We start from the raw sequence: 57,671 nt of genomic DNA, 5'->3' as shown, positions 1-57,671 counted from the left end.
CCATTTTGTTTTATTTTTCGATGCATAATTTCCTCTTGCTTCACTGCCCCTTTTTTAAAGCAGTAAGCCACAAGCCAGCTATCGTTAATATACTGATATTAAGATGTTAACTTTGGTCGAAATTAAGCGTTTACAGGAGGAGCCCGAAGTGAATGGGCTGTAGAGCGGAATTGATGGAAGAAAATGGCCCGATAGCCATAAATTATTGTCGTTGCTTTGTGAGCTTTTGGGATTTCAATATTGATATTGATTCCGGCTAAGTAGAAGTTGAAATTTTCAGGTAAAGGTTTATTAAAAGAAGAATAGGCTGTCCTTTCTGAGACCAGTACATTAAATGCATGGCAATGGAAATCGTGTTCTTCCGGGAAATTATTTTGAGGTGGGATTTCACAGGTTGATTTCTGGTCTGATGGATAGGTTAACTCAAAATGATGATGATGCGGCACAACAGCATGGCCCAGAATTATCAGTCCTGCCAAAAAAATAAATAGCCTTCCTATATGTTGTCCTTTTAAATTCACCTGTTTAAGTTAAGTTTCAATTTACAACGGCAAATATACAGAAAAAGTTCGTGCAATCGGGTTGCAAAAATTATACCGATTCACAATTGGAGCAAACTCCTTTCACCACCATATTTACACTCTCGAGTTGAAATTTAGCCGGCAAATTAATTTCCGGAACCGGAATATCTGTGAGGCAATAAGTCTGACCACATACAGTGCATAAAAAATGAACGTGAAGGTCTTCGGGATGGCATTCACAGGTTTCCTGGCATAAAGCATATTTAACGGAGCCTGTGCCATCGTCAATGCTGTGAATGAGTTTATTTTCCTCAAATGTTTTAAGGGTACGGTATAAAGTGGCTTTGTCAGCTCTTTCAAATTTATATTCCAGCTCAGGTAAACTTATGGCTGTATTTTGGTCGGTCAGAACCTTCAAAACCAACTGGCGCATAGCAGTTGGCTTGATGTTTCTGGATTCGAGTTGTTTGTCGGTATTTTCCTTGGTCATTATTTGTCGACATTTTATATCTCAAAAGTAACAATTATTCACCGAAGACCTGGCAAGCTTACTTGCAAAACATCACTGTTTTAACCTATTAATGTTGTGCTATCGGGCATCCAAAGGGACTTATTTGTTGACTTACATCTGCTTATTATTAATTCGTTAACTCTAAAGCAAATGCAGCTGTGTTTAGCCTAATTTTCCGCCAAATACTGCAACGCCAAAGCGTACCCCTTTAACCCTGCGCCGCTTATCACTGCCTGGGCCTTGGCCCCGGTCAGGCTTTGGTGGCGGTAGTTTTCCCGGGCGTAAATATTGGAAATATGCACCTCCACCACCGGCGCATCAATTGCAGCGATGGCATCGGCTATTGATACAGAGGTATGCGAATAACCGCCGGGATTGAACACAATGCCATCTACTGAAAAACCTACCTCGTGCAGGTAATTAATGAGTTCACCCTCCACATTGGATTGAAAATAGATGAGTTTATGGCCGGGATAAGCTGTGCGGAGCGTGTTTAGGTAAGACTCAAACGATTCTTTTCCATAAACACCGGGTTCGCGCTTTCCGAGCAAATTAAGATTGGGTCCGTTGATGATGGCAAATTTCATTGTTGCAGTATTTTCTGATTATTTTTTCATGAACGATACAGCCAGTCCGCCACCCGGGGCTAATTGAACATTCAGTGTATCGGTAGCTTTAAGTGTGTGCTTTTCAATATTGATGGCCTCAGGGTTATCGTCCCAATGCGCGTCGGGAGCATCTTTGTATAATGTCGCTTCATAAGTAACATCCTTATCAAGGAAATTAAGAGGCAAGGCAAACTCGCGGGCATGTTCATCGGTAATGCTGCCCAGAAACCAGTTACCGGTTTCTTTCTCCTTGCGGGCAATGGTTACATAGTCACCCACCTCGCCGTTAAGCACCTCGGTTTGTTGCCAGTCCACACCCACATCGCGAATGAACTGAAAGGCGGGTTGTCCCTCATAATGTTCAGGTAAGTCGCAGGCCATTTGCACCGGACTGTAAATAACCACATAGAGTGCCAGTTGCTGTGCCAGTGTTGTACTTACCTGGTTGTTGGGCTTATACGGCTCCAACTTGAGGTTGAATGCACCGGGTGTAAAATCAATGGGCCCGGCCAACATACGGGTAAAGGCTACCGTAGGTAAATGCGACGGTGGGTTACCACCATCAGACGACCAGGCGTTGAACTCCTGTCCGCGCAGACCTTCACGTGATATGGCATTGGGATAAGTACGGCGAATACCTGTGGCCTTGATGGGCTCATGTGCATTTACAGCAACCCTGTGCTGTGCAGCTGTCTCCAATACCTTACGGTAATGTTTTACCATGTACTGTCCGTGGTGATACTCCCCTTTGGGAATGATCGTGCCCACGTAACCCGTTTTTACCGCATGTAGTCCAAGCGACTCCATAAACCGGTAAGCTGTATCGAGCTGCTGTTCGTAGGTAGTCACTGCTGCCGAAGTCTCGTGATGCATGATGATTTCCACTCCTTTACTTTTGGCATAACGCACCACCTCATTAATGTCGTAGTCGGGATATGGTGTCACAAAATCAAAAATCCCTTCGCGGTCGTCTACACCAATCCATTTCTCCCAACCTGTGTTCCAGCCTTCCACGAGAATTCCACCCAGGTTGTTTTCAGCTGCAAAATCAATGTAGCGTTTGGTATTTTCTGTGGTGGCTCCGTGGCGCCCACTGGCCAAATCCCAGGTAGACTTATCCAGATGCATCTCCCACCAGATACCGGCATACTTCATGGGCTTCACATAACTCACATCCCCAAGCTTATTGGGTTCGTTCAGGTTCAAAATCATTTTAGAAGCAATCAGATCCGCTGCATCGGGGGCAATTTGTATGGTTCGCCATGGCGTTTCAAATGGCAAGCTCACTTGAGCTTTATATTCGGTTCGCTCCGACCCAACAAGTTCGCTCCGCATAGTGAGATTTTCTGTATCGACCCGTAGTGTCATTCCCGGAAAATCGGTCAGTGCAGCCTCATGAAAACTCAAATGTAATCCGCTTGCTGTACGCATGGTTACGGGCGTATTTACGGCATTGTAAGGGATGTAGGTTTGTGCCAGCGATTCATGCTGAGCAAATTGCAGGGCATCGATCTCTGAAAAACTGGTTTCATTATACAGATGTTCATAAATATCCCAATCGCCAGGAATCCACCACACGCGATGATCGCCCGTTAGGCGAAACTCCGTATGTTCTTCATTTATTTTCAGTGTGTTGCGCCCGGGTTGTTCAGGAAACTCATAGCGAAAGCCAATGCCATCGTCAAACACCCGGAAGCGTATGTTCATTGAGCGTTTAGGTTTTTTAATCTCTTGCAGGCTAATCAACATCTCCTGGTAGTGGTTTACAACCTCTTCCTGCTCACCCCATGGCATAGTCCATTTTTTATTGACAGACTTCATGCGTGTATCTACTATCCTAAACCCGGACATTTCAGGCTGATCAAGAAACTCAAATCCCATTGAAGAAGGTTTAATAACGGTATCGCCCTCATAGGTTACCGAATATGTGGGGAGTGAATTGTTTTTCAAATCGAGTTTAACTTCAATTTTTCCGTCGGGTGATTGTATAATCATTTGACTGTTGGTTTTTGTACATGCATACAGCATGGTAACGATCAAAATTCCTAAAATGTATTTCTTCATTGGTAGATTTTTTTACAGAGGTGTAAATATACGAAAAATGAAAGAGAGTTTAATTGAAGTATGTCCGTTTCTGAAACAAGGCTGAGTTCTATATCAACCAAGACAGGCCTATTCAGAGACGCAATCCGGCTGGTCGCACAAAGCGATAAAGTGGGTGAAAACAATACAGCCCAATCGAAGACACGAGAGGGCGACTTTGCTCTCACTAGTGTAGCAAAGGTGAGAGCTCGTGGCGATGTGTTGCAATTTACCGCAAAGGAAATCTGAGACGGATGGATTCGCTGCATCCATGGCGAGCAATTTTGGTCAGTATTTCACGCAGCGCTCGCAACGAAAACGCTGCGTTCGCAACGTAAGAACCCGCTGCGCCCATTGCGTTATATTCTAGCTGCGTTCGCGGCGTGAAACTCGTTTTTTAGCAACATTCACTCCCCCAGATGGGCTTATCTGCCAAACTTCAGCCGGGAAACTCCATTTTGCACCAAAATATTCCTGGCTAAAGCCATAAAAAGCTATATCCTCTGCTTGTCGCCGCCATAAATGACGGTGCAATTCATTAGCCTAATTCCTGTAAAAAAAAATATTCGCAGAATATAACTTACCACACCATTCATGGCGGGGGTTACGGCATTCATTTATATCTACAGGGCTTTACCCCGGAATCAGCCTTGTTTAGCCAACTGTCGAGTATCATGTCATGCTTAAAATGACGGGTAAGTTGAAGAAGTTTTCATTTTTAGCAAAGCAAAAAATGTGCGCATAGTGGCACCCAGTTTAAACGGGTGCTTAAAAGCTAAATAACATCAGTTCATTTGATATTGCAGGCTGGTTTTAAACAGGTGCATTGGAAATTGCCCATGGCTCACACGAAATGTTCTGGATTTTTCCACGTAGCTAATATCAACAGCGTAAAGTTCCTCAAGCTGATGAATGCGGTCTCTTACCGATTGTTCGTCGATATCTAACTGCCGGGCCAATTCTCCAGGTGTGCCAGTATTCTCAAGCGCAATGAGTTTGGCCATTTGTTTTAGTTGATTTACATAATCCATAAGCTGCAAATGTAGGGTGTGTTTGTTTTTATTTGCAAAAATAAATCAATAAAACACGAAATGCAAAATTCATTTTTAACACAAATGAAAAAGTTATTAACACCTGGTAATGTGGATCTAGCAAAAAACTTTTCTTTACCAGAAGAAATAAAATTATAAATTAACCCATGACTTACTTTATCACGATTTCATCCACAAAAATAAATGCCTCTCCACCATGTCCCATGTGCCAGTCGGGAATGGTGCCATAGTTTTTGGCAACTACTTTCACAAAACGTGCATATTCATTGAGGTTGGTAAGTTCAAAATCCTCAAGAACCGGCCCGTATTGATCTTCAGCAACGTTATTTTTAACTGTTCCAACTTTTCTAAAATATTTGCCGTCTTGTGAAACATAAAAAACAACTTCAACCGGCATCCAAATCCATGAGCGAATATCTTGCAGACAGCCCAAAGCCAAATAGTTTATTTTTTTGGGGTCAGAGAGATCAACCACAGCTTCAAAATCCTGGTCCTGATACCCCTGCCAGAACCCGGTGCGAAAGTCGGCCGGGCCGCGCAACAGATCAATCAAGCCCTCATCACCGCCTGCGCTGTACTGCGGATTGTAGGTACTTTTAATTTCAATACTACGATTCTCAGGCATTTTGTAAAATGAAGCTTTGGACACGTAGCTGCGGTTGCCATCGGCATCAATGGCTATGGCTCTTATGTGGGTTGTATTTGATATTGTAAATGGCCCGGTGTAGCGCTTACTTGTGCGGTCGGGTGTACCACCATTCAGGGTATAATAAATTTTACCCTGCCCTGTTGCGTTCGAGATATGTATTTTACGTGGTTCTTTAAAAGAGCGGTACCCACCTTCGATAATTGGCTTAGGCAAAAAGTCGCTTCCGGCAATGGCAGAAGCCGGCCGATTGGTTGGATTAGCTCCCAACTCCTTATTGGGCTTTTCGCCCATGAAAAACACAAATGATCCGCCTTTCATTATCGTCTCATAATCGATAAAACTTTTATGGTATGGCTTGTCATTAAGCATCATGCGCTGCACATAAATTTGCTCATCGCCATTGTTTTCAGCTTTCACAGTAAATTGGCGCCCATTTTCAAGATTCAGTGTTACCTCCTCAAACAGGGGCGAGCCAAGCACAAAAACACCATCAGCCGGATTTACCGGGTACATGCCCATGGCACTTAAAACATACCACGCGGACATTTGGCCGCAATCTTCATTTCCTGCAAGACCATCGGGTGCATTTTCATAAAAATCATTCATGATGCGGCGTACCATCTGTTGGGTTTTCCAGGGTTTACCGGCATAGTTGTACAGGTAAGCCGTATGGTGTGAGGGTTCATTACCATGCGCATACTGACCGATGAGCCCTGTTATATCAACCTGGTGCCTGCCCGTGGTTTCATTTTCTACAGTAAACAGGCTGTCGAGTTTGGCTGCAAAAGCATCATCACCTCCCATCAATTGAATCATACCCTGCACATCTTGCGGTACATAAAAAGTATATTGCCAGGCATTGGCCTCGGTATGATGAAAATTCACTTCACGCGGATCAAACGGAGTTAACCAGCCGCCATTTTCCCGGGCTCTAAAAAAGTTGGTTGAAGGATCGTACAAATTTTTATAAAACTGTGCCCGTTGCAGGTATTGCTCATGCACGCTATCTTCACCCAACTTTTGGGCTGTTTGGGCAATGCACCCGTCATCAAAAGCATACTCCAGCGTTTTGGAGACCGATTCGTGCTCTCGATCCAAAGGGATCACGCCCATTTCGCGATAGGCCTCTAACCCAAAATGATCCTGCATGGCGCTATGTTGCATGGCTTCCAAAGCCAGCGATTGGTCAAAATCACCAATGCGTTTGTTTATGGCATCAGCCATCACGGGCACTGAATGGTAACCGATCATACAATCGGTTTCATTTCCGGCCAGTTCCCAAACCGGTAACCGCCCACCCTGCTCATAAATTCGCAGAAAAGAATGGATAAAATCGTTGGTGCGTGCCGTGTCGATCAGCGTATAGAGCGGATGTGTAGCCCGGTAAGTATCCCACAACGAGAATACAGTGTACTGTGGACGCGCCCCTGCACGATGAATGGCAGAATCATGCCCGCGGTAACGTCCATCCACATCAGTAAAAATATTAGGTACAATCATATTATGATACAGAGCAGTATAGAAACTCACCTGTTGATCGTGGGTTCCACCTTTAACAGCAAATTTACCCAATTCGTGCTTCCATGCAGTCTGAGTAGCTTTTCTTACCTGATCGAAATCCCATCCTTCTATTTCGGCCTTCAGATTTTTCCGTGCTCCCTCAACATCCACAGCCGAAAGCCCCACCTTAACCTTTACTTCATCTGCATTGTCAAAAAACAACGCAGCTTTAAGTTTTTTGCCTGAATAGCGTCTTCTGCCCTGTAATTTCTTTTGCTCGTTCCTTACTTTGAGGGACTTTATGGGCTCATTGAATTGCATTACAAAATACACATACTGATTGCGAGCCCACGCTTTGCTTCTGCGTAAACCTACAATTTCGGTTTCAGAAATCTGCTCAAACCATGCCTCGACAACCTGATCGCGATGGTTCAAATCAAGTAATACGTGTGTTTGCTCAGGATTGTTAAACGTATATTGATGAAACCCACAATGTGCAGTGGCTGTCAGCTTCACATCCACATTGTAATCGTCGAGTAAAACACGGTAATAGCCGGGTTCAGCATACTCATTTTCATGAGCAAACCGGCTGAAATATCCTGTAGTATCGGGATATCCGTTTTGCCACACAACCGGGCCTGTGCGTGGCATCAACAGCAGATCGGCGTAATCGCTCACACCCGTGCCGCTCAGGTGGGTATGACTAAAACCATAAATGCGTTCGTCGCTGTAATGGTAGCCTGAACAACCATCCCAACCGGTAAGCCGGGTATCGGGACTTAATTGTACAAATCCGAAAGGATAAGTGGCTCCGGGGTAGGTATGCCCGTGACCTCCCGTACCTATGAAAGGGTTAACTTTTTCAATTAGGCTATTGTTGTTGCTGCATGATGTAAAAAGCAGCATCAATGCTGTTGCAAGTCCCAAAAACTTCATATTGCAGTATATTTAGCAGTAGCAATGCTACTTATTTTGACTCCAGATGAGTGCAGCTGCGCCTAGTATGGCAGAATCGATTCCGGGCAAGCCCGATTTTTCAATTCGTACTTTACTTTTATAAATGTTCAGCAAATTGGCTTCCATATGCTCACGTACCGGTTTAAGCAGCAACTCTCCCGCGTTCACGACACCTCCGGCAATAAATATGGCTTTGGGACTGGTAATGGCCACAAAATCGGCCAGTTTCATGCCCAAGGTACGGCCTGTGATTTCAAATACCTTTTGCGCTACCACATCTCCTTTCATTGCCAATTCGGCTATGGTTTTCGACTCTAATTCACTGAATGGTATTTCGGCCAGTTTGCTCTGAAAATGATGAATAGAAAGTTGCTCTGCTGCTGTGCGCACAATGCCTGAAGCAGAGACATAAGTTTCCAGACAGCCTCTGCGACCGCAACCACAAACACGTCCGTTAGGATCTACTACAGTGTGGCCTGCTTCACCTGCCATACCATCGTGGCCATACATCAGTTTCCCATTTACGATAAAACCACTCCCAACACCTGTACCCAAAGTAATAGTTATAAAATCATCTATCATTTTTCCGTTACCAAATAGTTTCTCACCCAATGCTGCGGCATTTGCGTCATTGGTTAATCTTATTGGTATTTGAGGAAAATATTCCTGTAATTTTTCACAGAACGGAACAATTCCATCCCAATCGAGGTTGGGTGCACGTTCAATACTCCCATTGTTTATATTCCCGTTTGGTGCACCGACACCTATACCTACCAAAGAGACAGAATTCTTCTTTACCTGATCGTTAATTAAACGGGATAACTCTTTGAGATAAGCAGAAAAATCCGCACCATGCTCCCTGGTCTTCATGCACGCTCTGTCCAATACATTACCATCATTATCGACCAATCCCACCTCTGAATTGGTTCCTCCAATATCTATACCTGCAACTATCTCTTTCATTTTATGATTTTTTTAAGTTCCATTTTCTGGGTTTATAACCCACCTTACCATAAAAGGCCAAATAAATATAAGAAAATATGGGCACAAAGAATGACATGTGCACCGAAACGGCATCAGCCACAGCTCCCTGAATAAGCGGAATAATGGCTCCTCCGAGTATCATCATCACCAGTAGCGATGAGCCCTGGCTGGTATGCTTTCCCAAATTGCGAATGGCCAATGTGAAAATATTGGACCACATAATGGAATTGAATAAACCAATGGCTACAATGCTCCACATTGACAGTAATCCACCGGTATACAAAGCTGTAGTAAGCAAAATTATGTTCATCAGCGCAAAAATGAATAGCGTTTTATGCGGCAAACTTCGCCCAATACGGAATGCGATAAGATTTAAGACTAAAAAGCCAGCAAAAGGATATACCTGACTTAAGGCAAAAGTAAAACCACTTTCAATATACACAATCAAATAAATAAGGGCGAAAACGCCGAATGCCGTGCCAATCATTTTCAAAGTTTTTTGCAGCGACTGTGTAGTGCTTCCCATTGAAATAGCGCCCAGAAAGCGGCCAATCATTGCACCGCCCCAATAAAAAGCAAGGTATGATTTTGCCAGCATCTCGCCGGTATTCAGCTGTTGTTTAATATAATTAATCATGATGCTGCCAATACTCACTTCGGCACCTACGTACATAAAAATGGCTACCATACCAAAAACCAGATTCCGGTATCGCAAGGCTCCGGCCGAAAACTCAACTTCTTCACCATCTGATACACTGGGTAAATTGGTTTTATAAACAATCAGGGCCAGTATGAAAAACATAGCAGCAAAAATCATGTATGGCGCCTGTACGGCAAAAGCAGTCATTTGTGCGCCATCATCAGTAAAAATTGGATTGCCAGCATTGTTTAGCAATGGTTGCCCATATTTGGCAAAATAATGAAAAATGAGGTATCCGCCGATAATGGGTGCAATGGTTGTTCCCAAACTGTTATAGCCTTGTGCAAGGTTTAAGCGCGACGAAGCTGTTTCGTCCGGACCAAGAATGGCTACATAAGGGTTTGCGGTAATTTGTAACAAGGTAAAACCAAGCCCCAGAATGAACAAGGCGCTGAGAAAAAGGCCATAACTATGAAATGCTGCTGCAGGCCAAAATACGAGCAGTGCTGCACCGCTGACCAGTAATCCGGCAATGATACCTTTTTTGTAGCCCAGCCTTAAAACAGGGTCTCCTTTTGTGGCTGAAACAATAAAGTAGGTGAGCGATCCGATAAAGTAGGCTCCAAAAAAAGCAAACTGCACGAGCATGGCCCTGAAATAATTCAGCTCAAATACCTTTTTCAGATAAGGTATTAAAATATCGTTCATGCAGGTAATGAAGCCCCACATGAAAAACAGCGTGGTAACTACAATCAGAGCGAGGCGATTTGAGGAAGATTTGCGGACATTTTCCATAGCCAATTTGCATTAAAAATCCGCTAAAGATGCCAATTTTTCGCCTTAACTCAAAAAAAATATCACGACCATGACGCTGAAGGCACTCGAATACGAAATGTGGTACCAAATCCTACTTTGCTTTCTACATCAATGGTTCCCTCGTTTTCTTCGATAAAACTTTTGCAAAGCATCAATCCCAGACCTGTGCCTTTTTCCTGCTCTGTTCCTTCTGTAGAATAATTTTCTTCGGTACTGAATAAATGTTTAAGATTATCTTTTGATATACCAATGCCCTCATCGCGCACTTCAATTTCGACAAAAGCGCCTGATTGGCGCGCTGAAATATAAATATTTTTATTCCGTGGCGTAAATTTTATGGCATTTGAAACCAGGTTACGCATAACCGTATTAAACGATTGGAAATCGACAAAGATGTATAAGTCATCAGCAACATCTTTTTTCAAGGTAAGTTTTTTATCTTCGAATGACGTTGTAAATAAGCCAAGTGTATCGTCGACAAGCTCTGCGAGGTTATGTTTTTGTGGATTTGTCTCAATTTTATCTCGTTGGGTTCTCGACCATTCAAGTAAGTTAAGCAAAAGATAATAGGTTTTTTGGCTCACATCATTCAAATCTTTCAAAAACTGAAGCAACTCTTCCGAAGTTAATTCCTTATACCGCACCAGCATGAGCTCCGTCAAACCCAACAATGAGTTAAACGGGCTTCGTAAATCGTGGGCAATAATAGAAAATAGTTTGTTCTTGGCATTGTTGGATTTCTTCAGCTCCCTTTCAATTTTCTTTAACTTTCGAATATCAGTATCAATGGCTACAAGGTAAATAAGTTCATTATTGGCATCAAGAATAGGCGAAAGCGTTGTTTGTACCTGAATTTTACTTCCATCGTGCGCTTCTACAGTCGATTCGTAATTAACAGATTTACGTGTTTCAGCTACCTGCTTAATTAGTGATTCTATATTTTTACCGCGTCCGGCTTTTTTCAGATTATTTCCAAAGCGCTGGTGCAATTCACCGAGAGAATAACCATATAAACGTTCAAATCCACGGTTTACCCATTCAATTTCACCATTTTTATTGGTAATAATAATGGCATTATCTGTTTCGCTGGCTGCAACACTTAATTTCCTGAGTTCCTTATTCATAATGGTCATCTGATCAGACTGCCTTGAAACTTCCTGGTTCTTTTCTTGTAATTCCTCATTGGCATGCTGCAACTTTTCTGTGCGTTCATCCACAATTTTTTCCAGATGGAGGTTCATGTAATTCAATTGGCTACTTAACACCTCGGCGCGTGAAAAAGTGGCTGTAAAGCGCGAAGCCAACAAATAGGCCTGAGAAGCCACAAAAAAGAGCAGCCCTGTGGCAATCCATGAACCGTTGGGAAATACGTAATGTGTAGATAAAATATCATGAATCACGGTAATGGCCAATACAATAAAACCAAGTAAAAATGATTTACCACCACGTTCATGCATACTGAGAATCCGATAAAGCACAACAAACATATATAGAATACCGGCCATAGTAAATATCTGATATGCAAGTACTGTATGAGTGAAGAAACTCACGGGTGTAGCCACTACAATCAGAGAGCTTATAACGCCAAAAATCAAGGCAAACCTTACTATTATTTTATCAACGTATTTGGGGAAAAGCTCTGCCACAAACTTTATAAACAGCGGAATAGAAAGATAGAAGGTAAGATATTCAATTTTTAAAAGCCAGTGCCATGATAATTCCATTATATCCATTGCCGGAAAATACCGGCCGGAGAAAAATAGTCTGAAAGCAGCTGCAAAAGTCCACAAGAAAAAAAATAAAGATGATTCTTCTTTGCGCCTCAATACATATAAACCAGCATGGTAAAGACTCATTACAAGTATACCACCGAATAGAATAAAAATGAAGTTGACCTTATTCTGGCGCTTTTTTTCGGCATATGCACCTTTTGCTATTCGTACATCATGCCACATGCCTCCCCTGCTGTATTCGAAATTGGTTACATGAATTGTAAGTTTAACCCTTCTGTGCTCCGGAACAAACTTTACTATCTGCGTATTAAAAGCGGGTTCATAAGTTTCCGCGGTTCCGTATGGATTACCAACTTTTTTAATGAGTTTCCGGTCCACATAAAGGGCATACGCGCTGGAAACAGAACCCAGATCGAGCCCATAAGTAATACCCGTTTCGGGTAAAATTATGTCAATGGAATACGTGGCATACCCACTTTTACCCATTATGCTGTCGGCAACCCCAACATTGTTCCATGGTTTTCCCGTGTTGATAAAGTAGGGATTAGAAATAGTATCGGTAGGAAACACATGCTTACCCGGCACAAAAACCCATTTGCCTGTCAACGTATGAAACGATTCAGGGTTCCATTCAAAAAGGTCTGCAACACCGTAGCTGCCAGCAAACGAGTTTGCCGAAGCTATTAAAACCAGATAGCTGGCAAGTAATATGTGTTTTATATGTTTCACAAAGCTACATTTAAGTATTTAGTTGGTTTTGTGCAATCTCCCCATTATAAATTTTAAAGTACTACACTACTTTTTATAAGCCTAATCCCTATTTTGATATCTTTCCACAAACTTTGAGGACATAATGTCCTGAAAAAATGAGTTTTATGAATAAATATACGGAATTTTATGCAAGATAAAGATTCATGACCGGGAAATTACAATCCTTTCTCTTTGGTTTTTGTTCATTTTATAAAAAATAACTAATTTGTAACAAAACTATTGCCAATGCAAGACCTATTCGAATTCGTCAAATCTTATACCGGAATACCCGTTCCGCTTCAAATAAAATTATACAAAACCTTAATAACGGGTTTAATAATTTGGATTATAAGCCGCATAAGCATTGGACTTGTACACAAATGGGTCGATGACCTAAAGAAGCAATACCGGTTCAGAAAAATCATCAAACGAATTTCTTTCTTCATATTCATTTTACTCGTCGCTGATTTGTGGCTGGTAAAACTCGATTCACTTGCCACCTTCTTTGGTTTAGTTTCTGCTGGTTTGGCTATTGCACTAAAAGATCCCATCACTGACCTGGCCGGGTGGTTATTTATCATTTGGCGCAAACCATTTGAACTTTCAGACAGAGTAGAAGTTGGAGAACACAAGGGGGATGTAATCGACATTCGACTTTTCCAGTTTACCCTGATTGAGATAGGCAACTGGGTAGGTGCAGATCAAAGTACAGGTCGCGTAATTCACATACCCAACGCCTCCGTTTTTAGCCATAAAATAGCTAACTACACTACTGGTTTTCAATATATTTGGGATGAGATAAATGTTTTAGTAACTTTTGAAAGCGATTGGGAAAAAGCAAAATCAATTATACAGGAAGTTACTACACACCATACAGCTAAAGATGTGGAGCATGCCCACCGTGAAATAAAACATGCCGCAAAAAAATATCTTATATTTTATAAGAACCTCTCTCCTAATGTGTATACAAGTGTAGAAGACAGTGGTGTATTGCTCTCGGCAAGGTATCTGGTCATCTCGAAACAACGCAGAATTATGGCCGAAAAAATATGGGAAGATATATTGAGAAGATTTAAACAAAACGACGATATAGATTTTGCATACCCGTCAATCCGCTATTACAACAACAGAACAGAAGGAAAGCAACCGCTTCGGGCAGAATAAAACAGGTTATGCTTCTGGTTCGGTAATTCGCTCAATAACTTCTTTTACTGAGGATATTTTATGCACCCGGGCAATAGAAGGCCCTGCACAATAAACTTTCTGATAATCCGGTCCCACCACGTAATGCTGAAAACGTGTAAGCCTTGTTCCTTCAAGTGCTTTACGAAGTGCTCTTCGGGTGCGTTTACGTTTTTTTAATTTACGTTCAAGCCACGAGCGTTCATCCCCGATTGATTTTATGTATTTGGTTTTAATTACCGTCATGGGTACACCGGAAATACGTTTTGTGAGAATAATATCAGACGCTCCACCTTGAATAATTGCCTGTTTATATTCATCGCTTACATTACTTTCGTGGGTAGCAATAAAAACCGACCCCACTGAAACACCGGCAGCTCCCATGTCCATAGCTTTTTTCATTTCGGTATGAGATGAAACCCCACCAGCCGAAATAACGGGAATATCAAACCTGCCTTTTAGAGCAGGAATAAGCTCTTCGGCAGTATAAATTCCCGCATGCCCCCCGGCATTTCTATTCACAGCAATAAGAGCATCAGCCCCTCTGTGAACGGCCTTTTCTGCATGACGTTCATTTACCACATCGCAAAAAACTTTTATTCCAAGCGGCCTGGCCGTGTCTATTACTTCTTTTGGGTCACCCAGTGAAGTAATAATAAAATCGACCTTTTCATCGGCACATATCTTCAAATTTTGGTGAAATAGCTCATTTCCAAAATCGAGCGTTAAATTTACACCAAATGGTGTTTTGTTTTTTGACTTAAGGTTTATGATGGCCTGCTTCAAATTATGCGAATTGCGGTAATTATGCGCTACAAGAGCACCCGTTGCTCCTGCATCAACAGCTGCAGCCACCATTTTTTCATTCGTTACCATAAACATGGGCGAAAGCAATAACGGATGTTTAATATTGAGTATTTTATTCAATGTGTTCATAAATCAAATGTAACGTTTTGCAATGAAAATTTGTATCATATAACATGCCAATGCGTATTAACAGCATCAGCAACTAATATGTTTCAAAAAACTGCTATCTGCTGTTAACGGCAAATAAAACTGCTTTTATCCAAGAAATAATTAATTAGCTCAAATTTCTGGTAACGGAAATAAATCATACACGTACAAATTCCTAAATTGGCATAAAGAATTGCTAACTTTGCTTTAAAATTTAAAAATACTAATTTCGAACCATATAGGAGAATAATCTTTTTGCCATACATTACAAAAATAATCGACATGAAAAAAAGCATAGTGCTGTGGCTCATGCTATTAGTCCCGTTCTTTACATTCGGGCAAGTAGAAGAGTCACAATTATTTGACGACCCCACACTGGTAGCCGCAAAAAACCAGGAAGCCGAATTAGCTTATAACAAGGGTATCCGGTATTTTGAGCAAGGGAACTTTGAGCAAGCTGTAGCCAGTTTTAAAAAAGCGCTGAAATACGACGAAAATTTTGCAAAAGCCTACCTGAATTTGGGTAGCACTCAAATCAGGATGGAAAAATACAATGAGGCGATTGAAAATCTTTCAAAAGCCGTAAAAGTTGACAGTACACTGGCTTATGCTTATTATAACAGGGGAAGAGCTTATGACCTAATGGAAGACCTGCAAAACGCACATGCCGATTATTCAAAAGCCATTGAGTTAAAATTACAAAACGCAAATCTTTATTATTACCGCGGTGTTATTGATTTTAGAAATAATGAGTACGACGGAGCCATTAGCGATTTTACAATTGCAATTAACATAAACCCCGATTTTACCTATGCATACCACGATCGGGGAAGTGCAAGAAGAAAGGTGGAAAACTACAAAGGTGCCATAGAAGATTACAATAAGGCCATAGAGCTCGACCCACAAATGTCGATAGCATACAATAATCTCGGTTCAGTGAAGCGGGCCAAAGGCGACTACAAAGAAGCCATAGAAGAATACAGTTTGGCCATTAAAATGGACTCCACCATGCATTTGGCATTCAACAACCGTGGATTTGCCCGCTATAAGGATGAAGACTTCGAAGGCGCCGTAAAAGACTATAAAAAAGCAATTGAAATTAAACCCGATTATTTGTATGCCTATAATAATTTAGGAACTGCATTAATCAAATTGCACAAATATGAAGAAGCCATCGAATACCTGACCAAGTCCATCGAAATGGATGCGGATTATGGTGTAGCATATATGAACAGAGGTAACGCAAGGGAAATGCTCAAAGATTTTGAAGGCGCATGTGCCGACTGGAGCAAAGCAGTTGAGCTGGGCGTTGACAGAGCTAAAGACTTTTTGATTTATTGCAACGAAAACTAAAACCTGAAAACATGACCACCATGCGATATATATTTCTCATCTTCATTTTTGCCTTGATCAGTTCCACCGGCATTAGTCAGCGTGTTAAAGTAAAACTCGACAATGACAAGTTTACGGAGTTTAAGGAACGCTGGAACACTAAAAAACAAGTAAGAAAAGGAAAAAGAGCTTTTAAAGATGGCACATTTGCATCATACAAGCAAGCCGCTGTACATTTCCAGAATGCATACGACAAAATAGATAACAATGCAGCGCTGACCTACATGCTGGGTATGTCATATTTAAAATCGGTGCCCGCCACAAAAGCATTATTATACCTTGAAAAAGCCTACAAGCAGAACAAAAATATTCACCCTGACCTGATTTATTACTATGCGCGTGCACAGCACCTCAATTATAAATTTGAAGAGGCCATTTCAAAATACAACGAGTATAAAAATACCCTTACAGCTGAACAACTGGGCTACAAAGACAAAACACTAAAAAAACGCATCAGCGAATGCCGCTATGGAATTGAATATATGGCAGATACAGCCAGAGTTTTCACAACACCAATAGCAGCTATCAATACCGAGTACGACGATTTTGCCCCGGTTATACCACCCGATGGCAAGAAAATGTACTTTACATCAAAGCGACCTTACGACAAGCACGATGACATTTACAAAAGTACCGGCCAATATACCGAAAACATCTTCTGGGCCGGTAAGCGCGATCGCGACTGGCTTCTCAAAGGAAGTTTGTCGAAAAAAATAAATGAAGACTACAACAACGCCGTAATAGGCCTCTCCCCTAACGGCATGCAACTCTTATTATTTGACGGACAAAAAAACAATGGCGATTTATACAAAGCTGAATACAAAAAAAGCAAATGGCGCTCCCCCAAAGATAAAGAGTTTGGAAAAATAAATTCAAAAGCCCGTGAATCATCAGCCTCTATAAAATACGACAATCGTACAATGTATTTTATTAGCAACCGTGAAGATGAACAAAAAATTGGCGGACAGGATATTTACAGATCAATACGCAAAAAAAGCAATAAAAAATGGGGTAAACCCATCAATTTGGGTGGAACATTAAACTCCATTTACGATGAAGAAGGCGTATTCCTGCATCCAGGCGGACAAACCATTTATTTCAGTTCCAAAGGTCATACCAGTATGGGCGGCTATGACCTGTTTAAAGCCGAAAAACAAACAGATGGCACATGGAGTACACCCGAAAACCTGGGTTACCCAATAAACACACCGGGCGATGACCTGTTTTTTGGGGTAACAGCCAATGGGCGCTATGGTTATTACAGCTCAAGGGGCCGCAACGGTGATGATTTTGATATTTACGAAATTATATTCCTGGGGCCCGAAAAACCACTTATTCAAAGCTCAGAGGATATGCTCATCGCCAGCATGGCCAAACCCATCACCGAAACAGTAATCGAAAAAACAGTCGATATTAAAACCATTCGACTAACCATTGTAAAAGGGAAAATTTACGATGCCATCACAAACGACCCCATTGAAGCAGTAATAGAAATTACCGATAATGAGGCCGACTCAGTGATTATGACAAGCGAGTCAAGTGAAGAAGGAGAATATCTGGTATCATTGCCTTCAGGGAAAAACTACGCCATGACCATTAAAGCCAAAGATTACCTGTTTCATTCAGAAAACTTCAATATTCCACCGGCAACCAAGTACCAGGAGATTGTTAAAGACATAGAAATGAACAAATTGGCTGCAGGAACAAAAGTAATTCTGAACAACATATTCTTTGAGTTTGGTAAAGCCGTCTTACGTACCACCTCTTACCCGGAACTTAACAGAGTGGTTAAACTTATGGAAGCCTACCCAAAACTTAAGATTGAAATTTCGGGCCATACAGACAACAAAGGTTCGCTGGCTGTGAACAAAAGAATATCAGAGAAGCGCGCAAAAGCTGTTGTCGACTACCTGGTAGGAAAAGGAATTGAACAAAACAGGCTTACATACAAAGGTTACGCTTATTTGCAACCCGTGGCAAGCAATGATACAGAAGTAGGCAGACAAAGAAACCGCCGCGTAGAATTTAAAATTATTAGTCATAAATAAATACCCACAATATGTCTGGAAAAAAAATTAAACATCTAACTCAATTTCTGGCAGCAGCACTGATAATGCTGTGGTTTACCAGCAGTTGTGTAGATGACAACTTCGATTTAGATAATCTTAGCACACACCTGGAAAATGAGTCGCAATGGAAACTCCCCATTGTATCTACAACTTTTGCAATGGAAGATATTCTTAATTTGGTAGATAGTACAGGACTTATTTATACAGATGACGAAGGGCTTGTTTATCTTGTATATTCTGATACTGCCTACACAGCAGTTGCCGAGGAAGAAATAGTTTTCCCCGATCAGAATTATGACACGATCTTTAATGAGCCGGATTATCAGGATGCCGGTGGTTTCGTTGATGATACCGTTAAGATGATTAAATCAGATGTTGATTATCTGTTTGTGGCATCGGCTGAAAATCAATTACTGGATAGTGTGAAAGTAAGATCAGCATTGCTGGATATAAGTGTCAACTCCGGATTTGAATATGAAGGTCAATTAACGCTTACTTTCCCGGAACTAAAAAAAGACGGACAGACTTATCAAAAAGTTATCGATATTAACAATGCCACAGGAAACTTCAGCTTTGCACAAACTTTTGATGATTTGGATGGTTACATGCTGGATTTTACCGATTTTGCAATTCCTGACTCCAATGTATTCTTTATTACCTACGAACTGGAATATTACGAAAGCACCGGCGATGGCACAGTAAATCCAGACGACATATGCGATATCGATGTCGATTTTCGAGAAATTAAATACGATTATGTATGGGGTTATATTGGAAACCAACTAATCAACATACCGGAAGACAACCTTTATATTGACATCTTCAATGAATTTGAATATGGTGAGTTTCAGCTTTACGACCCGCGATTGAAAATAAAAATTTATAACTCATTCGGCATCCCGGTTGGCGTATTTATGAATGTCTTACAATTAAGAGTTGATGGTACCTGGGAGGATGTAACCGGACAAGATATACCTACTGAAACCAATCCATGGTATATCCCCATACCGGAATCCAATTACCCGCAGATCCCTGTAGCCGATACAACCGTGATGATTACCGGTCAGGGCTCAAATATAGATTCCCTGGTATCCCGGCTCCCGAACAACCTTAAATTTAGCGAGACAGTAGAAATCAACCCCGATGAAACGGGAATCCGTAACAATTTCATGGCAGCTGAAAGCCGCGTTGAAGCTGTTGTAGACTTTGAAATACCAATTTGGGGACGCACATCAGGTATTACTTACTCAGACACCATCGACATGGACCTGGGTGATATCGGTGATGAAGATGACATTCTGGACTACCTAAACCTTACACTAACCATTGCCAATGGTTTTCCGCATAGCATTGGTGTAAAAGGCTACCTCATGGATTCGACCTACAATATTGTGGACAGCATCCCCAACAGCAACGATAATCCGAGCGATTCACTCATTATAGTTGAATCAGGTATTATCGGGGCAGATTCACTGATCAACCAGGAAACAGGAAAAACTGTGGTTGCATCCACCATTACCTATGAAGACGAAAGTGTAGATGTGATAGATAACGTGAAATTCATGCTTCTGAAAGTTAAATTTATGACCACCGACGGTGATGCACCCAATGCCCCGTATGTGAAATTCTATGACTTTTATGAAATGGATTTCGATGTTAATGTGGATTTCAAACTTGATGTAAACGAAAACTTGTAAACAAGAGGCCATGCTGAAAAAGTATATATTACCATTTTTTATCGTATTTGTCGCTGGATTCATCAGCACTAATGCGCTGGGGCAAGAAAGCATTTCGATGTACAACATGAGGACCTTACCACAAACGAGTAGGTTAAACCCGGCATTTCAGACAAATTACAACGGGCACCTCGGAGGCCTTATTGCACCCATATCAGGGCAGCTTCTCCCCGACCTTGACATTAGTTTTCACAGCAGTTCATTTGCTTATGAAGATTTTATATATCAAGGTAGTGGCATATATTCAGACTCCCTAATATGGGCACTCAACTCTCATAACGATGCCTTAAAATTTGTTGATAAACTTAATAAGGTTAATCACTTCAACTTTGGAATAAACAACAACATTTTAAACTTTGGGTTCAGAACAAAAGACATTTACTGGTCATTCAATGCCACAACACGAACAAATGTGGATATGAGTTTCCCAGGAGGCTTGGTCGAATTGATGGTAAAGGGAAATGCGCATCCAGATATTTCGCCTAACATGGACCTTTCTGGCTTTGGAATGGATTTCACCTCCTATTTGGAAGTGGGTCTGGGCGCATCAATACAGGTCCTGCCTGAACTAAAAGTAGGATTAAAAGCCAAGGCACTGGCCGGTCTGGCCAATGTAGAAACTGTAAAAACAGATTTGTATCTTGATTCTTATAACGATTCACTAATACTACAAAGCGATATACAAATGCGGGCCTCGCAGCCGGCCTTTATACTAGATGACCTGTATTACGATTACGAAGGAGACTCATTGATAACTGAGACTACAGAGCTGGAAACCAACGAAATATTAAACAACCTGGGTTATGATTTCAGCAACCCTGGTTTTGCCATAGACATTGGGGCAGAATATGAAATAACGCCCGAACTTAAAGCTTTTGCCAGTGTCACCGATATTGGCTTCATCCAGTGGAACACCAACGTGGCAGAAGTCAGCGGAGGAGGCAAATTCTTCTTCGAAGGAATTGATGGTGTCAATTACATTGATGACAATGATTCTACAACAACAGAACCCAACATAGGCGATACTTATGAAGACAGCCTGCTTAGAGTATTCGACATCAAAAAAACTGGTGTGAGCAGTTACAAAACCTGGCTACCGACAAGGATATACCTGGGCGGAACATACAACATAACAGATGCCATTGGATTTGGCGGATTGTATCGCGGAGTTTTGCATAAAGGAGACCTGAGATCAGCCTTTTCAATATCTGCAAACGCCAACACCAATCATATTTCGGCCACCATTACCTACACCATGATGGAAGATAATTTCGACAATATCGGCATTGGCTTTGCTGGCCGCTTTGGTCCAATGCAAATGTACATCATAAGTGACCATGTATTGGAAGAGATTTTCCCCCAGTCGGCCCAAGATGTTAGCATTCGAATGGGCGTCAACTGGATATTCGGATACAAAAAAGATAAAGCCGCACTGATTGAATAAAATAGCGTGTTCGGTATCGCACCAGCAGCCGTTCGTAAGCGTACAAATTTTTCAAGTTGCCCTATAAGCTAGTGCACTACGGATCAGACAGTAAAAAACATTGGCACTCTAATTGGACAATACTGGTCAGACAATTTTTCTCATAGCTCTCTCTGACCAATCAGCACAGCAAAACCGGTCGCTCCGACCGGTTTTTTGTTCTTATTTGATATATCCCTACATTTACCAAATAAACCATAAGCATGCAATGTAAAAACTGTCAATACCCGCTTGATGATAACTACAACTTTTGCCCCCGGTGCGGTCAAAAGATCGATGAGCAACTGACAATTAGAGTCTTATTTAGCAATACGGTTAAAAATTATTTATCGGTAGATGCCAGGGTTATACGGACGTTAGGACCGCTGTTCATTCAAACGGGGGTTCTTGCCCGGAAGTTTATCGAGGGACAGCGGCAACGTTTTCTGCACCCTGCGCAACTATATCTGTTTGCTTCGGTATTGTTTTTCACACTATTCGCAATCAGCATGAAAAACCAACAGGCTCAATTTGAACTCACTTCCAAACAGATTCAGACAACTGTAGACTCGACGGCAATGGCCGAAGACACATCATACAAACCAAGCGGATATAGCCTTGTTTATGAATTCAATCAAAATAAAATGGATTCACTTATTCAGGCAGGTGCATCAATGAATAAAAAACTTAAGGTTTTGGGCATTACAGAGGAATCAGGTAGGGCCTCCACCTTTTTCAACAAAAAGGTTATCCAAATCTACGAACAAAAAGGGCGTGGCCTTATCGACATCATGATTGAAAATATTCCACTGGCCATCTTTCTACTTTTACCCGTTTTTGCTCTTGTATTAAAATTTTTCTTCCTAAAAAAAGGAAGGTACGTAGAGCATTTGGTATTTGGCTTTTATTTCTTTGCCTTCATATTCATCTTCTTTGGTGCATATATGCTTTTAAATTTTCTGATCAATATACCATTAATCATTTTCTTCGCAATAGCGATCGTCTATTTCGCTATTGCATTAAAGCAGTTCTACCGGGTAAAATGGATACGGAGCATTTTCAGTACATTTGGGTTATTAGTTTCAGGCATTCTTGTGGTCATACCTTTTTCGTTCTTTCTAATTCTTATTTCGATTATTGTATACTAGAATACAAACCCAAAAGAATTCAATTAAAGCTTAGCAAGATATTCTTTGAATTTACTATTGGGTTCAAAACCCAGGGAATCACTGGCATATTCGGGTTTTATACCCTCGACAAAATACATGTCGAATTTCCCAATATTACGTGCTTCAATTTTGCCGCGATATGTGCAAGTAAAAAAGTCTTTAATTATTTCGTAAGTATCGCCGGAAATATTAATTCGCCCAACCTCACAAGCACTTTCCATACGACTTGCGATATTCACTGTCTCCCCCCAAATATCATAGGCAAACTTCTTTTTACCCACAACACCTGTCACAAGGTCTCCTGTATGTACTCCAATACGCAACTCCCAGGGTTGCCGTCCTTCATTCTTTTTCTGTTCGTTAATTTGCTGTGTCTTGCGCTGTATTTCAAGTGCTGTAAGTACAACATCAAAGGGATGACTGCGATTTCTTATGGGAAGCCCCCCAGCACACATATAGGCATCGCCGATTGTTTTAATTTTTTCGACATAAAACTTCTCCACAATGTCATCAAAGACGTCAAAATATTCGCGCAATTCAAAAACCAGTTGTTTTGGAGACAATTGCTCACAATAGGCTGTAAAGTCCTTGAAATCACCAAATAGCACAGAAGCTGAATTGTAAAACCTTGGTTGCGCTTTTCCCTGAGACTTTAATTCCTCCGCGGTTTCGGCTGGTAAAATATTGAGCAACAATTCATCTGACTTTCGTTGCTGCGCTTTCACTTCCTCCTCTACTTCCTTTATTCGGGTAATATCTGTTTCAATGGCTATTAATTGTTCGGAACTGCTACCAAATCCATATACCGGTGTTACAACAGACTGAATCCATTTATGCACGCCCTTACGTGTTACAAAAGAAGAGACAAAAGTGTGTGATTTTCGTGAATTCACAACTTCATCCACATCAAAAAGTTCTTCCACACCTTTGTGCAGGTCAAAAATAGTTTTCTGATACAAAGTCTTAAATTCTTCCAGTGACAGGTCATAAAAACGGTGAAAGGCATCATTAACCCATTCAATTTTACCTTTACCATTCATCATAATCACCGAATTATCGGTTTTGCTTGCCACAAGAGACAATTTCCTGAGCTCATTATTGATGCGCTTAATATGCGTTATATCTGTATCAATCACCACATATCTTTTCAACAGCCCTTCATCATCAAATACAGGTGTTAATGTAGATTGCACCCACATTTCGGTACCATTGCGTTTGAAACCTTTTGCCGTATAAGTAACTGACTTTTTGAGATGTACGGCTTCATCAAGAATATGACTAATTTTATTACTTGTACTCGATGTTAATATGGTATCGCCACGCTCCCTTATAAATTCATGAAGTGAATAACCATACATTTTCGTAAAACCTGCATTAATCCATTCCCACCGACCTTCTTTATCGGCTATGAGCACAGCATTATCTGTTTTACTTGCCACCAGCGATAGCTTTTCCAACTCATGATTAGCCCGTTCCAGGTGTTCAGTTTGTGCGCGGAGCTCTTCTTTTTGCTGCTCAACAATAAGTTTCTCATTATTAAGTGCTTCTGTCCGTTCCATCACAGCTTCACGGAGTTTACGGTTACGGTTTTGCAAACTCAGTTGCCGCATGTACACGTACAAGACAATTGCACCTAACAAAATCAAACCGAAAATGATATAAAATGTACTGGTGCGATAGAAAGGTGTGTTGATTATAAATGGCAGATGGAGCGAATAATCCGACCATTTTCCACGGCCACTAACAGCTTTTAATTTAAAAACATATTTTCCGGAGGGCAAATAAGTATACTCCGCCACCTGCTGTTTTCGCAGGTCCTGCCACGTATCATTTAATCCCACTAAAATCCATTGATATTGAACCTCATTGGGCTGCCACTGCTCGATGCCTTTAAAATGAATAGTTACATTGTTACTATCATGAGGAATAACTGGAGCTTTAGACCAATCAATTTGGGAATAATTTTTATAGGTAATAATTGGCAATTTTTTTTCCTGATAAGAAAAATCCAAAATTTGTATGCGAGGTGAAATATCAGGTGGGCTGTATTCTTCAGGCAAAAATCGTGTAACCCCTTTCACGGTACCAATCCAAAGGCTATTTTGCAAAGAGTCAAATAATATGGCATTGCGGTTACATTCCACGCCAATAAAACCATCTCCGGCGGAAAGCGTCTGTACGTTTTCGGGCACAGAGTTCCCGGTCAACTGCACAGATGCTATCCCTTTATCTGTCCCGACCCAAAGGTTATTTTTCTGCTTGTCATAAGTCAGCCCATATACATTTTGCGAATTTAACTTCCGGTTCATTGACATTGGCTGGGTTTTGCCATCTTTTATTCGCCCTAAACCACCACCAAACAATCCGTACCAGATCAGCCCATTATTGTCCTGAGTAAGGGTAGATACTTGCTGATATACAGATTTCTTCTGCAAATTGAATAATTCATATCCGATTACAGGTGGCTCTTTTTCCAGAAACTTATACAGCTCAGACTTGCCAATTTTCACTATTCCGGATGAGGCTGTAGCGAGCCATAGGTTGTCTTTTTTATCAAAGAATATAAAATTTATATGATTATCGGGCAAACCATTTTTAATTGAAATCTGAACCCATTTGTGTTGATAGTAAACAAACATGCCCTCATCACGACTGGATACAAACAAGTTACTACTTTCATCTTTTGTGAGATAGAGTAAATTATTACTCAAAACAGAGTTCAATGCATTATAATTTGCTATTTCTCCGGTTGCCATATTCATTCGCACCAAACCATTAGCCCTGGAGGCCATCCAAAGGATGTTTGGTGCAGTTGTTTCAAGAGCATAATAGGTGTTGGATTGAAGACCATCTTCCATGTTAAATATTTCTACATCCTTGTCTCCTTTTTTTACAATTCCATTTCCGTATGTAGCAAACCAAAATGCCCCGTCGTGGTGCATAATGTCCATAATGGCTTCACCTGATTTACGCTGATCAAAAGTGTAATGGATAAATTGAAACCCGGAAAAACGGTTTAACCCTGAACCATCTGTACCGATCCACAGCAAACCATATTGGTCTTCGAAAACTGTATTGGTGTAATTACTCGACAATCCATTCTTTTCCGTCAGGTAATTGATTTGGTTGCCAGAAAATTGACCAAGACCTGCTCCATAAACACTTAACCAAAAAATATCGCCACTTTCATTGCTAATAATATCATTGATAGTATTTTTTGCTTCTGCCTCAAGCTGAAGGACCTCACGTTCCATTGAAAAACTATACAACTTCCGTTCTGCACCAATCCATAGCTTATCATCCTTAGAATACAATGCAGTAACATCATTTATGTCAAGCATATAGGCCATCCGGCCTTTTTCGTATATCCAAATACCATTATCAAGCGTCCCGATAAACAAACATTCTTCATTTGCCCATAAATCCGTAATTACAGTGTTGGTAAAAACATGGATAAGATTTATAACAGTATCACTAACAATCTCATATAAATTCCCGTTATCTGCAGCAGCATAGACTCCAGACTTGTTACCGGCTACTTTTAATATTGCTGCTTTTGAAAGTTCAGGCAACATCAGGGTTTTTATTTCATAATCTTTAATAATGTTGATGCCACCTCTTTGTAAAGCACACCATACATCATCATGTTGATCGACGTACAAGTCCAGAACCTGATGGTGCGACATACCCTGGGGCAATCCATAATTTTCAAAAGTGCGGCCATCAAAGCAATCGACACCGCCTCCATAGGTAGCTAACCAGATATTTCCAAACTGATCATCGTCAATAGCAGTAACCTGAGACTGAGCGAGACCATCATCAACGAAGAACGTTCGAAAATTGAGTATCTGCCCAAAACCAGTGTTCAGGATAATTAGATTAAGTGCTATGATAGCTAAAAACCTTGTCATATAAACACTTCGTAAGTCTATAAATTTAAGAATAATCGACCAACTAAAAGTTTACTAAGGGATATGACAAGTTTTTTTTTGACAAATGGCAATAAGGAAAGGATGAGCTGCACCAATATTGGGACAAAAATCTTAATTAATGCTTCATAATAAGCGTAACATCGAAAATAATTCAAGCTTTTGGTGTAGTAACTCTAATTTGGGATAAAAAGCTTATTTAGTTCTTATTTTTACTTTTAATAAAAAGAAATAACTTTCATTGTCGTCTAAAGGTAAAAACTGGTAATCAAGTCGTTCTCCTGTTTTTCGGGCAATATCTATTAACCCAAGCCCGGCACCACCTTTTTCTGACAAAGCTCCTTGACGAATTTGTTTTTTATAAAGCGCCTTGAGCTCTTCTTTAGTCATGCTGTTAATTTCATCTATAGATTGCTTAAGCTCATCTATACGCTCTTTATAAATTTTATTGGCTGTAATAATATTCCAATGCTCATCGGTCTTACCAACAATGAACATACCATTACCTATACGGTCATCAGGATCATGTTCATCAGAATGCTTGGTCATATTCTGCAGAGTCTCAACCATTACATGAAATACCTTACGACGAATTGATCTGTCTTCATTGGCTTTTTCCATATTCTGGTCGGCCATTGAAGTAAACATTTTCATTATATCGTGGCTAAATTCACCTTCATATACGAGAGAGAAGCCGTTAGATATCATTTCATCGTGGAGGGACAATACTGTTTTAATGAAATTGAATTTTGTACTCATAGTTTCGTTACGCTTATTTTATGAATATTTGTAAAAATACAAATTTTTCAGTTCATCCAACAAAAAAATGCCGACGAACCTTATTTTTTAGTGATTCATTTTAAAAATGTCGTAGGCCAGACCATATTCAATAAAATCAGCTTTGCCAAACCTTGATTTCAGACCACCATATACTCTAATTTGGTCAGCAACAGCAATTTCCAAAAGCCATCGGTTGTAAATATCGCGGTTAACTGCTGAATATAAATACACCCCAAACTCAAATGAGAAGTACACGGGATGCATATTAAGCATATAACCTGCCTGGGCACCTAAAGACCAATATTCATGAGATTTCATGTCGAAATCGCTCAGCGGTATTTTTCCTTCATAATCAGAGCGCCAAAGCATTTTTTTTGATGCACCATCGTAAAAAACTGAGATGCCACCACCGAAAGAAAAGCCTGGTCGGTATTTTCTCCACAAATTAATATGCCAGTCACTGACAATATATTTTTCCCGGTCAATGGGCCGTTCTTCTTTATAGCCTCCACTACCATAAAGTGTCACTCTGATTTGCTTTTGAGCTTCTTTGGTTACTTTATTAAGGAGAAGCGAATCAGAAAAACGATATTGCCAGTCAAAAGAAAAGTATAACGTATTGACACCCCAATTGGGTAGTGAACTGTTACCATTAGAGAGGTGAAAAAGTCCTGCGTTGACACCTGCATTATGCCTGGCCGACACACTATAATGTAATCCTGTAGCCACTCTTAAAAATGCGTTGGTGACTGATCCATTCACTATATTCAGGGGATTGTTGTCTTCATCATAAGGATTATCTACAAAACCCACGCCTGCTCCTAAGTCATAACGCCAACTCCAACGTTTACTCGCGATAAAATCTGATCCTATAAATACATACACAGCATGCGAATTGCCTAAGATGTCTGAACCTAACCTCGACACCTGGTAACCAAATCCATATCTGGGGTAATTTAAGTCAATTTGCCAGTCGCGGGATCCATTACTATTCAGGCCAATTCGAAAATTAGCCCCAACAGGTGGGTATTCCAGTAAATAATTTATGGCTTTATGATGTGCCCAGGTGCTACCGGTCAAAACCTCTGCATCAACATAGAGCCGTTCAGAAAGGTTAGCACTAATTTGAGACCTACCTGCAACAGTATTAACAACGATAAAAACAATTATCAATAACCTTTTACTCATGCTCTATTAATATCAGATCGCCATTTCCCAAACTTTCTCCTTCATAAGCCGGGGTCCCTCTTACGAGAATATTTCCATTTCTTATAATCTTGTAATTCAAACTGTCTGTAATAGTAAAAGACACATCCATTACAGATTGCTGGGTTATTTCAGCACTAACTGACTGTAAATGGAAAGCATCTATCTGGGTTTCTCCCTTATTAATTACTTTGAGATGTTCGCAAAAACCGCTGGCATCCATCAGTCCGGCTGAATTATAAACATCAAATTTAAAAGTGCCGACGTTCAATAAAAAAGAAGCCTCGAACACGTCGCCGTGCATAAAAAACTTAAAATAATCTGTACTAAGGGTATCACTGCAGAAGAAACCAGCAGCTTCTTTGATATCTACATACTTAATTGACGGTGAATACAAATGAATTTCGGGCAAGCGCAAATCAGTGTACTTTTGCCCGTTAAAACTATTGTCAATAGTAACCCTACCATGATCATTATGTGTTTTTATATCGCTTAAATGTTTGGCATAATAATAAATCTTAATCATGGAAGTATCGCTGTAATGGTAGTACACATTGGCAATACCTTCTACAACAACTTCCTGAAAATCGCCCGGGTATCGATCATCGCTAATCCAGGCTCCCTCATCATAGAGCAAGTTGCAGGATAACATGGACCCGGTCAGTAATATTAGAACACTAACCTTGCGGAACCTGGTAGATATAGATACTCTGATTGACATTATGTTTCGGATTCAATATAAATAGAAAACGGTCTAAAAGACCAGATTTTATAGTTTTTTGGTAAACCAAATTAGGGATATAGGGTTTCAATCGCTGAATACGTTCATCAAGCCTTTTTTGTCCTACAAACAGCACATAATCAGGAATATTGGCAGTATCGCTCATGAAATATCGTGGCGTTGAGAGTACAAATTCATAGTTAGAGCGTCGCTCAACATTGTTTTTGTCATCGTATTCTTTGTAATCAGGTAGCTTGTACATATTTACCCACTTTTCCAGGTAAAATAGTGGCATAGATTTTACAGACTGCCTGTTAGAATCTTCTATTAATATATCGGATACCTCATTTTTATGCTTTTGCAAATATAGCATACTCTCAACTGGCGAGCGTTTAGAATACATTGTAGAAACCGGAAGTATGGCTATAAAATTAACTACCCAGAAAAAAATCACCATGCTGCGATAAAGCCCGGGATGATTGTTCCAAAAAACGGACTTTTGTAATATTTGATTCCAGCCTATTACGCCGGCAATTACAATAAATGGAAAAACAGCCATTATATTACGCTCATGCTGCTGAATAGAAAAAGAGAAATACAGGAACATGAGAAATGCAGGCAAAAACAGCAATAAATTTATTTTGGCACTTCTAAACCATCCCAGCAACCAAAAAATACTAATTGGTGGAATCATTACAATTAAAAGCATGATCACATACATAGAAAAAATGGTCCTGTTGGGTTTGGTAAAAGGAATTTCCAATGAACTCAAAAAAGTCGTAAACTCTGCGAAAGGTTCTTGCCAGACATAATAGTCGACAAGGCCCTGCAGCAGACCGGCAGAAATTAAAAGCCCTGTAAATGCCATTGCCATCACTTTCCAGCGCTTTCTGGTAGCTAACACAATAAAATAGCCGGCAACGAAAATAAAAATGAAAAACCAAATGGAGAAAGCAAAACCCAAAACCAAACCAGAGAAAAAAGCCCATTTTAACGGTTTATCACGGTATTGGGGCCTTACCATAAACCAAATAGCGAGCATAAGAAAAGGAACAGCGAAAAACTCAGCCAAATTATGCACACTCGCAAATGGTAGTATCCAAAAAGTAGCCACAAGCAAACCAACGTACCTTGCCATATCCTTATTACTCACTAAATGAGTGATGCGATAAGCATAATTCACTACCAACAAAGAAAACAAAGCGTGCAGCAATCTGACAATTAACATTTTTGTAGAAGCATCCATTATGCTAACTGCTTCAAGTCCTTTGAAAAGCAGATAATGTAACCCAACATAAGTAAAGCTATTGCCTATTGGCCCTGTTGTTAATTCGCTATTCTCAGCTGGCAACCAATTTTGATATGTGGTGCCATCAACCCAGGCCTGTGCAGTTTCTATAACCATAAAATGGTCATCGTGAACAGCATAACCCTGCGAAAAAATTACCGCCAGCAATCTAAATACCAAGGCTATCAGAATAATTATTCTCAAAGGCTTACGTGTCCAGATGCTGGTGAAATTTTTCATAGGCAAATTTCTCTATGCTTTTGATGGTTTAATATTCCCAAGATAATTAAATGGTGTGATTTTTTTAAGCTCCTGCTTTACTGGTTCCTTAACTTCCAGTTGATCAATAAATTGCTGAATAGACTCACGTGTAACTTTTTCATTTTTGCGTGTTAAATCCTTAAGTTTTTCATATGGTTTTTCCACTCCTTCGCGACGCAAAATGGTTTGAATGGCCTCTGCCACTACGGCCCAATTATCTTCAAGGTCAGCATCAAGTTTTTTCTCATTGAGTATAAGCTTATCTACTCCTTTGAGCAGAGAATGCAAAGCAATAATGGTGTGGGCCAGTGGTACGCCAATGTTGCGAATAACAGTCGAATCTGTTAAATCGCGTTGTAACCTGGAAACAGGAAGTTTGGCAGACAAATGTTCAAATAGTGCATTAGCCAAGCCCAGATTACCTTCGGCATTTTCAAAGTCAATAGGATTGACCTTATGGGGCATAGCAGACGAGCCTACCTCACCTTTTTTAATCTTTTGTTTGAAATAATCCATCGAAATATACTGCCACATATCCTGGCTAAAATCCATTAGAATGGTGTTGATGCGTTTCAAAACATCAAAAATGGCCCCCATATCATCATAATGAGATATCTGGGTAGTGGTTTGCAACCGTTCCAGCTCAAGATGTTTGCTTACAAAGGTATTGGCAAATTCCACCCAATCGATATCGGGATAAGCCACATAGTGCGCATTAAAGTTACCTGTTGCACCGCCAAACTTGGCATTGGCCGGTATTTCTTTCAATAAATTATATTGTTTAAACACCCGCTCTATAAACACCCTGATTTCCTTACCGAGTGCTGTTGGAGAAGCCGGCTGGCCATGCGTACGAGCCAACATAGCGCGCTCTTTCCAGAGAATGGCTTTATCTTCAAGCTCTTCCATCAAACCTTCCAGCAAAGGGTAATATAATTTATTTACCGCATCGCGCATAGCTGCCGGGAAAGCTGTGTTATTAATGTCCTGCGAAGTAAGACCAAAATGGATAAACTCCAGATACTGATTAATATTTTGACCACCCAGTCGCTCTTTAATGTAATACTCAACTGCCTTAACATCGTGATTGGTAGTGGCTTCTATTTCTTTCACGCGTGTGGCATCTTCCGGCGTAAAACTTTGATAAAGCATCCGCAAATTATCAAATAACTTATGGTCGAAATCTTTTAACTGTGGTAAGGGTAATTCACATAATGCAATAAAATATTCAATCTCTACCCAAATACGGTATTTAATAATTGCATATTCAGAAAGATATTCCTGTAAACCTTTGGTTTTACCATGATACCGTCCATCAATAGGTGAGACGGCCATAAGACCGGATTTTTCCATATTAAGTTGTTTTTGTGCAAAAATAGGAAATTAATCGGCAGAAAAACAAGTTCGCATAAGTAAAAGCAAACAATCTTTGGATTGGTATAGACGTAAAAAAGCCACCCGGAGGTGGCTTTTTATACTTCAAAAGAATACAATTATCTTTTTCTGCGGAACAACATAACCAGCACAATAAGTGCTAAGATTATAATAGCTCCGATCATAATATTCATATTGGTTTTGCTGATGGTGACCACAGCAGCCTTGTCTTTTTTCTCAGGTACATTATCCTGCCCGAGTACGAGGAACTGATCACCTGTTTTTTCAACCACCGTGCGGTACCACCATTCGGGGTATCCTGGTTGTTCAAGTTCAATAACTCCTGTGCCGTTGGTCAGGAATTCACCATTTTCCTCTTTTTTAACGTTTCCGTCAACATATTTCATCATTATGAATTGGAATAGCTCTTTCCAACGCTCAAATGTGTATTGACCGGCATTGATAGAATAATTAGAAACCATTTTTGTAGCTCTGTATGGCGAGCTTTGGTAAAGCGCTTTGGCTTTTTGATCTATCTCAGCTACTTCTTTTTTGAACTTCTCATCTAATTCGTTCATAGCTTCGCGAATATCAGGTTCAATCATATTGTATCGCAAATATGCAAAGTTCGATACCATGTTGAAAATCCAGAAAGCTGATGTTTCTGACCATTCATACATACTTCCGTTGCCTTCGCGATATGCCTCAGGAGCTTTTTTCATTCCAGCATAAAAAGGCACATATACTGATGTTGCTGCATCATCAACGCTAAACCAGTTAATTCCACCAATTGGATCAGGCAACCAGCTACGTGACTGTGTTACAAAAGAGAACCCTGTTTGCTGTGTAGCAGTGGCCCGTTCATTGCAATACTCAACTGAATCTACCTCCCAGGTTAACGGGCGCCAGCGATATGGACGCTCAAATGGACCGGCTCCAATATCTTTACGCATATCCAGGGGTGTACCTTCCAGGTGGTCGCGCATAAAATCCTGTACATCGTGCGCAGACAGTTTATTCTCTGGTTTAATCCACAATGGCATGCGGTTGGTTGCAATACCTTGCTCGTTTTTCTCTACTTTACCACTGGCATAATCAAAGTACTGTTCCATGTCGGGATTGATATCTTTGAAAAATGACCAAACGCGCATTTCGCAAAAACGAGCTCCACCAAAAGTCAGGGGAGCATAAACATCTGAGAAACTAAAATTCTTATCTTCACCTTCATAGTAACCTTTTTCTTTTGCAAAAGAAATTACGTCGGGTGAATGAAAAGTAGTTTGTTCTTTATTGAACCAATCATTATTTTCCTGAATGGGAAAAGTGGTAATACGTGCCTGGTTGGCATGAGCCGATACATAACCATCAGGGATTTGGCGGGCTACGTAAACAATTCCTTTGTTTCCCGGACCCTTTCCAATGATTTCCATGATCCATACTTCATTCTTGTCAGCAATAGATAGTGATTCTCCGGAACTATAATATCCATATTTTGAAGTTAGCTCAACCATTGTTTTGATGGCTTCGCGAGCAGTTTTGGCACGTTGAAGCGTTAGGTAAATTAAGCTACCATAATCAATGATACCTGTTGTATCGCGAAGTCCGCTTCTTCCACCATAAGTTGTTTCTCCAATTGCCAATTGATGTTCATTCATATTTCCGACCACAGCATAAGTATGTTCAACCTGATCAATTTCTCCAAGATATTTCCCGGTATCCCATTCATAAACTTTTACTTTACTGCCCTTTGGATAATCGGCAGCTGGCCTGAAATACAATTCACCATAAAGTACATGGGAATCTGCGGCATAACTAATAATGTTAGAACCATCGGTAGAAGCTCCTTTGGTTACCAAAAAGTTGGTACAGGCATCAGCCGGTAAAAAGGCAAAGGCCGTAACAAATAAGGCCAGAATCGATGCAATAATTTTTCTTCTCATTGGTCTTTATTTTATTGTTTATAATGTCAATAGCAACAAAAATAGAAAAAATATTATCAATACCTTAGCTTATGAGATAAGTGTGCAAAAATGGACATAAAAATCTTTATATAGTAATTAGCTTCAGGAGCAATTCAATAATTCTTTAAACCAGCCTGCAGGTTTAAGAATAGCCCGCAAGGTGATAAATAATTTTATTCTCGTTAAAAAATAGCGAGATGTTCCTGTTTAGTATTTTGAAAAAAATCCGTATCTTAGCATCAGCATTGCACAAAATCCGAATTAACACGGGATTTGTGCATATTTTTTGGCCGGATATTCAGCAAAGCCGGCATAATTAAAAATGTAAACTTACTGAACATGAAAATTGATGTGCTACTTGGCCTGCAATGGGGAGATGAAGGAAAAGGAAAAGGTGTGGACTTACTTACACCGAGGTATGATGTAATAACACGGTTTCAGGGAGGCCCCAACGCCGGGCATTCACTGGAATTTAATGGTAAAAAACACATCCTGCACCTGATACCTTCAGGTATCTTTCATGACAGTATAAACCTTATTGGTAATGGCGTAGTCATTGATCCTGTGAAGTTCGAAGAAGAAATAGACAACCTCAAAAAGCTTGGCATCGACCCGGAAAGCAAGCTGCTTATATCGCGCAAAGCCCATCTGATTTTGCCAACCCATCGTATACTTGATGCAGCCATTGAGGCGGCTAAGGGCAAAGAAAAAATTGGCTCTACCTTGCGGGGCATTGGTCCAACATACCGCGACAAAATTGGCCGTGACGGTTTGCGGGTTGGCGATATCGAAACCAGCGACTTTAAACAGAAGTATGAAAAGCTTAAAGCGAAACACGAACTATTGCTTCGTCAATATGACTTTGAGTATGACCTTGAAAAAGATGAAAAAGACTGGTTCAGCTCGATTGAAACGGTTAAAAATTTTGAGTTGGTAAATTCCGAATATCGCATTAATCAATATATTGAAGAAGATAAAAAAATTCTGGCAGAGGGAGCTCAGGGTACATTACTCGATGTAGATTTTGGCTCCTACCCTTTTGTAACTTCATCGAATACTACAATTGGCGGTGCATGTACAGGAATGGGCATTGCTCCCCAAACCATAGGCAATGTAATAGGAATTGTAAAAGCATATTGTACAAGAGTAGGATCAGGGCCGTTCCCGTCGGAGCTGCACAACGAAGACGGACAGCAGCTACGCGACAAAGGTGCTGAATATGGCTCTACCACGGGTCGTCCACGCCGGTGTGGCTGGTTGGATTTGGTAGCCCTCAAATATGTAGTGATGCTCAATGGTGTAACTGAAATTATTCTCACCAAAGCCGATGTGCTGGATGAATTTGAACAAATTAAAATCTGCACAGCATACAAAATAAACGGAAAAGAAACTACTGAAGTACCGTTCGACATCAATACACCTATTGAGCCCATATTCGTAGAACTTAAAGGCTGGGAAACGCAAATCAAAGACATGCGCAAACCGGAAGAACTTCCCAGGGAGTTTAACGACTATCTGAAATTTATTGAAGATTATATAAGTGTTCCCGTAAGCATTGTTTCAGTTGGCCCAGACCGCGATGCCTCTATTTATATGCGAACATCCGGTCAATAAATTTACTTTTTAGGCAGATGAATTGAAAATTTGGCTCCGGCCCCTTCTTTGCTTTGCACATTAATTTTACCATTGTGCTTTTGCACAAACACTTTACAAAGCAATAAACCTAACCCGGTGCCTTTTCCCTCGTTAACCTCCAAGGATGTTACTTTTTCAGATATCTTGAAAAGCTTCTTTACCGTGGCCTCAGGTATACCCACACCATGAGCGGTAACAGAAATAGTGGATTGTCACTACCAAGGTCGCTACCATGCACAGCGCACTAAAAAAAGGCCACTCGCTCATAAAACAAATGGCCTTAATTAGTTGAACCTCAAGTTGCGATAAAGAATTTACCCAATCACAACTTGTGCAATATTAAACGAATTCATGCGTCTAAGCTTTCTCCAGCTCAACTGTAAAATGTCGCATAATTGGGGCTTCGTTTTTTATCTTATACCCACTAGTGATTTTATGGCGTCTGTCGTACACATTTTTTGCTGCTGCTGCAATAACATCTATATGATTGTTTGTATAAACCCTTCTTGGAATAGCTAAGCGTAAAAGCTCCAATTTGGGATAACGGTTTTCCCGTGTATCAGGATCCCGGTCAGCAAGTAAGGTTCCAATTTCCACACCTCTTATACCCGCTTCAAGGTAAAGCTCAACACCAAGTGTTTGAGCTATGTATTCCTCCTTAGGCACATTGGGCAGCACTTTCTTTGCATCGACAAAAATAGCATGTCCGCCTGCCGGACGCTGATATGGAACATTATACTCATCGAGTTTATGGCCGAGGTAGGCTACCTGATTGATGCGTGTTTGAAGATACTCAAATTCGGTGCCTTCATCCAGACCAACCGCAAGTGCATTCATGTCGCGCCCACTCATACCACCGTAAGTCAGGAAACCCTCAAACATAATGTTATAGGTAGATGCCTTTTTATATACTTCCTGATCTCTGAAACAAACAAAGCCACCCATATTCACTATGGCATCTTTTTTTGCAGACATAGTTGCATAATGGGCATACTGATACATTTCCAGGACTATTTCCTTAATAGATTTTCCGGCATAGCCATCTTCCCGTGTTTTAATAAAATAAGCGTTCTCTGCAAAACGGGCAGAATCGAACAACAGCTTCACACTATATTTGTCAGCTAACGCTGCCACTTCCTTAATATTAGCCATCGAAACAGGTTGCCCGCCGGCAGTGTTGTTGGTGAGTGTAACCACAATAAACGGAATTTTCTCACGTGGTGTGTCTTTGAGTACATCTTCCAATTTATTCAGGTCAACATTGCCCTTAAATGGATGCTCAACCTCCGGATTAAAGGCCTCATCGATTGTACAATCAATGGCATGAGCATTTCTGAACTCTATATGCCCCTTAGTAGTGTCGAAATGGCTATTGCCGGGAACAATATCTCCGGATTTTACCAACACAGAAAATAACACATTCTCAGCAGCACGGCCCTGATGAGTTGGTAAAAAATGGTCAAAGCCCAAAATATCTTTTAGTGCCTTTTTCATATTGAAATAACTCCGTGCACCAGCATAGGATTCATCACCAACCATCATGGCGGCCCATTGGCGGTCGCTCATAGCGCCGGTACCTGAGTCGGTAAGCAAATCAATATAAACCTGCTCACTGGAAAGATTAAATAAGTTATATCGTGCGTCTTTTATCCACTTTTCACGCTCTTCGCGTGTACTTTTACGAATCGACTCCACCATTTTGATTTTATACGATTCAGCAAATGGAATATCCATAATTATGATATTTTAAAAGTTTATAATTTTTTGATAAGAATATAATCGGAGGGAGAAAAACTACTAATAGTGAAAGACATCGCGGCGCTTAATATTTAAATAGCGCGTGGCAGCCAGAACGGTTATGTCAATTTTTACATCCATATTTAGAAAGCCAAAATTAAAGATTTGTTACTTTTTTTCAAAGACATTAACTTAAAATCCATATTTTTGTTAATAATGTTTTTAAAATCCGAAAATTAGAAAAAGAATTAACATGAAGCTACTTACAACTATTATGCTCACAATGGCAGTAATTATGGCGTATGGCCAGCAAGATACAGCAAAAACAGTTGAGCAAAAAAAAGACACTGTGTGGACATTCGAAGGTCAGTCGAGCCTGAACTTTACACAAGGATTCCTGGAAAACTGGTCGCAAGGTGGAGAAAACTTCCTAAGCACCTTGCTTTTAAATGATTACACCATATCCTACGATAAAAAACGTGCGTCATGGGAAAACAGTTTTAACTATAAACTGGGTGGCACACAGCAAGGAGACCAGGATATGAGAAAAACAGAAGATATATTTGAATTCAACAGTAAATTTGGATATGATATATCGAATCGCAACATCTTTTTTTCAAACATCATTAACTTCAAAACACAATTTCTTAAGGGTTTCGACTATGGTAGCGGGAACGATAGTATAGCAATAAGTCGATTCCTTAACCCCGGTCACCTGGTTGTTGCAACTGGTTTTGAATACAAATACGATAAAATATTAAGTGCCATGGTATCGCCGCTCTCAGGGAAAGCAACTTTTATGACAGATACTGTAAAATACAATCCCGAAACCTTTGGTATAGACAGCGATAAAAACCTTAGAGCAGAAATGGGTGCATACATTCGAATAAAATTCAAGAAAGAGCTGATTAAAAATGTCAGTATTAACACATCACTTGAACTATTTAACAATTATTTTGATCACCCTGAAAACATTGATATTGACTGGCAATCAACAATAACTTTTAAGGCCAATGATTTTATCAAAACTGTACTGTTCACACATTTTGTATATGACCAAAATGTTTCCCAGTACTGGCAAATAAAAGAGACCATTGGTATTGGTATAGCCTACAGCATCAAATAATAAAAAATGAAAATATTGTAATGGCGGCGTAAAGTATGCTTGCAATGCCATTTGTGGTAAAAAAAGCTAAATTAACTTTAGACAAATCTGAATCTTTGACTATCAAATGTTGGTATAACAGCAACGTAGCAAAAATACCGGCACCAATGAAATAAACATAGGAAAGGTTAAGACAGGTTCCAATCAGTAAAATAATTAACCCAGAAAAAAGATGTATCGCCCTGGATATCCACAGGGCGTTTTTTCTACCAAAATATGAGGGAATTGAGAACAATCCCTTAGCTTTATCAAAATTATCATCTTGCAGGGCATAAATAATATCGAAGCCGGTTACCCACAATAGCACAGCTATTGAAAGCAAAACCGGTACCATATGAAAAGTACCTGTTACAGCCAGAAATGCTCCTATTGGCGCCAAAGATAATCCCAGGCCAAGGATAAAGTGGCACAGCCAGGTAAACCTTTTCGTTAAGCTATATCCCAGCACTACTGCCATGGCAATAAATGAGAGGTAGAAACATAACAGGTTAATAAACCACGTGGTAACAATAAAAGCTATAACGTTAATTATCACAAACCACCCCGCGGCTTGCACAGAAACCTTTCCCGAAGGAATTTCTCTTTTAAATGTTCGCTCATTTTCAGCATCAATATTGCGATCTATATACCGATTGAATCCCATGGCGGCATTACGCGCAAAAACCATAGCCAGCAATACTTTCACCAAATCGAGCCAGTAAAAACCGGCATCGAAATACACTGCGGCCATAAAATAACCAACAAGGGCAAAAGGCATTGCAAAAATTGTGTGCGCAAACTTTACTAATGACAAGTACTTTTGCATAAAAAATATTTTAATACCCGTAAAATTAGCAACTTTTAACCAGCTTAAGTAAATGAATCAGTAAGTTTTTCTAACACTGCTCATTATTAATATTTGCATTTTTCATTTCATTTTATTAATTTGCAGTGAACTAAAAAAAATTGATATGAAAAAATTACTTATTACTTGCGGTGTAATCATCTTTTCATTAAGTCTTACGGGACAAAAAGTCGTTGATTACAAAAACTGGTCAAATCCAACGACCTTTCAAACCAGCCAGACACCAATAATTACAGGTTTTGGAGCATACAGTGATTCTCTGGCACAGGTTTACGATGGAAAAACATTTTTTGCCAACGGCAATGATTATTTTCAGATTGAATCCTGGGCCGACTATTATTATTGGTTTACCCAAAAATATTGGTACAAATTCAAAAATCCCGAACTGTACGAATATTTTTACCTCACTGAAGACGACTATGAAATGGCACGTTATATTGCCACACAGTATTTAGGCCAATACTATCCATCTGCAATTACTATTCAGCTCGATCAGGATGACAAAAAAAATACTGGCAACAGGACAACAGGTGGAAACTACTTTGCCGACAACATGAAAAAAGTGCAGGAATTACAAAAGGACTTACAAGACCCAATAAACAAGGTTAAGGTAAGGACATATAACTTCGAGAGCGATAAGAAAATAAATAAAGCAATTCAACAGGTAAAAGGCCAAAGGTTTGACTACAGCCAACCAGGAAAATCAGGTGTGCGCACTTTCCATCGCAGAACAACACCCGGTAGTGTACAATCACGTCAATACCACAAAACAAAAGGCAGCAGCACAAGAACAGGAGGCGCAAAACGCACAAAAAGCAGACCCTCAAAAACTAAAGAAAAATAGCGCATTATTTAATTCTGAAGGCCATTTTATCAGATTCAAAAGAATGATAAAATGGCCTTTTTTTGCTTAAATCAAAATACTCAAATATTTTATTTTATTTTACATCAAAAATCCATTAGCTTAATGCAAATTTTCAAACATTGAGTTTAGCACAATCAATCATAAAATACTTCACGTCAAAATTCAACTGGCGAATTGCATCAGCATTTCTAACCGGGGCTATTGCTTCTGCTTTGCTCATGGACTTCCCCTTCTTTTCCACACCCATAAAAAATGCTGCTATAACCGAAACTGTTAGCAACATACTTGCAGCCTCCACTGCCCTTGTAATAGAAATTGCCGGCTACGACATTGCATTAAACGAAAACAGTATTTTCTTTACAGATAACAATGGAATATATTTTGCCTTTGGATGCCTGGGATACCGTCAAATTATCTGGTTTTCTGTATTTCTGTTAATCAGCCCTGGAAAACCACTTCACAAGTTATGGTACATCCCGCTGGGAATTATCATTATTCAATTTAGCAACATACTCCGCGCAGCTATTATTGGCATTAGTAATTTCCTCAACCCTGAAACGTTTGAAATTATCCATGCTCAGGGAACCATCTGGTTTGTTTACGGTACCGTTTTACTACTTTGGCTTTTCTGGTTACACTTTTTCAGAAAATGACATTATGTCACATATAACCCTGGGCTGCAAATACCGTATAAGCAAATGGATAACAAACATATACAATAATTTACAAATATCCATGTAAACACAAGTGGAATAATAATTGTTATATTTCAGGTAAAATAGGGCAGCTATGTACGCAAAAACCAACATATTTAACTTCAAAGAAGACCCGGATAAAATAAAAGCCGGGGCAGTTTTAGTTTCAGAACCTTTTTCAAGAGATCCGCATTTTAGTAAATCAGTGGTACTTATTACCGAACATAACGAGAAAGGCACTGTAGGCTTTATCCTTAACAAACCCGTTAAAATGGCACTAAGTGATTTGATTAAAGAATTTCCTGACCTGGATACAAATATTACAATTGGCGGACCTGTAGAGACCAACTCGGTACATTTTATACATACATTGGGTAAGCAAATCGAAGGCACCAAAGATATTGGAGAGGGCTTATTCTGGGGAGGTGATTTCAAAAAACTACAACAACTCTTATCACTTGGAGTGGTTGATCAGCGCCATGTGAAATTTTTTATTGGTTATGCCGGCTGGCAACCAGACCAACTGGTTAGCGAAATAGATAATAATTTCTGGAAAATTACATCACTTCAAAATACAGAGATATTAGACAATGACCCAACAATGTGGTACAACGTTGTTGCACGTTTTGGAGAAGCATTCAAACCCTGGCTTAACGTACCTGAAAATCCGGCATGGAACTAAAAATCACGGTTACTAATTTTCGAATTTAATTTTTCAGATATTTCCATACCGCGGTGGTGATAATACCGCCGTTCTTTGTAACCTTTAACCCAATTTATTCCTTGAACTGCGTTGGTTAAAAACACCTCATCGGCAACTTCCAGGTCTTGTTCAGTAATACCCCGCTCTGAAATCTCAAAACCTTTTTCAGCCATTAATCTCATCACCTGTTTTCGCATAGTACCATCCAGAGCACCAGTTGCAGGTCCGGGTGAAACGACACTATTTCCCGATATTACAAAAACATTGGAATTCACGGTTTCTATAATTCCACCCTGGTCATTCATTATAAAACAATCATCATAGCCCTGTTCTTTAGCGTGCTTCCCGGCGAGCACATAAAAAACACTGCTGGTGGTTTTAATAGTTGATAGTATATTTAAAGGCTTTTTAATTTCTGTAAAAGCAGTTAGTATTTTGCCAGTACCTGTAAATGGATAAAACGGGTCGGTCTGCATTGGTTCCCCATCAAGCAAAAAACCTGCTTCATTGTCTTGGGGTGTATATCGCCCCTCACCTCTTCTATACACTGTTAATCGTACTCTGGCTCCATTGTACCATTTATTTTTGTGGACTAAAGAAGCAACAAGGTTACATAACTCGCTTATTTCCAATGCTTCAATCAGCGGAATCTCGAGCATGTCCAATCCTCTTTTCAATCGATCAGAATGACCTTCGGCGAAAACGAGATCAACCCCCAAAGTGCGCATGGTTTCAAAAATGGCATCACCGTATAGGAAGGATCTGTTGTATACCGGTAGGATATCAACATTCTGCATCCACTCACCATCAATACAAAGCCAATGTGTGTTGCGATCCATAAAACACTTAAATTAAATCAAGTATTTGCTTTACAACCGGCATTACCGAATTATTAGCGTCAACCTTAAAAGTATGTAAACCTACTTTCTTGCCAGCCTGAATATCCCGTTGGCTGTCGCCTATAAAAAAAGATGATTCAAGATCAATATTATGCACAGCAGCTGCTTTTTCAATCAACAGTGAGTCCGGTTTTCGACATAGGCATTTTTCTATGCTATCGTGATGCGGACAAAAATAAAATTCATCAACAGAAGCCTTGTATTGATTTAGCTTGCGCTGAATCTCGGCATGAACCATTTCCACATCAAAAGTTTCATACAGTCCTTTTGAAATGCCACCCTGATTACTGACAACGAGAACTTTTAAACCAGCCTGATTAATTTTTTCAATGGCTTCTCCAATATCAGGATTCAATTCAAGCTGAACCGGACGATACACATAGTAATAATTCGCATTATTGTTTATAACACCATCACGATCAAAAAACACAGCGCGGTTTTTCATTAGTTTCACTTTTACCAGTTAAACAGCTGATTTAAGAATACATTGATTAATCGAGGTTCTAAAACTACAGGGAAAACAAAACCAAAAACAGCACCCCAAAAATGGGCATCGTGGCCAACATTATCCATATTCTTTTTTCCCATATAGTAGGAATAAGCCAGGTAAGCAATACCAAATATGATCCCGGGAATAGGCACTATTCCGAAAAACAACACCTTTTCCAGAGGTGCAAAAAAAATACAGGCAAATACAACCGCAGATACGGCTCCAGATGCACCTACTGCACTGTAACTATAATTATTTTTTTGTTTAAATAAACTTACCAGACTGGAAGCTACAATTGCCAGCACATAAAAAATAAGGAACAAAAGCCCGGCTGGCATAAAAGTAAAGTAATGGTTAAAAAAGAATATTAGCACATTGGCAAACGAATAGAGCACCAACATGTTAATAATCAAATGCATCCAATCTACATGCAACAGAGGGTGTGAAAAGAGCCTGTAATATTCTTTTCGTTTTATAATCTGGTAAGGAGAAAAATTATACCTGTACATTAATTCAGGACGCTGAAATGCATAAACAGATACAACCGCAGTAATAACAATTATAAATAGTGTCATTTAAAGATTAAGATTTTAATTTATGATTATTCTTTTGGTTAAAACTTGATCATTATAAATTACCTGAACTAAATACAACCCCGAATTAAAGCCACTTACATTTAACTTAAACATGCGACTGGTTCCGTAAAAAGGCTCATTCAGTACTGTTTGGCCGTTGGTATTCACCATACGAACCATTTCAGGAATTTGTTCTTCAAACGCAATATACACCTCAGATGTTGCAGGATTGGGGTAAACTTTCCACTGGTCACTCTTTACCATTTCTTTCACAGACATGCCTGCATTTATTGTAATATACACAGTATCAGGCTCCGAAGTTGTTACCTGATCTGCTACTTCAAGATACATTTGAATTATGGTATCATTTTCAGGAAATGGAGCCTCAAAAGAAGGCTGGGCAGAGTTTTCATTAATTATATCGACATTGGCATTTGTCCACCAATTATAAGTAATGTCCTCCCCATCCGGGTCATATGAGGCTGAACCATCGAGGTTAACAATGGCACCAGCATCTACAGTCTGATCTGCACCAGCGTTTGCCACCGGAATATTATTGGAAGGATCATATTTATAAGTCCAATACCCTTCAGGCGCTGTTATTGGTTTATACTGCTCTTTCCCGCTATTGGCCACGGCTCTCAGGTAATACTGTACAATTGTTGAGTCAGATTTTGAAGATACCGGAATCTGAGCATGCCATAGTTCTGTAGAATCTGCATCCTGCACCATATTTAATGGAGAAAAAGCAGCTGTAGTATCTGTCCGGTACATCACACTTGCATGCTCAATACCTGTTTTATGTTCCAAATAAGCAGTTACCTCATGATTACGGCTCACGGCATCTATGGTTTTCAAAGTTCGATGCGACATTAAAAGCGGATTATGAGCTCCCAGTTCGTGCGTAATACAGTGTATAGCTCCACTAAGTCCAATTATATCATCACAATCAATACCCACAACTTCATAACCCGGCATAGCCTCGCGATAAATATTCAATGCCTGTTCATCGCTATCGGCACCATAAATCGGCACCAGGATAAGTTTGTTAAGAATCAATGAATTCGTGTATGTACGATAGTCTCCATAATCATCAGGATAGTTACCGTAAGCATCCGGCGGCATAGGAATGCGCACCACATTAAATGGAGTTCCAAAAACCGTTTGATAATTATCGAGCACATATTGCAGGTTCGCTTCTATTTGTGGTCCGTCAGCCACTCCCTCCGGGTATTCACCCACAAGCAAAGTTTCCTCGTTGAGGAGCTTCATGTGCATATCAATATGGTGTATACCATCGTATGGAAGGGTTTCCATAAGCACATACTCTTCAATACCCATAAAAGCCTGTACAATATCTTTTATTTCCTGGGTTGTATGTCCGGGGTTCTCCTCCACAATCAACTCTGAAGAGAAACCCAGCCCAAAACCATCGCTCATAAAATTACCTCCTGTTCCAACAAGGTCATAAGGTGATGTAGTGTTCTCATAAAGCGGGATATTCATCTCATTGGCCAGTGCCGCAGGTATAACATCATCATCGGGCCTGGGGCGATTGTAAATCCAGTCCACAAATATTAAAGAATCCACATTCTCTTTGTAAACATTCCCCGGACCATAGTCGCGAATCCAGATACTATTAGCATATTCATTAACAAACACCACACTATCAAGCGCTATACCTGCACCTGTAAGGGAAGAAGAAACCGAGGACGAATTTGTAGTAACGATATAAACTTTTCCCTGCTCAACGCTATGACGCACAATTTCTGTTAGAATATCGGAGAAACCTTGCCATGATATAGCGACGCCTTGCATTTCTTCCCATTCTGCGGCTGCTCTTACCGGAAAATCAGGAGGCGTTGTATCACCTTTAGATTGAATATTTTCAAGATACACAGGCATCAGCTTTTTCTCAGCCTCTGTCATCTTATGGGGTAGCGTTTGGGCAGTTGCCGCAAAACCCAAAAACAAAAACAAGATAGTAGTATAAATAATTCTCATAGCTTAAATTTTTGTGTAAAATCAAGTGAATTAACCAAAAAATATCGAGTTTTGCAAACGGGACAGCTTGTCACCTGTCTATCTAAAAACAGCCATTTGCAGGCACTTCTGACAAGTTGACAAAAATATTTTGATTTGGCAGGAGTTTTGATACCCTGCATTGATACAAAATAAAGAAGATATCATTATGGTAGATAAATCGAACCCAAAAGAAGAAGAAAAAAAACAGCAACAAACCAGTAATGGTAAGCCAGAATCTTCTGATAAGGATCATTCAAAAACCGAAGAAAAACAAGAAGCTGCAAAAGATAAAAACGATAATAAAGAAGAATCTTCTGATATAGAAGATAAATCAAAAGACAACAAGAATTCTTCAAAAGACAACAAGAGTAAAAGCAGCAAAAAATCAAAAAAGAAAGATCCTAAAGAAGAAAAGATTCAGGAACTGGGCGAACAAGTTGAAAAAATTAACGACCGCTACCTAAGGTTGCAGGCTGAGTTCGACAATTACCGCAAACGCACTATAAAAGAAAAAGCCGACTTACTAAAATCAGCTGGCGAAGATGTGCTAATAGATTTATTGCCGGTAATAGACGATATGGATCGTGCAATAGAAACAATTGAAGCTGCAGAAGACAAAGATGCCATTAAGGCAGGAATGCAGCTTATCGATCAAAAATTCAAAGATTTTGTGAAACAAAAAGGTGTTGCAGAGATTGATGCCATGCATCAGGAGTTCGACACTGATGTGCACGAAGCCATGACAAAAATACCTGCTCCAAAAGAAGAACTAAAAGGTAAAGTGGTAGATGTAATTCAAAAAGGTTACAAACTCAACGATAAGGTTATTAGATTTGCCAAAGTTGTCATTGGAGAATAAGCGGCGCAATTACAGAAAGTAAGGATTATGAGTAAAAGAGATTACTACGAAGTATTAGGTATTTCACGCGATGCCTCAAAAGATGAGATAAAAAAAGCCTACCGAAAAATGGCCATCAAATATCACCCGGATAAAAACCCGGACGATAAAGAAGCCGAAAACAAATTTAAGGAGGCTGCTGAAGCTTATGAAGTCTTGAGTGACGACACCAAGCGACAACGATACGATCAATTTGGACATGACGGCGTCAAAGGAGCCGGTGGATTCGGCGGTGGCGGCATGAGTATGGATGATATATTCAGTTCATTTGGTGACATCTTTGGCGATGCCTTTGGATTTGGAGATTTTGGCGGATTCGGAGGTTTTGGAGGCGGCCGTAGCCGTCAGAGAGTAAATAAAGGCTCAAATATCCGCATTCGTGTTCAACTCACACTCCAGGATATGGTAAATGGAGTGGAGAAAAAGGTGAAAGTAAAAAAATACACAGAATGTAAATCTTGTAGTGGTTCAGGAGCTAAAAACGGAGCTTACAGCACATGTACTACATGTAACGGTAGTGGACGGGTAACACGCGTTTCGAACACTTTCCTCGGACAAATGCAAACCACAGGAGCATGTCCAACATGCGGTGGTGAAGGTAAAAGTATTAAAGAAAAATGCACAACCTGCTACGGAGAAGGTATTGTAAAAGATGAAGAGGTTATTAGCATTAAAATTCCTGCAGGTGTAACCGAGGGCATGCAACTCAACGTAAATGGTAAAGGCAACGCCGCCCGCAGAGGTGGTATTCCCGGCGACCTGCTTGTTGTAATAGAAGAAGAAGAAAACGAAGATTTTATACGCGATGGCAACGACCTGATTTACAACCTTTACATAAGTATGCCGGATGCCATTCTGGGCACTACTGCTGAAATCCCTACTGTGGAAAGTAAGGTAAAGATCAAAATTGACCCGGGCACACAATCAGGCAAAATATTACGACTCAGAAATAAAGGAATTCCACAAGTTAATGGATATGGCCGCGGCGACATGCTGGTGCAGATTAATGTATGGTTGCCAGAAAAAATCAGTCGTGAAGAACGTAAAATCATTGAAAAGCTAAAGGAATCCGAAAACTTTAAGCCACAACCCAAGAAGAAAGAAAAAAGCATCTTTGAACGCATGAGAGATTATTTTGGATAAACATTATCATATAAATTGACCATATAAACAAAAAACCGGCGCTCATTCTGAGGCCGGTTTTTTTTATTAATAGGTTTCGAGTTACTATTTATTCTCCATTGCAAATTCATAACCTGCATGCAGGGCTTTCATGTTCATTTCTACAATTTCTTCTCCTTTTGAACCAAATATTTGCCTCAATCCACTTTCGAGTATCGAAAGTTCCATATTAAGAAAAGGAGCAGCAGCACCCAGCATCACAATATTGGAACTACGACGGGCTTTTAAATCATTGGCAATTTGATCAGCATCTATTGCTACAACATTTGGCAGCGCTTTAATATGCTTCATTAGCTTTTCCTCATCGGGGTAATTAGGAATATTTACAAATGATTTTGTATTGGTTACCAAGTAACCATCTTCGGACAGGTAATCTACATAGCGTAGTGATTCCATAGGCTCAACTGAAATTATTACATTGGCACTACCCTTTGGAATAAGATCTGCATAAATCGGTTTGTCCGAAATGCGGAGGTGCGATACAACGGCGCCTCCCCGCTGGCTCATACCGTGTGTTTCTGCCTGTTTCAGGTACCAGTTGTTCTCAAGTGCTGCAGTACCAAGTGTAGCAGCAATAGAAAGAATTCCCTGACCACCTACACCGGCTAATATGATATCAGTTTTCATTATATTCAGATTTTAGGATTTTTAACTTTTTGCTTTTTGTTTAGCTTCCATTTTTCTCCTGCGAGCCGCTTTTTGTATACATTCGCGCCGCGGAATAATCACAGACGGACCATCATAATCAAACTCTTCCTGCATCACTTTTATCATTTCGTCATGATTGCGCTTGATTGGATTCAACACACGAATATGTTCAGGATCTACGCCTAAACCCTGACAAATAGATTCTATGCGGCCTAAAGCTGAAGAGTCCTGCCCTCCGGTCATTGATGTCGATTCGTTATCAGAAATAATAACTGTAATCGGGGAATTCTCATTTACTGCATCCAGCAAACCTGTCATTCCAGAGTGCGTAAAAGTAGAATCACCAATAACTGTAACCGCAGGAACCAAACCGGCATCTGCTGCACCTTTTGCCATGGTTACCGAGGCGCCCATGTCTACACAGGTATTAATGGCATTAAAGGGCTCTAATGCTCCCAGGGTATAGCAACCTATATCCGAAAAAACACGTCCTTGACCAAATGGAGCCAATGCTTCATTTAATGCATTATAAACATCAATGTGGCTGCATCCCGGACACATGCTTGGCGGACGATTGGCCACAAAATCAGGAATTTTACTTTCTTTACTGCCTGTTTGAATACCCAATGCAGCAGCTACAATATCGGCATTCAGCTCTCCATCGCGTGGTAAGGTACCATCCAAACGGCCTGTTACAGGTTCTTTTTCTAAGAATCCTTTAATCATTTCCTCTACCAACGGGTAGCCTTCTTCTATCACCAACAACTTTTTTGTTTCTTCAGCAAGCTGCTTTACCTGTTTCTCCGGCAAAGGGTATTGTGTCACTTTAAGCACCGGAAATTTGCACGCACCTTCGGGAAGTATTTCACGCAAATAATTATAGCCCAAGCCACAGGCTATGATACCCATGCTTTTATCACTGCCTTCAAAATACTGATTGTAAGCGGAATTTTCAGATTCCGCAATAAAATGACTCTGATTCCCCAGTAACCCTTTATATTGCTTGCGGGCAATGGCAGGTAATAAAACAAACTGGCGGGCATCAGACGGCAGTGACTGGTCATTCTGTGGTTTCAATTCTTTAGTAATAACACCAGCTCTCGAGTGTGCTATACGGGTTGTAATCCTAATCATTACGGGAATTTTATATTTCTCCGATAAATCAAAAGCTCCGTAAGCCATATCATAAGCCTCTTGCTGGTTTGAAGGCTCCAGTATAGGAATCATGGCAAACTTGCCATAAAAACGCGAATCTTGCTCATTCTGTGATGAATGCATCGACGGGTCATCGGCCACGACAACTACCATACCGCCATTAACGCCTGTAATGGCAGCATTCATGAAATTATCGGCGGCCACATTTAAACCTACATGCTTCATACAGGTCATGCTTCGCTTACCGGCATAAGCCATACCCAGCGCAGCTTCCATGGCTGTTTTCTCGTTTGCTGCCCAGTTACTGTGTATTTTTCTTTCTTTTGCAAGCTTACTCGCCTGCACATATTCGGTTATTTCGGTTGAAGGCGTACCAGGATAGGCGTAAACACCAGACATACCAGCATCTATCGCACCCTGTGCAATAGCCTCGTCACCCAATAAAAGTTTTTGCATCGAATTATATTTTTAGTTATGATTGATTTATTTTCTAAGACAGAATAAGTGAAAATAACAATCCGGTATTATAGACCACCAAAACGCTTCTGGAATCCCACGTTGATGGCAATAACGAAGTAATACATACCGGGGAAATAAATCTTTTTCATAAATAAAATGATCTTCATTTTATTGCTTTCAAAAATAACCAACTTTTTGAGAAAAACAAATGATCTTAGACACATGAACCGAGCCATGACAAAAAATTTGACACACGGGCCTTCGCGAAGCTTTCGCTTCTCTTCAGTCGCCATAGGCTTGCCGCAGGCGAAACGCAATAGCTTCAGCGAACGCGCACGGCAGAGCGAGACTGCACCTTCGCATAGCTTTGGCGAGCTCCTAACGAAGGTTTTCGTGAGACCATTAAAATCAAAATTATAAACGGATGAAGATAATTACCCTTGTCATACACCATATAATGCACATGCACCACTATTTTTCTTGCATTTACAAATGATAGCATGTACATTTACCCGGCTGAATTATAAATGCTTTAAAATTTAAACCATGAAATATGGTGTCTGTACATTAAGCCAAATAGCTGTTAGAGCCACAAAAGCTGAATCGTCAGAACTTGTGACGCAAATGCTCTTTGGCGAGACCTGTAAGGTTGTTGATCAAAAAGGCTCCTGGTTTTTTATCTATACTGATCTGGACCAATATCTTGGTTGGATCGACACACGAACATTGACGCTTATTTCGCATGAAGAATACCAAACATTACAATCTGCCAACCATCCCAAAGTCACATCTCCATTTAGCCTTATTAAATTAGGGGAAAAAAAGCTGGTGCTGTCAATGGCCAGCACGCTGCCTTTCTTAAACAAATCGCATGGCAAAATAGCCAATCAGTCCTTCCAACTAATCGAAGGTAAAACAGAAATCACGCAAACGCCATCAACAATTGCAGCTTCTCTGCTCGGAGCGCCTTATTTATGGGGCGGACGCACGCTCATGGGCATCGATTGCTCGGCCTTAGTGGTGAACACATTCAAGCTTTTTAATTTTCTTTTGCCACGCGATGCCAGCGAACAAGTAAGTTATGGAAAAACCATTGCATTTTTATCAGAAGCTCAAGAAGGCGATGTATGCTTTTTCGACAATGAAGAAGGTAAAATTACACATACTGGCATATTAACCAGTGATAAAAAAATTGTACATGCATCAGGAGAAGTTAGAATCGACCCAATCGACCATCAGGGAATATACAACAAGTCACTTAACCAATATACACATCATTTAAGAGTGATTAAACGATTTAAAATCTAATGCCATGATAAATGTAAATACAGAACATATTGCCGGATACCAAATAGAAGAAACACTTGACGTTGTAAGAGGAAGTACAGTAAGGGCGAGGCATTTGGGAAGAGACATTTTCGCAGGCCTAAGAAATCTGGTTGGCGGAGAAGTGAATGAATATACCAAACTAATGGCACATGCCCGCGAGCAAGCGCTGCAGAGAATGAACGATGAAGCAGCCAAACTCGAAGCCGATGCAGTAATTAATATCCGGTTTATGACTTCCCTGGTTATGCAGGGATGTTCAGAAATTTTGGTCTATGGTACAGCTGTAAAAATCAAAAAAAGCTAAAATGCCAGTATTTTTTCCATACTTGATGGCAGCCTTTGTATTGATAGTGATCGTTTTCGCAATCATTCAGTACAGAAAATCGAAGAATGAAAATTTTGACAAGAAAGATTATTAATGACTTATGCCTATAAATATCCAAGGCCTGCGGTTACAGTCGATATCATTCTGATGACAAATGAAGCAAACAGCCAGGTGCTTTTAATTGAACGCAAAAAAACACCATTTCAGGGTAAGTGGGCTTTCCCTGGCGGATTTGTAGACGAGAACGAAACGCTCGAAACAGCCGCAAAAAGAGAATTAAAAGAAGAAACTGGGTTAGCAATAAAAAACCTGCAACAATTTAAAACATTTTCTGAGCCCGACAGAGATCCCCGGGGGAGAACCATTAGTACAGTATTTTATGCCAAAATCGACCCGGATCTGACAGAAAAAGCCAAACCTGGGGATGATGCGGCCAAAACAAAATGGTTTTTACTAAATAATTTGCCAAATTTGGCATTCGATCATCAAAAAATTATTGAAGAGGCCATTAAAAATAAAATATTTGAATAATTTTCTCAACTAAAAAGCCGACTGTAACTGACTTTTTACATGAAAGTGCTCAAAAAGTTGATAAAACCCTGTTAAAGACTTGTTAAAAAAAATAAGTTTTTCGTAATTTAGTAGAAATTTTCAATTAGAATTTGAATAAGGACAGTTATATTACCATAAAATAGTCAACGAAAGCTAATTACCATGCTAGAGAAAACACTTATACTAATCGTAGAGGATAATCCTGCAGAAGCCGTTATGGTATCTGATGCACTTAATGCTAAAGGATACGAAGTACATACAGCACAAGACGGACAGGAAGGAATGGATCTATTTAAAAACCAACCGATTGATTTGGTGATACTTGATGTAATATTGCCAAAAGAAGACGGTTATGAAATTGCAAAAAAAATAAGGGCAATTGACAACGATATCCCCATCATCTTTCTGACTTCAAAAAACATGAAAGATGACCAGGTTTCTGGTTTCAATGCAGGGGGAGATGATTATATAGCCAAACCATTCGATAACGAACTGCTGCTTCTTAGAATCAATGCTTTACTCAAACGCACGACAAAAAGCCGTGAGGACGAGTGCACCTACGATATAGGTGACTTTAATTTCGATTGTAAAAATCTTGAACTAAAAAGCAGTTCAGAAAAACGCAGAATGACCAAAAGGGAAGCAGATGTATTACAAATGCTTTGCGACAACATGAACGAAATTGTGAAGCGGGAAGAAATGCTCACCAAAATATGGGGAGAAAATGACTATTTCAATGGCAGAAGCCTTGATGTATTCATCACAAAACTACGTAAATACCTCAAAACGGACGAAAACATAAAAATTGAAAACATTCATGGGGTAGGATTTGTGCTAAGTGTAAATGCGTAATTTCATGTCAATAAAAGAAAATCTACAAAAGGTAAAAGACGAAACCTCACCAAAAATAACGTTAGTAGCTGTATCCAAAACCAAACCTGTTTCAGATATTTTAGAGGCTTATGAAGCCGGCCAACGAGACTTTGGCGAGAATAAGGCCCAGGAGTTGCAAAACAAGCAACCAGAATTGCCCGATGACATCCGCTGGCATATGATTGGACATATGCAACGGAACAAAGTCAAGTACATTGCGCCGTTTGTGCATATGATTCATGCAGTAGACTCGTTTAAACTAACCAAAGAAATACAAAAGCAAGCAAAAAAAAATGAGCGGGTGATCGATTGCCTTCTGCAATTCCATATTGCAGAGGAATCGACTAAATTTGGCTTCTCAATCGAGGAGTTTTCAGCCATGATAAAGGAACATAACCTGTCTGAATTAAAAAATTTAAAATTCAGAGGAGTAATGGGAATGGCAACATTTACAGACGATACAGCCCAGATCAGAAGAGAGTTTCAACAGCTCAAAAAAGTTTTTGAACAAATCAAAACTAATTTTGGAGCAGAATTCGATCAAATATCCATGGGCATGTCTCAGGATTACAAAATTGCCATAGAAGAGGGAGCCACTATTATACGCGTAGGAAGTTCCATCTTTGGAGCCCGCAATTACTGAAAAAATGCTTAATTTGTAAAAAAAATTAAAACATACATTATGGCTGATCTAACAACCAAATTTGCAGGACTTGAACTCAAAAACCCGCTCATAGTAGGGAGCTCAGGCTTAACAGACAGTGTAAGTAAAATTAAAGACATTGCTGAAAAAGGAGCAGGTGCGGTTATACTTAAAAGCCTTTTCGAAGAACAAATTTCTTTTGAGGCACAAAATACAATAGCCAGCAATGAAACAAATGAATATCCAGAAGCTGCAGACTACATTAAGGAATACACAAAAGACAATAGCCTTAACGATTATCTGAACCTCATTCGTGAAGCTAAAAAAGCGGTAGATATTCCTGTTATAGCAAGCATCAACTGTATTACAGCATCTGAATGGATTAGCTTTGCAAAATCCATTCAGGACGCAGGAGCTGATGCACTGGAAGTCAATATGTTTATTTTACCACTCGACCGCAATCAAAAATCAGAAAAGTATGAATTGGTTTATCATGAGCTTTTCCAAAAATTACGTAAAACGACCAGCATTCCATTAATATTCAAAATCTCACAACAATTCACGAACCTGCTTGCAGTATTGAACCGCTTCAACGCAGATGGTGTGAATGGGGTTACCCTTTTCAACCGGTTCTACGAGCCCGATATTGATATTGAGAAACTCTCACTGAAAAGTGCTGAAGTCTTCTCGAACCCAGGTGATTTAAGAAAGGTATTACGTTGGGTTGCCATTGCATCCGGAAAAATACATGGTCTGGATATATCGGCATCCACAGGAGTACACGACGCCCCAGCAATGATAAAATTGCTCCTCGCCGGAGCTACAACCGTACAGATTTGCTCAAGCGTTTACAAAAACGGAACTGGAATTATTCCTGACATGGTCGAGGAACTCAACACCTGGATGGACAACAAAGGATTTGAAAATCTCAAAAATTTCCGTGGCAAATTAAATTACGATAAAATCGAAAATCCTGAAATGTACGAAAGATCACAATTCATGAAATATTTTTCGAATCACGTTTAAATGCTACGACATATCAAAAAAAATCCTCCACACGGAGGATTTTTTTTTGATTACTTTTTAAAATCTTCAAGGGCATGCATCATGTCCAGCAATAACTCTCTTTTGGAAAAATGTTGCGAACCCACAGATCCACGCAAACGACCAATAGCCTCTTCCAATTCAGCTTCAGGAGGTGCAGTTTCAAAGTTTTCAACCACAGTTACAACCTCAAAAGCTACCAAATAATCACACTCCAGGGCAATATCGACAAAATCAAGCAGGTATTGACTAAAATCAAGACGCGAAGACCAGCATGCCGTAAGTAGCATTGACCTCAAATCAGCATTCGATGTGTTTCTTAAAAGCGTAACAATTGTTTCTGCCCCATCAGTATGCTTAATATCCTGAAATACAGCAGAAATTTTATCTTTTACATCACTGCTCACTGTTTTTACATACACATTGGCCAAATAAGGTAAATATGCCACATTTCCACCACTCCGTATATCTTCAATTGCTTTTAGCTGTTTATCTTTCGTTTTAGCATTCAGCCCCTCAATAATACTTTTATTTATCTTTTTATTTTCCATAATGCAAATTTTTTACAAAAATAATGTTTTTGTGTTGCTTGCATAAAACGATTAGTTGTTTTATATTTCCCTAAATTTATTTAATTTTACGGAAACTAAAATTGTACATAATTATGCCAAAGGTTCTCAGGCTCTTGACAATCATAGCCTTATCGTTTTTTATGATCAGCGCATGTGTTCAGGATAAATCGAAAAAAATCGAAAAAAACCTGGCCAGTGAGAGCCAGAAAAAAGCAGAGCAATTAAAAAAGGACTTTAACAAAGCCAAACAGGTTTTTTATTCTCTTCCCTCTCCCATTGAAACTGCCATGCTTATTAAAAGGAGTGGTGTAGACTATACACCCCACTTACTTAATCCTACCGAAAATCAAAATAACTATGTAAGCACCTACAAACTTGCCATGAACCTCGGCGTATACAGTGCAGATATTAGTTATGCAAGTATTTTCGATCAGTCGCAGGTAGCTATTAAATATATGGCTGCAGCCAAAAAATTAGCAGAAAACCTGGGCATATTAAACGCAATTGATCAGGAAATAATTAGCAGACTTGAAAATAATATTAATAACCGTGACTCACTTATGGATATCATCTCAGAAACATTCATGAACTCAGATGGTTTCCTGAAAGAAAACGACAGACCCGAAACCGCCGCACTGCTCATCGCCGGAGGTTGGGTAGAAGGGCTATATCTTGCTACCCAGCATGCGAAATTGGCTCCCAAAAATGAAGAAATTATCGATCGTATAACCGACCAAAAGATGTCTTTACAATCACTCATACAACTTCTTTCTACCTACAAAAAAAGCCAGGATGTAAATAAAGCCCTAAGTGCCCTTAAAAGAATCAATACAATTTATAAAAACTTTAAGCTGGTCAGCTCCGAAGTTGAATCTATCACCAATGAAAGTGAAAGAAAAACAGTATTGACAGCAAAAGCAGACGTGTATTATGATAAAAGCCATATAAAGAAACTCACCAATGTTGTTGATTCCATAAGAAGTGGAATAGTACAACCTAACTAAACTACTGCAAATGGTGAATTAAAAACGGAACTTTGTTCCGTTTTTTTATGTAAAAAACATTAATAAATAAAAGGTTTGAACAGCTGTTTATCAAAGAGGCACAATTTTCGCTGTAATATATTTTGATTTATTCAACTTGAAATATTTTATTTGTGGTCAAATTAAATAAATATACTATGAAACGAATTCTCTTATTCATTGCAGCACTCATGACAGGTCTGGTGGTCTTTGCCCAAACAGGTAAAGGATACGAAAAAATGGCCGCAGAAGCCTACGAAGCAAACAATTACCCAAAAGCTTTTCTAGATTACACACGAGCTATAAAAGCATACAAGGCTCAGGGTGAAACCGACACAGCAGTTTATTACAATGCTACAATTGCCGGTTACAAATCCCGTAAATTTAATGAATTAATTCCTTACGCAAATAAAGCCATTGAGCTTAAACACAAAAAATCTCATTTGGTATACTATATCAAAGCACTTGCTTACGATAAGCTTGAGGAAGATGAAAAATATTTTCAAACTTTAAAAGCAGGTCATGAAGCCTTTCCGTCATACGGAAGAATAAGTAAAAAACTTGCTGTAGCTTATCTTAAACAGGGAATGCAACCTTATAAAGAAGGTGCAGAAATAGTTCAAAGTGCAGAATCATTGCGCGAAAAACAACCTGAGGAATATAAAAAAGAAATTGAAAAGGCAAACGATAAGTTCACAAAAGCAAAGAATTTATTTGAAAAAGCTTATGAAGCCAATCCTAAAGAAAAACAAGTGCTAAAATCTTTGGCAGCAGTTTATCAAAACCTGGAACAGGAAGATAAAGCAGAAAAAATTACAAACGAATTAAATTCACTTTAAAAAAATACATCGTACAAAAAGAGGCTGTCCAAAAAGTATTGGGCAGCCCTTTTTTATTTTGCGTTCTCCTTAATTATTAGTAAATTAACCCAACTTGAAAACACAAACGCATAAATAACTTCCATTGAGTGCATTATGATTTTGTTTTTTACAATTGGGGGACTACTTTTGTTTTTCTAACATATGGGCGGTGTTTAAAATTATGGCTGT

The 57,671-nt window shown here is 39.7% G+C and carries 48 protein-coding genes; 21 read left to right on the top strand and 27 right to left on the bottom strand.

Annotation, left to right across the window (positions count from 1 at the left end):
• Window positions 1–122: 122 nt before the first annotated feature.
• The 9 genes from ACTB0Y_RS12265 to ACTB0Y_RS12225 form a co-directional block, all read right to left on the bottom strand.
• Window positions 123–521, bottom strand: coding sequence for a DUF6769 family protein (locus tag ACTB0Y_RS12265; protein ID WP_463207117.1), 399 nt, complete (start codon window positions 519–521; stop codon window positions 123–125).
• 70 nt (window positions 522–591) lie between these two features.
• A complete protein-coding gene (locus ACTB0Y_RS12260) occupies window positions 592–1,011 on the bottom strand; it encodes a Fur family transcriptional regulator (RefSeq protein ID WP_463207116.1) in 420 nt (139 codons plus the stop codon).
• 188 nt (window positions 1,012–1,199) lie between these two features.
• Window positions 1,200–1,619 carry a type II 3-dehydroquinate dehydratase gene (locus tag ACTB0Y_RS12255; RefSeq protein ID WP_463207115.1) on the bottom strand — a complete coding sequence of 140 codons (420 nt, stop codon included), beginning with the start codon at window positions 1,617–1,619 and terminating at the stop codon, window positions 1,200–1,202.
• A gap of 18 nt (window positions 1,620–1,637) precedes the next feature.
• The gene (locus tag ACTB0Y_RS12250; protein WP_463207114.1) at window positions 1,638–3,704 is read right to left on the bottom strand and encodes a glycoside hydrolase family 97 protein; all 2,067 of its coding nucleotides are present in this window, start codon (window positions 3,702–3,704) and stop codon (window positions 1,638–1,640) included.
• A gap of 803 nt (window positions 3,705–4,507) precedes the next feature.
• Entirely contained in the window at window positions 4,508–4,753 is a 246-nt protein-coding gene (locus ACTB0Y_RS12245; RefSeq protein WP_463207113.1) for a hypothetical protein, read from the bottom strand.
• 172 nt (window positions 4,754–4,925) lie between these two features.
• The gene (locus ACTB0Y_RS12240; RefSeq protein WP_463207112.1) at window positions 4,926–7,859 is read right to left on the bottom strand and encodes a GH92 family glycosyl hydrolase; all 2,934 of its coding nucleotides are present in this window, start codon (window positions 7,857–7,859) and stop codon (window positions 4,926–4,928) included.
• Between the two features lie 27 nt (window positions 7,860–7,886).
• Complete coding sequence (locus ACTB0Y_RS12235) at window positions 7,887–8,843, bottom strand: ROK family protein (protein ID WP_463207111.1); 957 nt, start codon at window positions 8,841–8,843, stop codon at window positions 7,887–7,889.
• Window position 8,844: 1 nt separating this feature from the next.
• The gene (locus ACTB0Y_RS12230) at window positions 8,845–10,299 is read right to left on the bottom strand and encodes a sugar MFS transporter (protein ID WP_463207110.1); all 1,455 of its coding nucleotides are present in this window, start codon (window positions 10,297–10,299) and stop codon (window positions 8,845–8,847) included.
• Between the two features lie 62 nt (window positions 10,300–10,361).
• Complete coding sequence (locus ACTB0Y_RS12225; protein ID WP_463207109.1) at window positions 10,362–12,782, bottom strand: ATP-binding protein; 2,421 nt, start codon at window positions 12,780–12,782, stop codon at window positions 10,362–10,364.
• A 267-nt stretch (window positions 12,783–13,049) separates the two neighbouring features.
• Here ACTB0Y_RS12225 and ACTB0Y_RS12220 point away from each other — a divergent pair, with 267 nt between their 5' ends.
• On the top strand, window positions 13,050–13,967 hold the full coding sequence (locus ACTB0Y_RS12220) for a mechanosensitive ion channel family protein (protein ID WP_463207108.1): 918 nt from the start codon (window positions 13,050–13,052) through the stop codon (window positions 13,965–13,967).
• Between the two features lie 6 nt (window positions 13,968–13,973).
• On the opposite strand, the gene ACTB0Y_RS12215 is transcribed toward ACTB0Y_RS12220, so the two are convergent.
• Window positions 13,974–14,921 (bottom strand): NAD(P)H-dependent flavin oxidoreductase, encoded by a 948-nt coding sequence (locus tag ACTB0Y_RS12215; protein ID WP_463207107.1) that lies wholly within the window; start codon window positions 14,919–14,921, stop codon window positions 13,974–13,976.
• Window positions 14,922–15,221: 300 nt separating this feature from the next.
• Between ACTB0Y_RS12215 and ACTB0Y_RS12210 the strand changes: the two genes are divergently transcribed.
• From ACTB0Y_RS12210 to ACTB0Y_RS12190, 5 genes are all read left to right on the top strand, one after another.
• Entirely contained in the window at window positions 15,222–16,292 is a 1,071-nt protein-coding gene (locus tag ACTB0Y_RS12210) for a tetratricopeptide repeat protein (protein WP_463207106.1), read from the top strand.
• A 20-nt stretch (window positions 16,293–16,312) separates the two neighbouring features.
• The gene (locus ACTB0Y_RS12205) at window positions 16,313–18,379 is read left to right on the top strand and encodes an OmpA family protein (RefSeq protein ID WP_463207105.1); all 2,067 of its coding nucleotides are present in this window, start codon (window positions 16,313–16,315) and stop codon (window positions 18,377–18,379) included.
• 11 nt (window positions 18,380–18,390) lie between these two features.
• Complete coding sequence (locus tag ACTB0Y_RS12200) at window positions 18,391–20,097, top strand: hypothetical protein (RefSeq protein ID WP_463207104.1); 1,707 nt, start codon at window positions 18,391–18,393, stop codon at window positions 20,095–20,097.
• A gap of 10 nt (window positions 20,098–20,107) precedes the next feature.
• Entirely contained in the window at window positions 20,108–21,580 is a 1,473-nt protein-coding gene (locus tag ACTB0Y_RS12195; protein ID WP_463207103.1) for a DUF5723 family protein, read from the top strand.
• A 242-nt stretch (window positions 21,581–21,822) separates the two neighbouring features.
• A complete protein-coding gene (locus tag ACTB0Y_RS12190) occupies window positions 21,823–22,746 on the top strand; it encodes a DUF3667 domain-containing protein (RefSeq protein ID WP_463207102.1) in 924 nt (307 codons plus the stop codon).
• 23 nt (window positions 22,747–22,769) lie between these two features.
• Here ACTB0Y_RS12190 and ACTB0Y_RS12185 read toward each other — a convergent pair whose 3' ends face one another.
• From ACTB0Y_RS12185 to ACTB0Y_RS12155, 7 genes are all read right to left on the bottom strand, one after another.
• Window positions 22,770–26,678 (bottom strand): adenylate/guanylate cyclase domain-containing protein, encoded by a 3,909-nt coding sequence (locus ACTB0Y_RS12185; RefSeq protein ID WP_463207101.1) that lies wholly within the window; start codon window positions 26,676–26,678, stop codon window positions 22,770–22,772.
• A 213-nt stretch (window positions 26,679–26,891) separates the two neighbouring features.
• Entirely contained in the window at window positions 26,892–27,455 is a 564-nt protein-coding gene (locus ACTB0Y_RS12180) for a SiaB family protein kinase (RefSeq protein ID WP_463207100.1), read from the bottom strand.
• 87 nt (window positions 27,456–27,542) lie between these two features.
• The gene (locus ACTB0Y_RS12175; protein WP_463207099.1) at window positions 27,543–28,664 is read right to left on the bottom strand and encodes an acyloxyacyl hydrolase; all 1,122 of its coding nucleotides are present in this window, start codon (window positions 28,662–28,664) and stop codon (window positions 27,543–27,545) included.
• Window positions 28,657–29,403 carry a GIN domain-containing protein gene (locus tag ACTB0Y_RS12170; protein WP_463207098.1) on the bottom strand — a complete coding sequence of 249 codons (747 nt, stop codon included), beginning with the start codon at window positions 29,401–29,403 and terminating at the stop codon, window positions 28,657–28,659. The genes ACTB0Y_RS12175 and ACTB0Y_RS12170 overlap by 8 nt, the downstream gene beginning before the upstream one ends.
• On the bottom strand, window positions 29,360–30,931 hold the full coding sequence (locus ACTB0Y_RS12165; protein ID WP_463207097.1) for a glycosyltransferase family 39 protein: 1,572 nt from the start codon (window positions 30,929–30,931) through the stop codon (window positions 29,360–29,362). Before ACTB0Y_RS12165 ends, ACTB0Y_RS12170 begins: the two co-directional genes overlap by 44 nt.
• A gap of 12 nt (window positions 30,932–30,943) precedes the next feature.
• Entirely contained in the window at window positions 30,944–32,305 is a 1,362-nt protein-coding gene (gene purB / locus ACTB0Y_RS12160) for an adenylosuccinate lyase (RefSeq protein ID WP_463207096.1), read from the bottom strand.
• Window positions 32,306–32,445: 140 nt separating this feature from the next.
• On the bottom strand, window positions 32,446–34,266 hold the full coding sequence (locus ACTB0Y_RS12155; RefSeq protein WP_463207095.1) for a dipeptidase: 1,821 nt from the start codon (window positions 34,264–34,266) through the stop codon (window positions 32,446–32,448).
• Between the two features lie 360 nt (window positions 34,267–34,626).
• Here ACTB0Y_RS12155 and ACTB0Y_RS12150 point away from each other — a divergent pair, with 360 nt between their 5' ends.
• Window positions 34,627–35,901: an adenylosuccinate synthase gene (locus ACTB0Y_RS12150; protein WP_463207094.1), complete on the top strand. Its 1,275-nt coding sequence runs from the start codon at window positions 34,627–34,629 to the stop codon at window positions 35,899–35,901.
• A 2-nt stretch (window positions 35,902–35,903) separates the two neighbouring features.
• On the opposite strand, the gene ACTB0Y_RS12145 is transcribed toward ACTB0Y_RS12150, so the two are convergent.
• Window positions 35,904–36,125: an ATP-binding protein gene (locus tag ACTB0Y_RS12145; RefSeq protein ID WP_463207118.1), complete on the bottom strand. Its 222-nt coding sequence runs from the start codon at window positions 36,123–36,125 to the stop codon at window positions 35,904–35,906.
• A 154-nt stretch (window positions 36,126–36,279) separates the two neighbouring features.
• On the bottom strand, window positions 36,280–37,656 hold the full coding sequence (locus ACTB0Y_RS12140; protein WP_463207093.1) for a tryptophanase: 1,377 nt from the start codon (window positions 37,654–37,656) through the stop codon (window positions 36,280–36,282).
• A 256-nt stretch (window positions 37,657–37,912) separates the two neighbouring features.
• Between ACTB0Y_RS12140 and ACTB0Y_RS12135 the strand changes: the two genes are divergently transcribed.
• On the top strand, window positions 37,913–38,785 hold the full coding sequence (locus ACTB0Y_RS12135; RefSeq protein ID WP_463207092.1) for a DUF3078 domain-containing protein: 873 nt from the start codon (window positions 37,913–37,915) through the stop codon (window positions 38,783–38,785).
• Here ACTB0Y_RS12135 and ACTB0Y_RS12130 read toward each other — a convergent pair.
• On the bottom strand, window positions 38,778–39,629 hold the full coding sequence (locus tag ACTB0Y_RS12130) for a UbiA-like polyprenyltransferase (RefSeq protein ID WP_463207091.1): 852 nt from the start codon (window positions 39,627–39,629) through the stop codon (window positions 38,778–38,780). The two genes, ACTB0Y_RS12135 and ACTB0Y_RS12130, sit on opposite strands and share 8 nt — an antisense overlap.
• A 145-nt stretch (window positions 39,630–39,774) precedes the next feature.
• Here ACTB0Y_RS12130 and ACTB0Y_RS12125 point away from each other — a divergent pair, with 145 nt between their 5' ends.
• From ACTB0Y_RS12125 to ACTB0Y_RS12115, 3 genes are all read left to right on the top strand, one after another.
• A complete protein-coding gene (locus tag ACTB0Y_RS12125; protein WP_463207090.1) occupies window positions 39,775–40,512 on the top strand; it encodes a hypothetical protein in 738 nt (245 codons plus the stop codon).
• 140 nt (window positions 40,513–40,652) lie between these two features.
• Entirely contained in the window at window positions 40,653–41,186 is a 534-nt protein-coding gene (locus ACTB0Y_RS12120) for an exosortase/archaeosortase family protein (RefSeq protein WP_463207089.1), read from the top strand.
• 136 nt (window positions 41,187–41,322) lie between these two features.
• Window positions 41,323–41,910: a YqgE/AlgH family protein gene (locus ACTB0Y_RS12115; protein WP_463207088.1), complete on the top strand. Its 588-nt coding sequence runs from the start codon at window positions 41,323–41,325 to the stop codon at window positions 41,908–41,910.
• Here the strand turns inward: ACTB0Y_RS12115 and ACTB0Y_RS12110 are convergent.
• The 4 genes from ACTB0Y_RS12110 to ACTB0Y_RS12095 are packed head-to-tail and all read right to left on the bottom strand — an operon-like array spanning window position 41,907 to window position 45,899.
• Window positions 41,907–42,770 (bottom strand): aminotransferase class IV, encoded by an 864-nt coding sequence (locus tag ACTB0Y_RS12110; RefSeq protein WP_463207087.1) that lies wholly within the window; start codon window positions 42,768–42,770, stop codon window positions 41,907–41,909. The two genes, ACTB0Y_RS12115 and ACTB0Y_RS12110, sit on opposite strands and share 4 nt — an antisense overlap.
• A gap of 7 nt (window positions 42,771–42,777) precedes the next feature.
• Entirely contained in the window at window positions 42,778–43,275 is a 498-nt protein-coding gene (locus ACTB0Y_RS12105) for a D-glycero-alpha-D-manno-heptose-1,7-bisphosphate 7-phosphatase (protein ID WP_463207086.1), read from the bottom strand.
• Window positions 43,276–43,286: 11 nt separating this feature from the next.
• Window positions 43,287–43,895, bottom strand: coding sequence for a rhomboid family intramembrane serine protease (locus ACTB0Y_RS12100; protein ID WP_463207085.1), 609 nt, complete (start codon window positions 43,893–43,895; stop codon window positions 43,287–43,289).
• Window positions 43,896–43,910: 15 nt separating this feature from the next.
• Window positions 43,911–45,899 carry an agmatine deiminase family protein gene (locus tag ACTB0Y_RS12095; protein WP_463207084.1) on the bottom strand — a complete coding sequence of 663 codons (1,989 nt, stop codon included), beginning with the start codon at window positions 45,897–45,899 and terminating at the stop codon, window positions 43,911–43,913.
• Between the two features lie 187 nt (window positions 45,900–46,086).
• Between ACTB0Y_RS12095 and ACTB0Y_RS12090 the strand changes: the two genes are divergently transcribed.
• A complete protein-coding gene (locus ACTB0Y_RS12090) occupies window positions 46,087–46,779 on the top strand; it encodes a nucleotide exchange factor GrpE (protein ID WP_463207083.1) in 693 nt (230 codons plus the stop codon).
• 27 nt (window positions 46,780–46,806) lie between these two features.
• On the top strand, window positions 46,807–47,961 hold the full coding sequence (dnaJ, locus tag ACTB0Y_RS12085) for a molecular chaperone DnaJ (protein ID WP_463207082.1): 1,155 nt from the start codon (window positions 46,807–46,809) through the stop codon (window positions 47,959–47,961).
• Window positions 47,962–48,045: 84 nt separating this feature from the next.
• Here dnaJ and ACTB0Y_RS12080 read toward each other — a convergent pair whose 3' ends face one another.
• Together ACTB0Y_RS12080 and ACTB0Y_RS12075 are read right to left on the bottom strand one after the other, a co-directional pair.
• A complete protein-coding gene (locus ACTB0Y_RS12080; RefSeq protein WP_463207081.1) occupies window positions 48,046–48,627 on the bottom strand; it encodes an indolepyruvate oxidoreductase subunit beta in 582 nt (193 codons plus the stop codon).
• 21 nt (window positions 48,628–48,648) lie between these two features.
• Entirely contained in the window at window positions 48,649–50,259 is a 1,611-nt protein-coding gene (locus tag ACTB0Y_RS12075) for a thiamine pyrophosphate-dependent enzyme (RefSeq protein WP_463207080.1), read from the bottom strand.
• Between the two features lie 549 nt (window positions 50,260–50,808).
• On the opposite strand from ACTB0Y_RS12075, the gene ACTB0Y_RS12070 reads away from it, so the two are divergent.
• From ACTB0Y_RS12070 to ACTB0Y_RS12045, 6 genes are all read left to right on the top strand, one after another.
• Window positions 50,809–51,570, top strand: a complete 762-nt coding sequence (locus tag ACTB0Y_RS12070) for a C40 family peptidase (RefSeq protein WP_463207079.1) — start codon at window positions 50,809–50,811, stop codon at window positions 51,568–51,570.
• Between the two features lie 4 nt (window positions 51,571–51,574).
• A complete protein-coding gene (locus ACTB0Y_RS12065) occupies window positions 51,575–51,895 on the top strand; it encodes a YbjQ family protein (protein WP_463207078.1) in 321 nt (106 codons plus the stop codon).
• Window positions 51,896–52,009: 114 nt separating this feature from the next.
• A complete protein-coding gene (locus ACTB0Y_RS12060; protein WP_463207077.1) occupies window positions 52,010–52,447 on the top strand; it encodes an NUDIX domain-containing protein in 438 nt (145 codons plus the stop codon).
• Window positions 52,448–52,630: 183 nt separating this feature from the next.
• Complete coding sequence (locus ACTB0Y_RS12055; RefSeq protein WP_463207076.1) at window positions 52,631–53,320, top strand: response regulator transcription factor; 690 nt, start codon at window positions 52,631–52,633, stop codon at window positions 53,318–53,320.
• Window positions 53,321–53,324: 4 nt separating this feature from the next.
• The gene (locus ACTB0Y_RS12050; protein WP_463207075.1) at window positions 53,325–53,984 is read left to right on the top strand and encodes a YggS family pyridoxal phosphate-dependent enzyme; all 660 of its coding nucleotides are present in this window, start codon (window positions 53,325–53,327) and stop codon (window positions 53,982–53,984) included.
• Window positions 53,985–54,023: 39 nt separating this feature from the next.
• Window positions 54,024–55,010: a dihydroorotate dehydrogenase-like protein gene (locus ACTB0Y_RS12045; RefSeq protein WP_463207074.1), complete on the top strand. Its 987-nt coding sequence runs from the start codon at window positions 54,024–54,026 to the stop codon at window positions 55,008–55,010.
• A gap of 50 nt (window positions 55,011–55,060) precedes the next feature.
• On the opposite strand, the gene ACTB0Y_RS12040 is transcribed toward ACTB0Y_RS12045, so the two are convergent.
• Window positions 55,061–55,579: a hypothetical protein gene (locus ACTB0Y_RS12040; protein WP_463207073.1), complete on the bottom strand. Its 519-nt coding sequence runs from the start codon at window positions 55,577–55,579 to the stop codon at window positions 55,061–55,063.
• Window positions 55,580–55,692: 113 nt separating this feature from the next.
• Between ACTB0Y_RS12040 and ACTB0Y_RS12035 the strand changes: the two genes are divergently transcribed.
• On the top strand, window positions 55,693–56,604 hold the full coding sequence (locus ACTB0Y_RS12035) for a hypothetical protein (RefSeq protein WP_463207072.1): 912 nt from the start codon (window positions 55,693–55,695) through the stop codon (window positions 56,602–56,604).
• Between the two features lie 176 nt (window positions 56,605–56,780).
• Window positions 56,781–57,461, top strand: a complete 681-nt coding sequence (locus ACTB0Y_RS12030; RefSeq protein WP_463207071.1) for a tetratricopeptide repeat protein — start codon at window positions 56,781–56,783, stop codon at window positions 57,459–57,461.
• Window positions 57,462–57,671: the final 210 nt, after the last annotated feature.

It is taken from the genome of Salinivirga sp. (assembly GCF_055145285.1).
Note: the sequence above shows the minus strand (reverse complement) of the source record. Positions and strands in the feature narration are given on the sequence as shown.

Bases quoted from the DNA above. Each gene is read 5' to 3' on its own strand.
- ACTB0Y_RS12260 (WP_463207116.1), bottom strand. From the start codon at position 1,011: ATGACCAAGGAAAATACCGACAAACAACTCGAATCCAGAAACATCAAG.
- ACTB0Y_RS12255 (WP_463207115.1), bottom strand. From the start codon at position 1,619: ATGAAATTTGCCATCATCAACGGACCCAATCTTAATTTGCTCGGAAAG.
- ACTB0Y_RS12250 (WP_463207114.1), bottom strand. From the start codon at position 3,704: ATGAAGAAATACATTTTAGGAATTTTGATCGTTACCATGCTGTATGCA.
- ACTB0Y_RS12245 (WP_463207113.1), bottom strand. From the start codon at position 4,753: ATGGATTATGTAAATCAACTAAAACAAATGGCCAAACTCATTGCGCTT.
- ACTB0Y_RS12240 (WP_463207112.1), bottom strand. From the start codon at position 7,859: ATGAAGTTTTTGGGACTTGCAACAGCATTGATGCTGCTTTTTACATCA.
- ACTB0Y_RS12235 (WP_463207111.1), bottom strand. From the start codon at position 8,843: ATGAAAGAGATAGTTGCAGGTATAGATATTGGAGGAACCAATTCAGAG.
- ACTB0Y_RS12230 (WP_463207110.1), bottom strand. From the start codon at position 10,299: ATGGAAAATGTCCGCAAATCTTCCTCAAATCGCCTCGCTCTGATTGTA.
- ACTB0Y_RS12220 (WP_463207108.1), top strand. From the start codon at position 13,050: ATGCAAGACCTATTCGAATTCGTCAAATCTTATACCGGAATACCCGTT.
- ACTB0Y_RS12215 (WP_463207107.1), bottom strand. From the start codon at position 14,921: ATGAACACATTGAATAAAATACTCAATATTAAACATCCGTTATTGCTT.
- ACTB0Y_RS12210 (WP_463207106.1), top strand. From the start codon at position 15,222: ATGAAAAAAAGCATAGTGCTGTGGCTCATGCTATTAGTCCCGTTCTTT.
- ACTB0Y_RS12205 (WP_463207105.1), top strand. From the start codon at position 16,313: ATGCGATATATATTTCTCATCTTCATTTTTGCCTTGATCAGTTCCACC.
- ACTB0Y_RS12200 (WP_463207104.1), top strand. From the start codon at position 18,391: ATGTCTGGAAAAAAAATTAAACATCTAACTCAATTTCTGGCAGCAGCA.
- ACTB0Y_RS12195 (WP_463207103.1), top strand. From the start codon at position 20,108: ATGCTGAAAAAGTATATATTACCATTTTTTATCGTATTTGTCGCTGGA.
- ACTB0Y_RS12190 (WP_463207102.1), top strand. From the start codon at position 21,823: ATGCAATGTAAAAACTGTCAATACCCGCTTGATGATAACTACAACTTT.
- ACTB0Y_RS12185 (WP_463207101.1), bottom strand. From the start codon at position 26,678: ATGACAAGGTTTTTAGCTATCATAGCACTTAATCTAATTATCCTGAAC.
- ACTB0Y_RS12180 (WP_463207100.1), bottom strand. From the start codon at position 27,455: ATGAGTACAAAATTCAATTTCATTAAAACAGTATTGTCCCTCCACGAT.
- ACTB0Y_RS12175 (WP_463207099.1), bottom strand. From the start codon at position 28,664: ATGAGTAAAAGGTTATTGATAATTGTTTTTATCGTTGTTAATACTGTT.
- ACTB0Y_RS12170 (WP_463207098.1), bottom strand. From the start codon at position 29,403: ATGTCAATCAGAGTATCTATATCTACCAGGTTCCGCAAGGTTAGTGTT.
- ACTB0Y_RS12165 (WP_463207097.1), bottom strand. From the start codon at position 30,931: ATGAAAAATTTCACCAGCATCTGGACACGTAAGCCTTTGAGAATAATT.
- purB (WP_463207096.1), bottom strand. From the start codon at position 32,305: ATGGAAAAATCCGGTCTTATGGCCGTCTCACCTATTGATGGACGGTAT.
- ACTB0Y_RS12155 (WP_463207095.1), bottom strand. From the start codon at position 34,266: ATGAGAAGAAAAATTATTGCATCGATTCTGGCCTTATTTGTTACGGCC.
- ACTB0Y_RS12150 (WP_463207094.1), top strand. From the start codon at position 34,627: ATGAAAATTGATGTGCTACTTGGCCTGCAATGGGGAGATGAAGGAAAA.
- ACTB0Y_RS12140 (WP_463207093.1), bottom strand. From the start codon at position 37,656: ATGGATATTCCATTTGCTGAATCGTATAAAATCAAAATGGTGGAGTCG.
- ACTB0Y_RS12135 (WP_463207092.1), top strand. From the start codon at position 37,913: ATGAAGCTACTTACAACTATTATGCTCACAATGGCAGTAATTATGGCG.
- ACTB0Y_RS12130 (WP_463207091.1), bottom strand. From the start codon at position 39,629: ATGCAAAAGTACTTGTCATTAGTAAAGTTTGCGCACACAATTTTTGCA.
- ACTB0Y_RS12125 (WP_463207090.1), top strand. From the start codon at position 39,775: ATGAAAAAATTACTTATTACTTGCGGTGTAATCATCTTTTCATTAAGT.
- ACTB0Y_RS12115 (WP_463207088.1), top strand. From the start codon at position 41,323: ATGTACGCAAAAACCAACATATTTAACTTCAAAGAAGACCCGGATAAA.
- ACTB0Y_RS12110 (WP_463207087.1), bottom strand. From the start codon at position 42,770: ATGGATCGCAACACACATTGGCTTTGTATTGATGGTGAGTGGATGCAG.
- ACTB0Y_RS12105 (WP_463207086.1), bottom strand. From the start codon at position 43,275: ATGAAAAACCGCGCTGTGTTTTTTGATCGTGATGGTGTTATAAACAAT.
- ACTB0Y_RS12100 (WP_463207085.1), bottom strand. From the start codon at position 43,895: ATGACACTATTTATAATTGTTATTACTGCGGTTGTATCTGTTTATGCA.
- ACTB0Y_RS12095 (WP_463207084.1), bottom strand. From the start codon at position 45,899: ATGAGAATTATTTATACTACTATCTTGTTTTTGTTTTTGGGTTTTGCG.
- ACTB0Y_RS12090 (WP_463207083.1), top strand. From the start codon at position 46,087: ATGGTAGATAAATCGAACCCAAAAGAAGAAGAAAAAAAACAGCAACAA.
- dnaJ (WP_463207082.1), top strand. From the start codon at position 46,807: ATGAGTAAAAGAGATTACTACGAAGTATTAGGTATTTCACGCGATGCC.
- ACTB0Y_RS12080 (WP_463207081.1), bottom strand. From the start codon at position 48,627: ATGAAAACTGATATCATATTAGCCGGTGTAGGTGGTCAGGGAATTCTT.
- ACTB0Y_RS12075 (WP_463207080.1), bottom strand. From the start codon at position 50,259: ATGCAAAAACTTTTATTGGGTGACGAGGCTATTGCACAGGGTGCGATA.
- ACTB0Y_RS12070 (WP_463207079.1), top strand. From the start codon at position 50,809: ATGAAATATGGTGTCTGTACATTAAGCCAAATAGCTGTTAGAGCCACA.
- ACTB0Y_RS12065 (WP_463207078.1), top strand. From the start codon at position 51,575: ATGATAAATGTAAATACAGAACATATTGCCGGATACCAAATAGAAGAA.
- ACTB0Y_RS12060 (WP_463207077.1), top strand. From the start codon at position 52,010: ATGACTTATGCCTATAAATATCCAAGGCCTGCGGTTACAGTCGATATC.
- ACTB0Y_RS12055 (WP_463207076.1), top strand. From the start codon at position 52,631: ATGCTAGAGAAAACACTTATACTAATCGTAGAGGATAATCCTGCAGAA.
- ACTB0Y_RS12050 (WP_463207075.1), top strand. From the start codon at position 53,325: ATGTCAATAAAAGAAAATCTACAAAAGGTAAAAGACGAAACCTCACCA.
- ACTB0Y_RS12045 (WP_463207074.1), top strand. From the start codon at position 54,024: ATGGCTGATCTAACAACCAAATTTGCAGGACTTGAACTCAAAAACCCG.
- ACTB0Y_RS12040 (WP_463207073.1), bottom strand. From the start codon at position 55,579: ATGGAAAATAAAAAGATAAATAAAAGTATTATTGAGGGGCTGAATGCT.
- ACTB0Y_RS12035 (WP_463207072.1), top strand. From the start codon at position 55,693: ATGCCAAAGGTTCTCAGGCTCTTGACAATCATAGCCTTATCGTTTTTT.
- ACTB0Y_RS12030 (WP_463207071.1), top strand. From the start codon at position 56,781: ATGAAACGAATTCTCTTATTCATTGCAGCACTCATGACAGGTCTGGTG.